Source organism: Pseudomonas sp. SH10-3B, from assembly GCF_019891415.1.
Taxonomy (GTDB): domain Bacteria; phylum Pseudomonadota; class Gammaproteobacteria; order Pseudomonadales; family Pseudomonadaceae; genus Aquipseudomonas.
Genome location: NZ_JAFLXD010000009.1, coordinates 115,344 through 171,194 on the forward strand (window position 1 = coordinate 115,344; position 55,851 = coordinate 171,194).

Consider the following 55,851-nt stretch of genomic DNA (forward strand, 5'->3'; position numbering starts at 1 on the left):
TTCCGACGAGCGCCACCTGGAGGGGAAACCGGGGTCTATGCCATCTTCTACCGCACGCCAACAATACAGGCGCGTTGACCCATGATGCTTTGGGGCAAGGCCGAAAAACGTCAACCCACCCATGCCCAGCGCCTGTTCCACGGTCTGGTACGTGAGTGGTTGTGGATCGGGTTGCTGTTGTTGCCGATCACCGCCTACCTCTCAATGAGTCCTGGCCTGGCCTTGAATAACGCCCTGTACGACAGCCTTCGACGTTTGACGCCGCTGCCAGTGGATCCACGAATTCTGCTGGTGACCATTGATGATCCTAGCCTGAAGAAGCTCGGGCAGTGGCCCTGGCCGCGTAGCCTGCATGCCGACCTGATCGATCGCCTGAGTGCCGCGCAGCCGGCCGCTATCCTGTTTGATGTGATCTTCAGCGAACCTGGCGACCCGGCCAATGACAAGCGCCTGGCCGACTCGGTGTGCAACGCCGGCAACGTACTGTTGCCCCTGGCACGCGACGATTCCGCCAGCTACAGCCAGCCTGGGGCGCAAATGCTCTCGCTGCTTAAATGCGCCAGGGGCGTCGGGCATATCAATGTGGAGGGCGACAGTGATGGCGTGGTCCGCAGCCTGTATATGCGTGAGGGTCCAGCCGACGCCACGGCGCTGCAGTTAGCGTGGCTGGCTTTCGTGATGAGCGGTCAATCTACGGACATGCCAGGGGAGTCCCAGGCGTCGATTACCCAGGGCTGGCACCGGGAGCATGCCGTTCGTATCCCGTTTATTGCCCCCGGTACCCATTTTCCCAGCGTGTCTTATGTCAGCGTATTACGCGGTGAAGTGCCTCCTGAGCGGCTGCGAGACCGTCTGATTCTGGTGGGGGCAACCGCTTCGGGCATGGGCGATCGCTTTGCCACACCGCTCTCGCCCATGGCCGGCACTACGGCGGGCGTGGAGATCCAGGCCAACGTACTTAATGGCTTGCTGCAAGGTCGCAGTATTGTGGACCTGTCCGGATGGCTGGCCGCGCTGATGGCCACGTCCCTGGTAGCGTTGCTGCTGGGCCTGCTGCTCTACCGCCCACGCTACGCACTGTGGATGACCCTGGGGGGAATGTTTATGGCCTTGCTCGGCTCAGCGGCGCTATTGCGTATGGGGTACTGGTGGTCGCCGGCGGCCTGCTGGATCGGTTTGCTGCTCAGCTACCTGATCTGGAATTGGCGGCGTCTCAGCGTGATCCTGGCCTACTTCGGTTGGGAATTGGCCCGCCTGGATAACGAGCCCAAAGTCTTGCCCGAGCGCCGCCGTGCACCCGCCAGCAAAGGTGACGTTTTGCAGGGCCGCATCTTTGCCCTGGAGCAAGCCGTGAGCCGTACACGGGATACCCGACGATTTATGGCCGATGGGCTGGAGTGCTTGCCGGTGGCGACACTGATCACGGATACCGCAGGCAATATCCTGTTGGCCAACCGCATTGCCCGGGAAGTGTTCGGTAATAACTTGATCACCCATAACCTTCTGGAGCAGTTGGCTGACCTGGGTTACCCGCCGCTGCACAATGGTGTACGCCCTCCCCTCTCCGCGCTGGAACTCGTTGAGTTTCGGGATATTCACCAACGTAGCCTGCGCATGGAGCTTGCCCCGTTGCTACCGGCCGAAGGGGATGTAGCGCTGGGGTGGTTGCTGAGCCTTACCGACTTGAGCAAGGAACGCGAGGCCCAGCAGCATCGGGAAACCATGCTGCGCTTTCTCTCCCACGATTTGCGCGCACCCCACTCGGCGATCCTCGCGCTGTTGGATGTGCACAACAGTGAGTCGCCGATATTTGCCCAGATCGAGCAGCAAGTACGCCGCGCCTTGAGCCTCACCGAATCTTTTGTACAACTGGCGAAAGCCGAGGCCGATGGCTACCAGTTCGAGCCTACGCTGTTCGCCATGTTGGTGATGGATGCCTTTGACCAAGTGGCACTGATCGCCCAGCTCAAAGGCATTCACTTGGTCCACGATCTGGACGAGGCCGACGAAGGCATGGTGTCAGCCGATCAATCGCTGCTCACCCGCGCATTGTTCAATGTGCTGGAGAACGCGATCAAATACTCGGCATCCGGTACCACCGTCCGATTAAGACACAGCAGTGCGCAAGGTTGGTTGGAGTGCCTGATCAGCGACCAGGGCCCGGGGATAGCCGCCAAGGATTTGCCTGAGCTGTTCAGTCAGTACAAGCGCTTTGATTCGGCCCAAGGCAGCGAAGGGTTGGGGTTGGGACTGAGCATGGTCAAGGCGGTCGTGGAGCGTCATGGAGGCCATATCGGGTGTGAAAGCACCGTGGGCAAAGGCACCACTTTCCGCCTGCAGTTGCCCTTGCTGGACGACGGCTGAAACGTACTTTTCTGCTGTGCATAAAAAACCGGTCTCAAGGACCGGTTTTTTAATGCGGAAAAAACTTATGCACGGTTTTCGCTATTTTATGAGCTGTGGAAATATGTAATAAAATCAGATTGTTATGAATGAAAAAAGCCAATTCGCCAACAAACCGTACACAGGTTATCCACAGATCTTCATACCACCGGCGTATCCACCACAATCGGCTCCGGCGGCAGCGAACCCATGGCCCGCTGCTGCGCTTCATTCCATGCCTGCGCACGCTCATTCAGCGCGGCAATGGCACGTGGGCCTTCGCCTTCTGCGTACATTGGCTCGCCAATCACCACAGTGATAGTGCCCTCGCGTTTTGCCCAGCCCGTCTTCGGCCAGAACTTGCCGGCGTTATGCGCAATCGGCAACACCGGCAGATTGGCGTTCACCGCCAATGCCGTACCACCACGGGAGAACTTGCCTACGGTCCCAAAGGGCACCCGAGTACCTTCCGGAAAGATCAGTACCCACACGCCATCCTTGAGCAGTTCATCACCCTTCTTGGCAACGTGCTTGAGCGCCGCCTTGGGGTTGTCGCGGTCGATGGCGATCGGGCGCAACATGGCCATGGCCCAGCCGAAGAACGGCACGTACAGCAGCTCACGCTTGAGCACCTGGCTCAATGGCGAGAAGTACGCCGAGAGGAAGAAAGTCTCCCAGGTGCTCTGGTGGTTCGACAGGATTACGCACGGCTGGTCCGGTACGTTTTCAGCGCCCTTGATCTCGAAACGAATGTTCAGAAACACCTTGGTCAGCCACAACGCGCAGCGGCACCAATAGACGTTGATAAAGCGATAGCGCGCCTTGAACGGCAGGAACGGCGCAATAAAAAAGCTCAGGGTGCACCAGAGAAGCGAACTGGTGCCCAGCAGCAGGTAAAAGAAAAAGGTTCTGATGGCCTGCAAAATCGACATGGCGGCATTTACCGTTGCGGGACAAGGCCCGCCTGTTAAAAGCGCACTCCCGAACAGTCCTTGGTCAGGAAGTCGAGGGCGGCTAGTTGTTGATAAGTTCTGCGGCAACCGCCGCCAGATCGTCAAAAATCAAGGTGCCTACCGGCAGGTTTTTCGCCTGGGTCTTTTCGCCTTTCCCGGTCTTTACCAAAACTGGCTGAGAGTCGACGGCTTTGGCCGCCTCCAGGTCCCCGAGGCTGTCCCCGACGAACCATATCCCAGCCAAGGGCACCTTGTAATGTTCTGCAATGGTTTTCAACATGCCAGGCTTGGGTTTGCGGCAATCGCAGCCCTCATCCGGCCCGTGAGGGCAGTACACCACCAGCCCCACGTCACCCCCCTGCTCCGCCACCAGCGTGCGCAAGCGCGCGTGCATGGCGTCCAGGGTCGCGATGTCGTAATAGCCACGGGCGATGCCGGACTGGTTGGTGGCGATGGCCACCGTCCAGCCGGCTTTGCTCAACTGCGCGATGGCCTCGATCGAACCGGGCAGTGGAATCCATTCCGCCACCGACTTGATGTAAGCGTCGGAGTCGTAGTTGATCACCCCGTCCCGATCGAGAATCAGCAGTTTCAACATGGTCAGCTCAGCGTCGAAATGTCAGCGATATTGACGAACAAGCCACGCAGACGCGCCAGCATGGCGTAGCGGTTTTTCCGCACGCCGGCATCTTCGGCATTGATCATCACCGCTTCGAAGAACGCATCCACCGGCTCACGCAAGGTCGCCAGGCGTGCCAGGGCTTCGGCGTAATTGCGTTCGGCGATCAGCGGCTTCACCGCGTTCTCTGCCTTGGCAATGGCCGAGTTCAGCGAGAACTCCTTGGCGTCGGCAAACAGGCCAGGGTCGACATCGGCATTGCCCAGGCCTTCGGCCTTGCTCAGCAGGTTCGACACTCGCTTGTTCACGGCGGCCAGGGCATCGGCTTCCGGTAACTTACGGAACGCCTGTACGGCTTGTACGCGCTGATCGAAGTCCAGCGCCGAACCCGGTTGCAGGGCACGTACCGACAGGTAGACGGAAACGTCCACGCCTTCGTCTTCATAACGCGCACGCAGGCGGTCGAACACGAACTCCAGCACTTGCTCGGCCAGGCCGGCTTGCTTGACCTTGCCACCGAACTGGCCGACCGCGAACACCACGGCCTGGGTCAGGTCGAGGTCCAGCTTCTTGTCGATCAGGATGCGCAGCACGCCCAGGGCCGCACGACGCAGGGCATACGGGTCTTTGCTACCGGTGGGCAGCATGCCGATACCGAAGATACCGACCAGGGTATCCAGCTTGTCGGCGATGGCCACGGCCGCACCGGTCAGGGTGGTCGGCAGTTCAGCACCGGCACCGCGGGGCATGTACTGCTCGTTCAGCGCCAGGGCGACATCGTTCGGCTCGCCATCGTTGAGGGCGTAGTAGTAACCGGCGACGCCTTGCATCTCCGGGAACTCGCCGACCATCTCGGTGGCCAGGTCGCACTTGGACAGCAAGCCTGCACGCGCGGCCCAGGCGGCATCACCGCCAATGCGTGGGGCAATGTAGGCCGCCAGCTTGGAAACACGCACGGCCTTGTCGTAGACGCTGCCGAGTTTTTCCTGGAACACCACGTTTTGCAGGCGCAGGTTGAAGTCTTCGAGCTTCTGCTTCTTGTCTTGCTTGAAGAAGAACTCGGCGTCAGTCAGGCGCGGGCGAACGACTTTCTCGTTACCGGCGATGATCTGCTGCGGGTCCTTGCTTTCGATGTTGGCCACGGTGATAAAGCGCGGCAGCAACTTACCGTCCACGTCCAGCAGGCAGAAATACTTCTGGTTGTCCTGCATGGTGGTGATCAGTGCTTCCTGCGGCACTTCGAGGAAACGTTCTTCGAACGAGCACACCAGCGGCACCGGCCATTCAACCAGCGCGGTGACTTCGTCGAGCAGGCTTGGCGGCACGATGGCGGTGCCTTCCTGCAGGCGGGCCAGCTCTTCGGTGCGCTTGCTGATCAGCTCGCGACGCTCGTTGGCATCGGCCAGCACGTAAGCAGCCCGCAGATCGGCGGCATAGTTAGCCGGCGATGTGATGCGTACGGCTTCTGGATGGTGGAAGCGATGACCACGGGAATCCCGGCCAGCCTTCTGGGCGAGGATGGTGCAGTCGATGACTTGGTCACCGAGCAGCATCACCAGCCACTGGGTCGGACGTACGAACTCTTCCTTGCGCGCGCCCCAGCGCATGCGCTTGGGGATCGGCAGGTCATTCAGGGAGTCTTCGACGATGGTCGGCAGCAGGCTGGCGGTCGGCTTGCCGGCGATGACCTGGCTGAAACGCAGTTTCGGGCCGCTCTGGTCGATCTCGCTCAGCTCGACGCCACACTTCTTGGCGAAGCCCAATGCGGCTTGGGTCGGGTTGCCTTCGGCGTCGAAAGCCGCCTGGCGTGGCGGGCCGTCGAGGTTGATGCTGCGGTCCGGCTGCTGGGTTTCCAGCGCGGTCAGCAACACAGCCAGGCGGCGCGGCGCGGCGTAGACTTTTTTCGCTTCAAACTTCAGGCCGGCGCTCTGCAGGCCTTTTTCGATCCCGGCCAGGAATGCATCGGCCAGGGTATTGAGTGCCTTGGGTGGCAGCTCTTCGGTGCCCAGTTCAACCAGGAAATCTTGAGCACTCATTGTGCAGCCTCCAGCTTAGCCAACACTTCATCACGCAGGTCCGGGGTGGCCATCGGGAAGCCCAGCTTGGCGCGAGCCAGCAGGTAGGCTTGGGCGACGGAACGTGCCAGGGTGCGTACACGCAGGATGTATTGCTGACGCGCGGTTACCGAGATGGCACGGCGGGCGTCCAGCAGGTTGAAGGTATGGGAAGCCTTCAACACCATTTCATAGCTTGGCAACGGCAGCGGCTGGTCGAGTTCGATCAGGCGCTTGGCTTCGCTTTCATAGAAGTCGAACAGTTCGAACAGCTTCTCGACGTTGGCGTGTTCGAAGTTGTAGGTCGACTGCTCCACTTCGTTCTGGTGGAACACATCGCCATAGGTCACTTTGCCGAACGGGCCGTCAGCCCATACCAGGTCGTAGACCGAATCCACGCCTTGCAGGTACATGGCCAGGCGTTCAAGACCGTAGGTGATCTCGCCGGTCACTGGGTAGCATTCGATGCCACCGGCTTGCTGGAAGTAAGTGAACTGCGTGACTTCCATGCCATTGAGCCAGACTTCCCAGCCCAGGCCCCAGGCGCCGAGGGTGGGCGACTCCCAGTTGTCTTCGACGAAACGGATGTCGTGCACCAGTGGGTCGAGGCCCACGTGCTTGAGCGAGCCCAGGTACAGTTCCTGGAAGTTGTCCGGGTTCGGCTTCAGCACGACCTGGAACTGATAGTAGTGCTGCAGACGGTTCGGGTTTTCGCCGTAGCGGCCGTCAGTCGGTCGACGACTGGGCTGCACGTAAGCGGCGTTCCAGGTTTCCGGACCGATGGCCCGCAGGAATGTAGCGGTGTGGAAAGTGCCGGCGCCTACTTCCATATCGTAGGGCTGAAGTACCACACAACCTTGCTCGGCCCAGTATTGCTGGAGGGCGAGGATCAAGTCTTGGAAGGTACGCACGGCTGGCGTAGGCTGGCTCACGAAATTCACCTGTTACTTGGGCTGCGATTTAAAGAGCGGGAGTATACCCGATTCGGCCGCGCCACCATCCCCTGGAGCCTTATGCCACGCTGCTTTTGGTGTTCTGAAGATCCGCTGTACATGGCTTATCACGATCAGGAGTGGGGAACGCCGCTGCGCGATGCGCAGGGTTTGTTCGAGTTGCTTTTGCTCGAAGGGTTCCAGGCGGGCCTGTCCTGGATCACCGTTCTACGCAAACGCGAGCATTATCGAAAGGTCTTGTTTGGTTTTGATGCCCGGCGTCTGGCACAGCTGACCGACGCTGAGATCGAAGCACTGATGCTCGATCCAGGCATTGTGCGTAACCGCCTCAAGCTCAACGCCACCCGGCGCAACGCTGCGGCCTGGCTGGCGCTGGAGGACCCGGTGGGGTTGCTTTGGTCGTTTGTCGGCGGCGTGCCCAAGGTCAACCATTTCAAGGACCGCAGCCAAGTCCCGGCGATCACGCCGGAGGCTGAAGCCATGAGCAAAGCACTCAAGAAAGCCGGCTTCACCTTTGTCGGCCCGACCATCTGTTACGCCTTCATGCAGGCCTCGGGCATGGTCATGGACCACACCCAGGACTGCGACCGTTACGCGGACTTGGCCAACGCCGGTTAGAATGGCGGCTTTGCGCACCACACACGATCAGGAGTGACCTGTGGAAAAGTTTAAAGGCGCCTTGTTGGTAGGCGCTCTTCGGTTGTTTGCCCTGCTGCCATGGCGCGCGGTGCAAGCCGTGGGTTCGGCCATCGGCTGGATCATGTGGAAAACCCCCAACCGCTCCCGTGAAACGGTGCGGATCAACCTCTCAAAATGCTTCCCGGACATGGACCCCGCCGCGCGCGAGCGCCTGGTCGGCCAGAGCCTGAAGGACATCGGCAAGTCCCTGACCGAAAGCGCCTGCGCCTGGATCTGGCCAGCCCAGCGCTCCATCGATCTGGTGCGTGAAGTCGAAGGCCTTGAGGTGCTGCACGAAGCCCTGGCCTCGGGCAAAGGTGTGGTCGGCATCACCAGCCACCTGGGCAATTGGGAGGTGTTGAACCACTTCTATTGCAGCCAGTGCAAACCGATCATTTTTTACCGCCCGCCCAAGCTCAAGGCGGTGGATGAGTTGCTGCGCAAGCAGCGCGTACAACTGGGTAACCGCGTGGCGGCGTCCACCAAGGAAGGCATTCTCAGTGTGATCAAGGAAGTGCGCAAAGGCGGCCAGGTGGGGATTCCTGCCGACCCGGAGCCGGCCGAGTCCGCAGGGATCTTCGTGCCGTTCTTCGCCACCCAGGCGCTCACCAGCAAGTTCGTGCCGAACATGCTCGCCGGCCACAAGGCGGTCGGTGTGTTCCTGCATGCCCTGCGGCTGCCGGACGGGTCGGGCTACAAAGTGATCCTGGAAGCGGCGCCGGAAGACATGTACAGCACCGACACCGCCACCTCCTGCGCGGCGATGAGCAAAGTGGTGGAGCGTTATGTCGGCGCCTACCCGAGCCAGTACATGTGGAGCATGAAGCGCTTCAAGAAACGCCCGCCGGGTGAAGAGCGGTGGTACTGATCCAGAGCCAATACAAAACCAAATGTGGGAGGGGGCTTGCTCCCGATAGCAGTGTGTCAGCCAATGCATATTTGACTGAACCACCGCTATCGGGAGCAAGCCCCCTCCCACATTTTCGATCTGCTTAGCTTTGGCGGTCGAGTTTCTTCAGGAACACCGTCATCTCTTTCTCGGCCTGCTTGTCGCCATGGGCCTGGGCCGCTTCAACGCCCTTCTCCCACGCCTGTCGCGCTGCGGGGTTATCACCCTGCCCCAACTGCGCCTTGCCCAACAACGTCCACGCCGCCGAATACTTCGGATCGAACTCGACGCACTTCTGCAAATGCTCCGCCGCCTTGGCGTAGTCCTTCAGGTCCAGATAACCCTTGCCCAGCCCAAAGCGCAGCAGTGAGTTATCCACACCCTTGGCGAGCATTTTTTCCAGGGATTCGAGCATGTCGGTCACTCCGGTTGATCAGAAAAAGCTCAATCCCACGTGGAACAACTTCTCCACATCGCGGATATGTTTCTTGTCCACCAGGAACAGGATCACATGATCCCCCGTGGCAATGACCGTGTCGTCGTGGGCGATGATCACTTCCTCATCACGAATGATTGCGCCAATGGTGGTGCCCGGTGGCAGGCCGATATCGCGGATGGCCTTGCCGATCACTTTGCTCGATTTCGAATCACCGTGGGCAATCGCCTCGATGGCCTCCGCCGCCCCCCGGCGCAGGGAGTGCACGCTGACAATATCGCCACGACGCACGTGGGCGAGCAAAGTGCCGATGGTGGCCAACTGTGGGCTGATGGCGATGTCGATATCGCCACCCTGGATCAGGTCGACATAGGCCGGGTTGTTGATGATGGTCATGACCTTCTTCGCCCCCAACCGCTTGGCCAGCAGCGACGACATGATGTTGGCTTCGTCATCGTTGGTCAGGGCCAGGAAGATATCCGCGTCGGCGATGTTTTCTTCCATCAGCAGGTCGCGGTCCGAGGCACTGCCTTGTAGTACGACAGTGCTATCCAGGGTGTCGGACAAATGCCGGCAGCGTGCCGGACTCATCTCGATGATCTTCACCTGGTAGCGACTCTCGATCGCTTCGGCCAGGCGCTCGCCAATCTGCCCGCCACCGGCGATAACGATGCGTTTGTAGCTCTCATCGAGCCGGCGCATTTCACTCATGACTGCGCGAATATTCGCTTTGGCAGCGATAAAAAACACTTCGTCGTCGGCCTCGATCACCGTATCGCCCTGGGGCAGGATCGGCCGGTCACGCCGGAAAATGGCGGCGACGCGGGTTTCCACATTCGGCATGTGTTCACGCAGTTGACGCAGTTGCTGACCCACCAGCGGTCCACCGTAGTAGGCCTTCACGGCCACCAACTGCGCTTTGCCGCCAGCGAAGTCGATCACCTGCAAGGCGCCCGGAATTTCGATCAGGCGCTTGATGTAGTGGGTGACTACCTGTTCCGGGCTGATCAGCACGTCGACCGGGATTGCGTCGTTATCGAACAGACCGGCGCGGGTCAGGTAGGCGGCTTCACGCACCCGGGCGATCTTGGTCGGGGTGTGGAACAGGGTGTGAGCGACCTGGCAGGCGACCATATTGGTCTCGTCGCTGTTGGTGACGGCCACCAGCATGTCGGCGTCGTCTGCGCCGGCCTGGCGCAGCACCGTCGGGAAGGACGCGCGGCCTTGTACCGTACGAATATCCAGGCGGTCGCCGAGGTTGCGCAGGCGCTCGGCATCGGTGTCGACCACGGTGATGTCATTGGCTTCGCTGGCCAAATGTTCGGCCAGTGTGCCGCCAACCTGCCCTGCTCCAAGGATGATGATTTTCATCCGGTCACTCCCTTAAACCCGTTCAGCCGCGCGCGGCGGCGATCTTGATCAGTTTGGCGTAGTAGAAACCATCATGCCCGCCTTCCTGTGCAAGTAACTGGCGACCATGGGGCTGCTTAATACCGGCAGCCGTGGCGAGGTCCAGTTCCCGTGCGCCGCTGGTGCGGGCAAGGAAGGCTTCGATCACCTCGGTGTTTTCGGTGGGCAAGGTGGAGCAGGTCGCGTAGAGCAGGATGCCGCCGACTTCGAGGGTCGGCCACATTGCATCGAGCAGTTCACCTTGCAGCACCGCCAGGGCGGCGATGTCGTCGGGTTGGCGGGTGAGCTTGATGTCCGGGTGACGGCGGATCACACCGGTGGCCGAACACGGCGCGTCGAGCAGGATGCGTTGGAACGGTTTGCCGTCCCACCAGGTGGCGGTGTCGCGGCCGTCGGCGGCGATCAGCTCGGCGCTGAGGCCCAGGCGCGCGAGGTTTTCCCGCACCCGCACCAGGCGCTTGGCTTCCAGGTCGACAGCCACTACACCCGCGAGGTCCTTTTCAACTTCGAGGATGTGACAGGTCTTACCGCCCGGAGCACAGCAGGCGTCCAGCACGCGTTGGCCGGGAGCCAGGTCGAGCAGGTCGGCGGCCAGTTGCGCGGCTTCATCCTGCACACTGATCCACCCTTCGGCAAAGCCCGGCAGGCTGCGCACATCGGTGGCCGCTTCCAGCACAATGCCGTCGGTGCTGTACACGCATGGCGTGGCGTTGATGCCTGCGCTCGTCAGCAATTGCAGATACGCATCACGGCTGTGATGGCGACGGTTGACCCGCAGGATCATCGGCGGGTGCGCATTGTTGGCCGCGCAAATGGCTTCCCATTGCTCGGGCCAGAACGCCTTCAAGGATTTCTGCAGCCAGCGCGGGTGAGCGGTGCGCACCACCGGGTCATGTTCCAACTCGGCCAGCAGTGCTTCACTTTCGCGCTGGGCGCGGCGCAGTACCGCGTTGAGCAGGGCCTTGGCCCAGGGCTTTTTCAGCTTGTCGGCGCAACCGACGGTTTCACCGATGGCGGCGTGGGCCGGCACGCGGGTGTAGAGCAGCTGATAGAGACCGACCAGCAGCAGCGCCTCGACATCAGCATCGGCCGCCTTGAACGGCTTTTGCAGCAGCTTGGCTGCCAGCGCCGACAACCGTGGTTGCCAGCGGGCGGTGCCGAAGGCCAGGTCCTGGGTGAAACCGCGATCGCGGTCTTCGACCTTATCCAACTGGGTGGGCAGCGAACTATTCAACGAAGCCTTGCCGTTGAGTACGGCGGCGAGAGCCTTGGCGGCGGCCAGACGTGGGTTCATTGGGCTGCCACCCCGAGGATCGTACCCAAGGAAAATTTCTCACGACGGCTGTTGAACAAATCGCTGAAATTAAGCGCCTTGCCACCGGGCAATTGCAGACGGGTCAGGCACAGCGCCTGTGCGCCGCAAGCGACCAGCAGGCCGTCCTTGCTGGCGCCGATGATTTCACCGGGTGCGCCTTTGCCGTCGGCCAGGGTTGCGGCCAATACCTTCAAGGCTTCGCCATTGAGGGTGCTGTGGCAGATCGGCCACGGGTTGAAGGCACGCACCAGGCGTTCCAGCTCCACCGCCGGGCGGCTCCAGTCAATGCGGGCTTCGTCCTTGTTCAGCTTGTGGGCGTAGGTGGCCAGGCTGTCGTCCTGCACTTCGCCTTCCAGGGTGCCTGCGGCGAGGCCGGCGATGGCCTGGATCACGGCGGGCGGGCCCATTTCGGCCAGACGATCATGCAGGCTGCCGCCAGTGTCTTCAGCCGTGATCGGGGTGGTGACTTTGAGCAGCATCGGACCGGTGTCCAGGCCCGCTTCCATGCGCATCACCGTCACCCCGCTTTCGCTGTCGCCTGCCTCCACGGCACGTTGGATCGGCGCCGCACCGCGCCAGCGTGGCAGCAATGAGGCGTGGCTGTTGATGCAACCCAGGCGTGGAATATCCAGCACGACCTGGGGCAGGATCAAACCGTAGGCCACCACCACCAGCAAGTCCGGTTGCAGCGCCGCCAGTTCAGCCTGGGCCTCGGCGTTGCGCAGGGTCGGCGGTTGCAGCACGGGGATGTCGTGCTCAAGCGCCAACTGCTTGACCGGGCTCGGCATCAGTTTTTGCCCGCGACCGGCCGGGCGATCCGGCTGGGTGTACACCGCGACGATGTCATAAGGGCTGGCAAGCAGGGCCCTGAGGTGTTCGGCGGCGAATTCGGGGGTGCCGGCAAAAACAATGCGCAATGGCTCGGTCATGGGAGGTCTCGGTTAAAAGCAGTCACAAAAGAAAAAGGCTTGCCGCAGCAAGCCTTTGGAAGGAGGGCATCAAGCTTGCTGGCGATGCTTTTTTTCCAGCTTCTTCTTGATCCGGTCGCGCTTGAGCGTGGACAGGTAATCGACAAACAGCTTGCCGTTGAGGTGGTCGCATTCGTGCTGGATACACACCGCCAGCAGGCCTTCGGCGATCAGTTCGAACGGCTTGCCGTCGCGGTCCAGGGCCTTGATCTTCACGCGCAGCGGGCGTTCGACGTTTTCGTAGAACTCCGGCACCGACAGGCAGCCTTCCTGGTATTCGCCCATCTCGTCGGTCAGCGGTTCGAACTCGGGGTTGATGTACACCCGCGGTTCGCTGCGATCTTCCGACAGGTCCATGACCACGACGCGCTGATGCACGTTGACCTGGGTGGCGGCGAGGCCAATACCCGGGGCTTCATACATTGTTTCAAACATGTCATCGACCAACTGACGAACCTTGTCGTCCACTACGGCCACCGGTTTGGCGATCGTGCGCAGGCGCGAGTCGGGGAATTCGAGGATGTTCAAAATAGCCATAAGCGTAATTGCTGCACATGTGAGGTAGAGGCAAATCGGCGGTGGGATGGACCCACATGGCCGGTGTGAAACGCCCAAAAGCCGCGAAGGCTCTGGCATTTCACGCGAACGCACATAATAAAGGAGATTCACCCCATGAGGAAATCGCTACTCGTCTTGCTGCTGTGGGCCCCGTTCGCCCTGGCCGTGCTTCCACAGCCCGGCTCGCGCCTGGATCAAGCGACGCAACAGGCCATCCAGCGTTTTTTGTTACATAACCGTATTCTCGATAGCCCTCTGGACCTGGACAACGCGCCCTACATCGTCGCGGCAGATGCGGGGCGGGTGCTGGGTGCCAATGGCGAGCGCGTGCATGCCCGCGGTGTGCTGGATGCGTCCCCGCCCGCCTATGGGATCTTCCGCCGCGGCAAAGTCTACAACGACCCCGATACCCAGGAGCTGCTGGGCGTCAACGCCGACGATATCGGTACTGCGCGCTTTGTGACGGCCGGAGACCTCACCACCCTGGCGGTGCAACGGGTCACCCAGGAAGTGCGCCCCGGCGACCGCTTACTGCGCACCGAACCGCCTGTGCAGTTGGTAAGACTGGCGCCGCCGCCCTCGCCCTTCATCCAAGGGCAAATCATCGATATACCCAAGGGCGTTACCCAGGTCGGCGTGTTGGACGCCGTCACCCTGAACAAGGGCCGGCGCGACGGCCTGGTCGAAGGCCAGTTGCTGGCCGTCATCAAAACCGGCACCGCCGTACGCGACATCCTCACCGGCGCCCAAGTGAAGCTCGCCGATGAGCGTGCCGGCACCCTGCTGGTGTTTCGCACCTACGAAAAGCTCAGTTACGGACTGGTACTCAGTGCCTCGCGGGCACTGGCGATAACGGACCGTTTCGAGACTGTCCCTCAAGCGCAATAAATAGCCTGCTAAATAAGTTACCAACAGAGTTATCCACAGCTTGTTCCGGTCAAGGATGATCAGATGTTTCCGATAAACAGCAGTGATGTTTCCCCTTCAGAACTGGAAGCCCGACTACGCTTGCACAGGCTGCCGGAAGTAGGCCCGAAGCGTTTTCGGTTATTGATCGAAGCGTTCGGCAGTGCGTCAAAAGCCATCAGTGCCCCTGCCAGTGCCTGGCGTTCCTTGGGGTTGCCGCCCATCAGCGCCGATGCCCGACGCAGCCATGAAATTCGTGATGGTGCCAGTGAGGCATTGGCTTGGCTGGGTCGCCCGGCCCAGCATTTGCTGATGTGGGACCAACCTGAGTACCCGGCGCTGCTCGCCCAGATCGATGATGCCCCGCCGCTTTTATTCGTCGCTGGAGACCCTGGGATCCTGGAAAAACCGCAGCTGGCGATAGTCGGCAGTCGGCGCGCGTCCCGTCCCGGCATGGATACCGCCGCGGCGTTTTCGCGCAGTTTGGCGAGTGCCGGTTTTGTCATCACCAGCGGTCTTGCGCTAGGTATCGACGGTGCAGCGCATCAGGCGGCACTGGATGTGGGGGGGCATACCATTGGCGTACTCGGGACAGGCCTGGAAAATTTTTATCCACAGCGCCATCGGCAGCTTGCAGCGGCGATGATTGCCCAAGGCAGCGCCGTGGTTTCCGAGTTCGCGCTGGACGCCGCGCCCCAGGCGGGCAACTTTCCTCGGCGCAACCGCATCATCAGCGGTCTGTCCCTCGGTGTGCTGGTGGTGGAAGCGAGTGTGGCCAGCGGCTCGCTGATTACCGCCAAGCTTGCGGCCGAACAGGGCCGCGAGGTGTATGCGATCCCGGGCTCCATCCATCATCCCGGGGCCAAGGGCTGTCACCAACTGATCCGTGATGGCGCGATGCTGGTGGAAACCATCGAACATATCCTTGAAGGTTTGCGTGGCTGGCAGGCATTGTCGCGCCCGGCGCCGATGCCCGTCATCCATCCGTTGGTGGCGCTGTTGCACGCCGCGCCTCATACCAGCGAAGCCTTGGCGCTTGCCAGCGGACGGCCGTTATCCCAGGTGCTGGCGACGCTCACGGAGTTGGAGCTTGAAGGCCAGGTGATCTGCGAAAGCGGGCGCTGGCTTGCGCGCTGCCAGCTTTTATAGCGTCCAGCTGTTTGGAACTAGGTTTTGTAAAGAAGATCGGTAAACTGCCCAGAGCTTTAGTCCGGAGAGTAAACAATGGTCAACAGGTGGCGTGTGCTGGAAGCCGCACGAGAAATTCGCGCAGGCGCGGTGATTGCCTATCCAACCGAAGCGGTCTGGGGCCTGGGCTGCGATCCGTGGAACGAAGAGGCAGTTGATCGGCTGCTGGCGATCAAGAACCGTTCGGTGGACAAGGGCCTGATCCTGGTGGCAGACAATATTCGCCAGTTCGACTTTCTGTTCGAAGACTTCCCGGATACCTGGATCGAACGCATGGCCAGCACCTGGCCTGGGCCGAATACCTGGCTGGTGCCACATCAGGGTTTGTTGCCGGAATGGGTCACCGGTGTGCATGACACGGTGGCGGTGCGGGTAAGTGATCATCCTTTGGTGCGGGATTTGTGCTCGCTGGTGGGGCCGTTGATTTCCACCTCAGCCAACCCCCAGGGCCGGCCGGCGGCGCGCACGCGGATTCGTGTGGAGCAGTATTTCCGCGGGCAGGTGGATCTGGTTTTGGGTGGTGCCCTAGGGGGGCGCAAGAACCCGAGCCTGATTCGCGATTTGGCAACGGGTGAGGTCGTGCGGCCTTCCTGAGACCGCGTCGCGCCTATCGGGGGCAAGTCGAATCGTTGCACCGCCCCCGAAGAGGCCCTCAAGGCAACAGAATTGTCGAGCCAGTGGTACGTCGCCCCGACAGCTCTGTCTGTGCCTTCGCCGCTTCCGCCAGCGAATACCGCTGGTTGATATCAATGCGCACCTTGCCGCTCTTGATCATCGAAAACAGATCGTCCGCCATCGCCTGCAGGTTCTGCGCATTGTTGGCGTAGGTCGCCAGGGTCGGCCGTGTCACGTACAGCGAGCCTTTCGCCGCGAGTATCCCCAGGTTCACTCCATCCACTGCACCGGAGGCGTTGCCAAAGCTCACCACCAGGCCACGCGGCGCCACGCTGTCCAGCGAAGTCAGCCATGTGTCTTTACCGACGCCGTCGTACACCACGGGCACCTTTTTCCCGTCGGTCAATTCCAGCACGCGCTGTGCGACGTTTTCCTTGCTGTAGTCGATCGTTTCCCAGGCGCCGAGGGATTTGGCCACGGCGGCTTTCTCTGCCGAGCTCACGGTACCGATCAACTTCACACCCAGGGCTTTGGCCCATTGGCAGGCCAGGGAGCCCACGCCACCGGCGGCGGCGTGGAACAGAATGGTTTCGCCGCCCTTCAATTCGTAGGTCTGGCGCAGCAAGTACTGCACGGTCAGGCCCTTGAGCATGGCGCCGGCGGCCTGTTCGAAGCTGATGTCGTCCGGCAGGTGCACCAGGTTGGCGGCGGGCAGTACATGCAATTCGCTGTAGGCCCCCAGTGGGCCACTGCCGTAGGCCACGCGGTCGCCGACCTTGAATTGAGTGACTTCGCTGCCAACCGCGTCCACCACGCCGGCGCCCTCTGCCCCCAGGCCGGACGGTAAGGCAGGTGGAGCGTACAGACCACTGCGGAAATAGGTGTCGATGAAGTTCAGGCCAATCGCCTCGTTACGCACTCGAACCTGCTGCGGGCCCGGCTCTGCCGGGGTGTAGTCCACATATTCAAGTACGTCGGGGCCGCCATGGGCACTGAACTGGATACGTTTGGCCATCTGCACATCTCCTTGGGTCGAACTCGCGTAGCCCCCTATCGGACTCCTAAGCTTGATCTTCGTCAACTGTGGAGACACGGGGTGCAGTGGTATCCTGTGCGCCCATTTGCCGCCGACGCCCAATGGCCTCGCGTAGCTTTGCCCGATTCAAGGTGATGCCATGACTACCCGCACCGAGGCTGTAAAGGCCTACCTGCTTGACCTGCAAGACCGCATTTGCAGCGCCCTGGAAACCTTCGAGACGGACACTCGCTTTATCGAAGACGCCTGGACCCGGCCTGCCGGCGGTGGTGGTCGCACCCGTGTGATTGAAAATGGTTCGGTGATCGAAAAAGGCGGCGTTAACTTTTCCCACGTGTTCGGCAGTGGCCTCCCACCGTCAGCCAGTGCGCATCGTCCCGAGCTGGCCGGTCGCGGCTTTGAAGCCCTGGGCGTGTCGCTGGTGATTCATCCGCACAACCCACATGTGCCGACGTCCCACGCCAACGTGCGTTTTTTCATCGCCGAAAAAGAAGGCGAAGAGCCGGTCTGGTGGTTCGGTGGCGGCTTCGACCTCACGCCCTACTACGGCAACGAAGAAGACTGCATTCACTGGCACCGCGTGGCCGAGCAGGCCTGCGCGCCGTTTGGCCCGGACGTTTACTCGCGCTACAAGGCCTGGTGCGACACCTACTTCCACATCAAGCACCGCAATGAGCCCCGTGGCATCGGCGGCCTGTTTTTCGATGATTTGAACGAGTGGGACTTCGACACCTGCTTCGCCTTCATCCGCGCCATCGGCGACGCCTACATCGACGCCTACCTGCCGATCGTGCAGCGCCGCAAAGCCAGCGCCTATACCGAACAACAACGCCAGTTCCAGGAATTCCGTCGCGGCCGCTACGTTGAATTCAACCTGGTGTATGACCGTGGCACCCTGTTCGGCCTGCAATCGGGCGGGCGTACGGAGTCGATCCTGATGTCGCTGCCGCCCCAAGTGCGCTGGAGCTACGACTGGAAAGCCGAGGCCGGCAGCGAAGAATCGCGTCTCACCGACTACTTCCTGCAAGACCGCGACTGGCTGGGCGTCGCCGCGCCCAAGGCGGCTGTCTGATGGATCGTTATGTGGTGTTCGGCAACCCCATCGGCCACAGCAAGTCGCCGCTGATTCACCGTATGTTCGCCGAGCAGACCGGCGAGCAATTGGACTACAGCACCTTGCTCGCGCCCCTGGAGGATTTCACCGGCTGTGCCCGTGAGTTTTTTCAACAGGGACGTGGCGCCAACGTCACCGTGCCGTTCAAGGAAGACGCCTACCGCCTGGCCAACAGCCTCACCGAACGCGCCCAGCGCGCCGGGGCGGTGAACACCTTGAGCAAACTGGCTGACGGCACATTGCTCGGCGACAACACCGACGGCGCCGGCCTGGTGCGTGACCTGACGGTAAACGCCGGCTTGAATCTGCAAGGCAAACGCATCCTGTTGCTGGGCGCGGGTGGCGCGGTAAGGGGCGCGTTGGAGCCGTTGCTGGCTGAACGGCCCGCTTCGTTGATCATCGCCAACCGCACCGTGGAAAAAGCCGAATTGCTCGCCGAGCTGTTCGACGACCTGGGACCGGTGTCCGCCAGTGGTTTCGACTGGCTGCGTGAGCCAGTGGACGTGATCATCAATGCCACGTCCGCCAGCCTGTCAGGCGATGTACCGCCGATTGCCGGCAGCCTGATCGAACCGGGCAAGACGTTTTGCTACGACATGATGTACGCCAAGGAACCGACTGCGTTCTGCCGTTGGGCCGCTGAACAAGGCGCTGCGGTGGCGATGGATGGCCTGGGCATGCTGGTGGAGCAAGCGGCCGAAGCGTTCTTCCTGTGGCGCGGTGTGCGCCCGGATTCGGCGCCGGTGTTGGCTGAACTGCGCCGCCAGTTGGCATGACACTAAACAAAATATGGGAGGGTATTCAGTCTTCGAAATGAATGGGGCAGTTGTCGGCCCCTTCGAGTTTTCTCAACTCATCGACGACTTGCGGCCTGGCGCGGCGCAATGTCAGGCTACGCCCCAGCCCTCTTAAACGACGCGCCTCCTGGTGCAGCATCTCCACCCCGGAATAGTCGATAAAGTTGATCTGCTGTGCCTCGATCACCACCCGCTCACCCTGCAAGCTTTGCAGGCGTACTTGCAGGTAATGGCTGGCGCCAAAGAAGATCGACCCACCGACGCGCAACACATCTTCTTCCCCATCACGCCATTGCTGCACCCGTGGCTGTGACGTGCGCTTGAGGTAGAAAAACAACGACGCCAACACGCCCGCATAGATCGCTGTTTGCAACTCCAGCAGCAAGGTGGCGATGCAGGTCAGGCTCATCACCACGAACTCTGCGCGGCTCACGCGGAACAACGCACGAATACCCCGCCGATCCACCAGGCCCCAGGAAATCAGCAAGATGCTGGCGGCCATGCTCGGGATCGGAATATGCGCGATCAATGCGGCGCCAAACAGCGCAAATAAGGCCACCCATAACGCGGAAAACACCCCTGCCAGCGGCGAACAGGCGCCTGCTTCATAGCTGAGGCCGGAGCGGGTGAAGGACCCTGCCGACAGATACCCGGAGAAAAATCCGCCGACGACATTGGATAAACCCTGCGCGCGGACTTCCTGATTGGCATCGAGTAATTGCTGCGAGCGGGCCGACAGCGAACGGGCAATCGACAGGCTGGTCACCAGCCCCAGCATGCCCACCGCAACGGCGCTGGGCAGCAGGCGCAGGATCATGTCCAGATCCAGCGGCAACGGGCTGAACGGCGGCAGCTTGCCAATGAACGAACTGACCAGCGCCACATGCCCGAACATCGATGGCCATAGCCACGTTGCCAGGCTACCCAGGGTCAGTGCGATCAGTAGCGTTGGCCAGCGAGGCACGAGGTATTTGAGCAAAGCACCCACCAGCAACGTCCCGAGCCCCAGGACAAGGGACGCGTGGTCCCACTCGCCAGCATGGTGGATCAGCGCCAGCAGGCTATTGATCGCGGTGGCCTGGCTCGGCAAATCCAGCCCCAACAGGTTCGGCAACTGCCCCAGGGCAATCACCACGGCGGCGCCCAAGGTGAAACCCAACACCACCGAATGGGAGACGAAGTTCACCAGTGCGCCAAAGCGCAGCATGCCCAGCAGCCACTGGAATACGCCGGCGAGGAATGTGAGCAACAGGATCAAGGTGATGTAGTCCTGCGACCCCGGCACGGCCAACGGGCTCACGCTGGCATAGAGCACGATGGAAATCGCCGCCGTGGGGCCACAGATCAGGTGCCAGGATGAACCCCACAGGCACGCGATCAGCACCGGGATGATGGCGGCGTACAGACCGTACTCCGGTGGAAGACCGGCGATCAGCGCGTAGGCAATCGATTGTGGCAGCGCGAGCACGGCGCCGCTGAGGCCGACCAGCGCGTCCCGGCCCACAGTGGCGCGGGTTTGACGCGGGAGCCAGCTGAGGAAGGGGAAGAGTGTATAGCGGTTGGGCCGGGGCATTTATAACTCGGCTGAAAAGGTTTGACTCAGGGTATCAGTACACACTGGTCCTTGTGGGAGGGGGCTTGCTCCCGATATAGGTGGACCCGTCTAAATCTCTCTGACCGGCACTCCGCTATCGGGAGCAAGCCCCCTCCCACATTGGAATAGCGCAAGGCCCTAGAGTTTGGCCTTTACTGCCGGCAACGCATCCTGGCCATCCACGGTTTTCACACCGTCCAACCATTTATCCAGCACCGCCGGGTTCGCCTTGATCCACGCCTTCGCCGCTTCGGCATTGCTGACTTTTTTGTTGACCACCTCAGCCATGATGCTGTTCTCCATCTCCTGGGTAAAACTCAGGTTGGTCAGCAGTTTGCCTACGTTGGGGCAGGCCTGTGCATAACCCTTGCGGGTCAAGGTATACACGCTGCCGGTGTCACCGAAGTATTTCTCGCCGCCTTTGAGGTAGTGCATTTTCAACTGCACGTTCATCGGGTGCGGTGTCCAGCCGAGGAAGGTCACGAACTTCTGCTTCTTCACCGCCCGTGAGACTTCCGCCAGCATCGCCTGTTCACTCGACTCGATCAGCTTCCACTGGCCAAGGTCGAAGTCATTCTTCTTGATGATCTCCTGCAGCGAGATATTCGCCGGCGCGCCCGAGCCGATGCCGTAGATCTTCTTGTCGAACTTGTCGGCAAATTTGTTCAAGTCGGCAAAGTCATGCACCCCGGCATCCCACACATAATCCGGCACGGCGAGGGTGAACTCGGTGCCGTCGAGGTTCTTCGCCAGTTGCACCACATCGCCGTTGGCCACGAACTTGTCGTAGAAGCCCTGCTGCGCCGGCATCCAGTTGCCCAGGAACACATCCACCTGGCCGTCCTTGAGCCCGCCAAACGTAATCGGCACCGCCAGGGTGTCGACCTTGGCCTTGTAGCCCATGCCGTTCAGCAGGAAGCCAGTGATGGCGTTAGTGGCGGCGATATCGCTCCAGCCTGGGTCGGCCATCTTTACCGTGTCACAGCTGGTGTCCGCATACGCATTGGCGCTACTCAGCACTAACATGCCCACTACTGCAGTTAACTTTTGCATGGCCTTCCCTCAGTGTTATTGGTTTTGGCAGGGTTGTGGATAACGTGCCTTGCGCTCCAGGTCGTCGAGGTCGATATGGTTGCGCATGTATTGCTGACTGGCGTCCACCAGTGGCTGGTGATCCCAGCTCTTCAGCTTGCCTTCGGTCAGCGCCTCGAACACCAGGCGACGACGGCGTTGGCTGGCGAGCACCTGCTGGTGGATCGCCGGGATGTCCCATTTGGCCCGCGCTTCATTCAAAAACGCCTCGAACAGTGGCCGGTGTTCTGGTGACTGGCTGAGATCTTCCCGCTCGTGCGGGTCGTTGTGCACATCGAACAGTAGACAAGGGTCGTCTTCGCTGTAGATGAATTTGTAGGCGCCCCGGCGAATCATCATCAATGGGCTGATGGTGCCTTCGGCCATGTATTCGCCAAAGACTTCGTCATGCCCGCCCTGCCCCTGCAAGTGCGGGACCAGCGAGCGACCGTCCAGTGGCAGGCGCGGGTCCAGCTCGCCGCCGGCCAGTTCCACCAGGGTGGGCAGCAGGTCGGCGGTGGACACGGCCTGGGTCACGCGGCCCGGTGCAAATTGCCCCGGTGCGATGACCAGCAATGGCACGCGGGCGGCCATTTCAAACCAGTGCATTTTGTACCAGAGGCCGCGTTCACCGAGCATGTCGCCGTGGTCGCCGGAGAAAACGATGATGGTGTCGTCGGCCAGGCCGGTGTCTGCCAGGGTTTGCAGCAGCTTGCCGACATTGCTGTCGATGTAGCTGCACGCGCCGAAGTAGGCGCGGCGGGCGTCGCGAATTTTATCCACAGGCAGCGGCTTGTCCCACAGGTCATAGACCTTGAGCAGACGCTGGGAATGCGGGTCGAGGTCTGCCTGGTTTGGCGTTGCAGGCAATGGGATGTCGTTGTCGTCGTACAGGTCCCAGAACGGCTTGGGAATGGTGTACGGGTCGTGGGGATGGGTCATCGACACGGTCAGGCAGAACGGCTGGTCGCCGTCTTCGCGGATGTGGTCGAACAGATACTGCTGGGCCTTGAACACCACCTCTTCGTCGAAATCCAGCTGGTTGGTGCGCACGCACGGGCCGGCTTGCAGCACCGAGGACATGTTGTGGTACCAGGTGGGGCGTACGTCCGGCTCATCCCAGTTGACTGCCCAGCCATAGTCGGCGGGGTAGATGTCACTGGTCAGGCGTTCTTCATAGCCGTGCAGTTGGTCGGGGCCGCAGAAGTGCATCTTGCCCGACAGCGCGGTGCGATAACCGAGGCGCCGCAGGTAGTGGGCATAGGTCGGCACATCGGCGGGGAAATCTGCAGCGTTGTCGTAGGCGCCGATTTTGCTCGGCAGTTGGCCGCTGACCAGGGTGAAGCGTGAGGGTGCACACAGCGGGCTGTTGCAATAGGCCGCGTCGAACACCACGCCCTGTTCGGCGAGGCGGCTCAAATTCGGCAGCTTGATCGGGGAAGGTCCGTAGAACGGCAGCATCGGCGCGGCCATTTGATCGGCCATGATGAAAAGAATGTTCTTGCGCTTCATGGGGCTTCGGCATTCCATAGGCGGTGTTTATGCGAATGAGCATGCGGCCCATGGAAAATGGGGTAAAGCCCATGAAAAGCAATGTCTAGGATAAGCACAGCTTATGTATGAAGCCCTTGGCGATGTATCCCTCGATTTGCTGCGCGCGTTTGAAGCCGCCGCCCGTCATCGCAGCTTTACCGCTGCGGCGATGGAGCTGGGCACCACTCAGCCGGCCATCAGCCAGCAGATCAAGCGCCTGGAAGAACAACTGACGATCCGCCTGTTTGACCGCATCTATCGGGGCATCGAACTGACCGACGCCGGGGCCTTGCTGTTCGAACATGTGCAGAGCGGTTTGCAAGCCATTAACCACGGTTTGAGCGTGATCACCCAGCAGGACCAGCATGAAGTGCTGCAAGTGGCCACCGACTTCGCCTTCGCCGCCTACTGGCTGATGCCGCGCTTGCATCGCTTCCACGCCGCCAACCCCCAGGTGGACGTGAGCCTGGTGACCAGCGAGCGCAACCACGCGACACTGCGCAGCGACATCGACGTGGCAGTGCTGTTTGGCGATGGCCGTTTCAAGCAGGGCGACAGCCTGTGGTTGTTCAACGAGGAAGTGTTCCCGGTGTGCAGCCCGCAATGGCTCAAGGACCAGGCCAAGCCATTGACTGTGCAAACCTTGCACGACTGCCCGTTGCTGCACCTGCGCCAGGAAAACAATAGCCAATGGTTCGACTGGAGCGGCGTGTTTCGCGAGCTGGGTATCACTGCCGCGCCCACCCCTGGCCAACTGCGCTTTGACAACTACACCCTGCTGATCCAGGCGGCGATTGCCGGCCAAGGTGTGGCGATTGGCTGGCGCCATTTGGTGGATAACCTGCTGGAACAGAACTGGCTGTGCCGGCCGATCAGCGACACCGTGATCTCGCGCTTCGGCTATTACGTGGTGCAGCCCCAGCGCAAGCGGCGGGGGCAGTTGGTCGAGCGTTTCGTCGACTGGCTGGTGGCGGAACAGGCCAGCAGCGCGCAGTCGCTGACCGGGCTGGCCCTGCCGTCGATTGCGGTCTAGGATTTGGCGCACATTGGATCCGGAGTCCGTCATGCAACGTATCAAGGGCTACCACGCCCACGTCTACTTTGACGCCAGCACCATCGACCAGGCGCGGGCCTTTTGCGAGGACGGTGCGAAGCTGTTCCCGCTGCGCATGGGGCGTGTGCATGAACGCCCCGTCGGCCCGCACCCGGAGTGGAGCTGCCAGCTGGCATTCGACCCCGAATACATCGGGGTGGTGCTCCCGTGGCTGGCCCTGCATCGCAATGGGTTGGTGGTGTTCCTGCATCCTGAAACCGGCGATGACCTGAAAGATCACACCGACTATGCGATCTGGATGGGTGCGATACGCGAACTGGACCTGTCTGCTTTTTAACCACCCTGTCTTAACCGCAATCCCAACTTCCCTAAAAGGTTGTAGGACTTTGCGTGTCAATCTCCCAATATATGGGACTGTTATTTATATATTGAGATATTGTCTGCTGTAGGTTTATATTCGCCCATCTGCTTTTTTCAGCACCCACTCATTTCAGGTGAAGCGATGCAGGCGCAATTGATCGCGCTCGATTGGGGGACCAGCTCCCTTCGTGCTTACAAACTCGGCCCCGCAGGCGCAGTGCTGGAACAGCGTTCACTGGCGTCGGGCATCATGCATTTGCCCTCTGAGCCCCGGGACATCGCGGGTGTGCGCTGCAGCGATGGCTTCGAGTTGGCGTTCGATGCGGCGTGCGGCGATTGGCTCGACGCCCAACCCAGTCTTCCGGTGATTGCCTGCGGCATGGTCGGCAGCGCCCAAGGCTGGAGTGAAGCGGCGTATCGCAATACGCCGGTCGACGTCGCCAGCCTGGGCCAGGCGTTGCACACGGTACGCAGCCTGCGCGGTGTCGATGTGCATATCGTCCCCGGCGTGATCGAGCAGGTCGGCTTGCCCAACGTGATGCGCGGTGAAGAAACCCAGGTGCTGGGTGTGCTGCAAAGCCTGTCGGCCGCTGGTGAATTGCTGATCGGCCTGCCCGGCAGTCATTCCAAATGGGTTGAGGTGGTGGACGGTTGCATCACCCACTTCGATACCTTCATGACCGGTGAACTGTTCGCGGTGCTGAGCAAGCACAGCCTCCTGGGGCGTACGCAAAAGGTCTCCGAGCAGTTCCAGGCCGAGGCTTTCGACCGCGGCGTTCAAGTGGCGCTGTCAAACGATGGCCAGCGCGGCGTGCTGTCGACCTTGTTCAGTGCGCGCACCCTGGGCCTGACCGCCGAACTCACCCCTGAGCAGCAGCCCGATTACCTGTCCGGCCTGCTGATCGGCCATGAACTGGCCGGCTTGCCAGCCAGTGCACGGCACATCCCCATCATCCTGGTGGGCGCCGGCCCGCTTTGCGTGCGCTACCAACGTGCCCTCGCCCTCTGCGGTTTCGCCCACGTCAGCCTGGCGCAGGAAGCGACCGAGCGCGGCCTATGGCAACTGGCAGTGGCCGCCGGGCTCACTCAACCTGCAACGGAGGCCTGACATGCTCAAGCAAGCACTCGCACAAAACGGTTTGATCGCGATCCTGCGTGGCGTGCGCCCGGACGAAGCCCAGGCGGTCGGCCAGGCGCTGTACGACGCCGGGTTTCGCGTGATCGAAGTCCCACTCAATTCGCCGGACCCTTACACCAGCATCCGCACCCTGCGCGACAGCCTGCCCGCCGATTGCCTGATCGGCGCCGGTACGGTGTTGACGCCTGCGCAGGTCGAGCAAGTGAAAGCCGCCGGTGGCCAAGTGATCGTTATGCCCCATAGCGATGCCAAGGTCTTGCGCGCCGCCAAAGCCGCTGGCCTGTACCTGTCGCCGGGGGTGGCCACACCCACCGAAGCGTTCGCCGCGCTGGATGAAGGCGCCGACGTGTTGAAACTGTTCCCGGCCGAGCAAATGGGCCCTTCTGTGATCAAGGCGTGGCTGGCGGTATTGCCGGCAGGCACGTTGCTGCTGCCGGTGGGCGGCATTACCCCGGACAACATGCAGGTGTTTATCGACGCCGGCGCCAAGGGGTTCGGGCTGGGTTCCGGGTTGTTCAAACCGGGTATGACAGTGGATCAGGTAGCGAGCCGTGCCCAGGCTTATGTCGCCGCCTGGAAAGCCCTGAACTGAGATCAAGTTCCGCGCCCACAGGCGCTGCATCTATAAGAGAGATAACAGATGAAAATCACCAAACTGACGACCTTTATCGTCCCGCCGCGCTGGTGCTTCCTCAAGGTCGAGACCGACCAGGGCGTGACCGGCTGGGGTGAGCCCGTAGTCGAAGGCCGCGCTCACACCGTGGCCGCTGCCGTCGAGGAACTGTCCGACTATCTGATCGGCAAAGACCCACGCAATATCGAAGACATCTGGACGGTGCTCTACCGCGGCGGCTTCTACCGTGGCGGCGCCGTGCACATGAGTGCACTCGCCGGTATCGACCAGGCGCTCTGGGACATCAAGGGCAAGGCCCTGGGCGTTTCCGTCAGCGACCTGTTGGGTGGCCAGGTACGCGACAAGATTCGCGTGTACTCATGGATCGGTGGCGACCGTCCTGCCGACACCGCTCGCGCCGCCAAAGAGGCCGTGGCCCGTGGTTTTACTGCGGTGAAAATGAACGGCACCGAAGAGTTGCAGTTCGTCGACAGCTTCGAAAAAGTCGATCTGGCCCTGGCCAACGTCGCGGCCGTGCGCGATGCAGTCGGCCCTAACGTCGGCATCGGCGTCGACTTCCATGGCCGGGTGCACAAACCCATGGCCAAGGTGCTGATGAAAGAGCTGGACCCTTACAAACTGATGTTTATCGAAGAGCCGGTGCTCAGCGAGAACTACGAGGCCCTCAAGGAACTGGCGCCGCTGACCAGCACCCCGATTGCCCTGGGCGAGCGCCTGTTCTCGCGCTGGGACTTCAAGCGCGTGCTCAGCGAAGGCTACGTCGACATCATCCAGCCGGACGCTTCCCACGCGGGCGGTATCACCGAAACCCGCAAGATCGCCAACATGGCCGAAGCCTACGACGTGGCCCTGGCCCTGCACTGCCCGCTGGGCCCGATTGCGTTGGCGGCGTGCCTGCAACTGGATGCGGTTTGCTACAACGCGTTTATCCAGGAGCAAAGCCTGGGCATTCACTACAACGAGAGCAATGACCTGCTCGACTATGTGCGCGACCCGGGCGTATTCGACTATGACCAGGGCTTTGTGAAGATCCCCAACGGGCCGGGCCTGGGCATCGAGATCAACGAGGAATACGTGATCGAACGCGCAGCCATCGGCCACCGCTGGCGCAACCCGATCTGGCGCCATGCTGATGGCAGCTTTGCCGAGTGGTGATGTCTGCCTGAAAGAACACGGTCAAACATGTGGGAGAGGCTTGCTTCTTCCCACATGTTGATCCGGTTTCTGCAGAAGTCCCATCTTCAACAAACATAAGAATAGGCACCTACCATGCAACCTGGATCCTTGAGCGGGCAGGCTTCTTTAGTCACGCCTACCCGAAAGCGTTACTTCATCATGGTGCTGCTGTTTATCACCGTGGTGATCAACTACCTCGACCGCAGCAACCTGTCGATTGCCGCCCCGGCACTGACCAGTGAGCTGGGCATCGACCCGGTACATGTCGGGCTGATTTTCTCCGCGTTCGGCTGGACGTACGCCGCCATGCAGATCCCCGGCGGCTGGCTGGTGGACCGGGTACCGCCGCGTATCCTCTACACCGCCGCCCTGTTGCTGTGGTCCATCGCCACCGTGATGCTAGGTTTTGCCGCCAGCTTCATTGCGCTGTTTGTGCTGCGCATGGCGGTGGGTGCCCTGGAAGCACCGGCTTACCCCATCAACAGTCGCGTGGTCACCAGTTGGTTCCCCGAGCGCGAGCGCGCCACGGCCATTGGCTTCTACACCTCCGGGCAGTTTGTCGGGCTGGCGTTCCTGACGCCGGTCCTGGCCTGGTTGCAGCACCATTACGGCTGGCACATGGTATTTGTCGTGACCGGTGGCGTGGGCATTGTGTGGGCGGCGATCTGGTATGCCCTGTATCGCGAGCCCCGTGACTTCAAAGGCGTCAACGCCGCTGAAATCGAATTGATCCGCGAAGGTGGCGGGCTGGTGGACTTGAGCGCACAAGCGAGCAAGAGCAAGGCGCCCTTCAGTTGGGTCGACCTGGGCATTGTCCTGAGCAAGCGCAAGTTGTGGGGTATCTACCTGGGGCAGTTCTGCCTGAACTCCACGTTGTGGTTCTTCCTGACCTGGTTCCCGACCTACCTGGTGAAATACCGCGGCATGGACTTCATCAAGTCCGGCATGCTCGCGTCACTGCCCTTCCTCGCGGCTTTCGTCGGCGTGCTGTGTTCGGGGTTGTTTTCCGACTGGCTGATCCGCCGTGGCGCCTCGGTGGGGTTTGCCCGCAAGTTGCCGATCATCAGCGGCCTGTTGATCTCGACGGCGATCATTGGCGCCAACTTCGTCGAATCGACACCGTTGGTCATCGCCTTCCTGGCCCTGGCGTTCTTCGGTAATGGCCTGGCCTCGATCACCTGGTCGCTGGTCTCGACCCTTGCCCCGGCGCGTCTGCTGGGACTGACCGGCGGGGTGTTCAACTTCATCGGCAACCTGGCGGCGATTGCCACGCCGATCGTCATCGGTTTCCTGGCCAGCGGCGATTCGTTTGCCCCGGCGATCACCTACATCGCCGTACTGGCGCTGTTAGGCGCACTCTCCTATGTGCTGCTGGTGGGCAAGGTCGAGCGGATCGAGCTGTAAGCAGTGGGCGGCCTGCGGGCCGCCCGTTGGCCGGGCTCAGGGCACCGACATTTCGTTACGGAACACATTCAACGGATCCCAGCGTTGCTTGGTTCGGCGCAGGCGGTTCTCGATGATCGTGTTGGGGAAGAAAATTCCATACCACAGGGGGTTCTTGGCGTTCGCGGGATTGCCACCGAGGTGGGTCATGTCCAGGTCGGGGTAGTTGATGTAGCAGCCCTCGAACTCCGGGTCATTGGGAACGCCATTGGTGAATGCAGCGTAATAGAGCCCGCGGATCCAGTCGGCATGGGCGCGGTCGATGGCGTCATCGTCGGCGTGCCAGTAACACTGCGGTTGCCATTTGAGGTACGAGGAGCGTTGCGCGGCTGACGTCTGCGCCAGGATCGGGCCGTCCATCTGGTTGATGCGCCCGCCAAATGACTGGATCTGGATCAGGCTCTGGGTCAGGTATTGCTCGGGGTCCGGCAAGGTCAGCGTCGTCCAGATCGCGTCCAGCACGCGCTGTGTAAACCCGCCTTTCTGATACGCCGATTTATACCGCCCGCGCTGATTGTCACCGGAACCGTTGAGCGATTGGGTGGCGTACAACCAGTCCAAACGCCTGGCGGCCTCATGGGCACTCTGCAGGGAGTCGACCCGGCGACCCTTTTGCCCGCCACGTGGCTGATGCACGACGTGGAACGGCAGGAGCGACTCCGTCGCACCGACACCCACCGCGGCCTGCATGCTGCTGACAAAGTCGTCGAAAGGCGCCAGGTCATCGAGCTTCCCGTCCTTGTCGACGTAGTGGATGCCCAGGGTCACGTTGCCAGTGTTCAAATGACGCATTTCCAGTTTGGTGGCCAGGCCCCAGGTTGCCGGGTCGGCCTGATGGTCCACGAACCAGTTTTGATAGGCGTGCAGCAAACGTTCGAGGGCGGCGCGTGTGAGGTCTGACCAGTCCCATTCCAATGGCAGCCAAAGCACTTCGTCCGGGGCTGGCGGCAGCGTCTTGAAATAGTAACTGGTGATGATGCCGAACTGCCCGCCACCGGCGCCGCAACAGGCGGCGAACAGGTCCAGCTCATCGGTGTCGAGGCTGTTACGGGACACATGGACAGGTTCAAGACCCGAGCCGGAGGCATTGGCGACCAGCAGGTCGACGCCGTCCAGCCAGTCGCAGACCAGCCCGTATTTACGCGACAGCAGACCATAGCCGCCGCCGCAGATATGTCCGCCCAGTCCCACCGAATAGCAGGATCCACTGGGCAGCGCCTTGCCTGCCAATTTGTACAGCGCGACGCTGGTGTCCCAGTTCTGGCAGCCGGGCTCCAGGCGGAATGCATAGCGATGGGGCGAAGCGGGTACCAGCACTGAGCTGATCAGGCCGTTGGGGTCGTAGGCCAATTGGTTGATCTGGCCGATGTCCAGGATCGACAACACCTCGCCTGGCGCATCCGGCATCTTGTTAGAGACAAATCCTTCATAGCAATGCCCGCCGCTGCGCACCGTGATACGGCCATTGGGCACAGCCAGGGCCTGGGCGGCTGCGTCGATGATGTCTTGTGGGTTGTGGCAGAGGTAGATCTGACTGGCGCCGTTGGGTGAAGACTCGCCCTGGACGTTGCCCAATGGCCAGCGCAGGTTGAAACCCTTTTGCAACGTGGAATGACGACGGTCCGAGGGGGTGATGAGATCAAATGCCATGATGGACTCCTGGGAGACGATAATGACTTCTGATGCAGCTAACTTAACGACCGGCAACGCAAGAAGGCGTGACTTGCAGAGGTGGTTAGACGGCAATAGGCACGAAGTGTGTTGAGGGGGGGTGTGTTCCCCCTCAAGCCTAGCCTATATAGAAAAAAACCGGATCAGTTCAGCACGCCGTCCAGAATTTCATAGACGATACCGGTACCCACCGCGATCAACACCACATCCGGCCCCGAACGGCGCCATTCATAACCTGGATAGACCGGCAGACGCGCCAGGGCACGGTTGTCCAGGCGCTCGCCGTAGTAGCCAGGCGGCAGGGGGCGGCCGCGCACCAGGCGTACATTCGGCGGCGGCGGTGCGCCCCGGGAGAACTGGCCGTGATTGTCGTGGATGATCTGCCGCACCGGACCGAAGTCCTGGGGTGGTCCGCCGCGACGGTTGTCCTGCGGGCCGCGATGGTCGTCGCCACGTTGCTCGTGCTGGCCTTGCGGGCCACCCCGGTCGTCACCGCGCGGGTCGGGCGGCGCGGCCTGCACCAGGGCGCTGGCGCCAAGCACCAGCACGCCAAGACCTGCAATCACGGATTTAGGCATTTTCATCGGGCATTCCTCAGGGCACACAAACAAAAAAGGGATCCCGAACGCGGTTCGAAATCCCTTGGTCTTGCTGTTTAGGCTGTGATTGCGCGCGTTGATTCCTCTGTATCAGGAACTTTACCTGCCGCTGACGGAGTCGTTACGACTTTTTATCGAGTCGTTGCTTCCAACTGGCAAGCTTCTCCAACGTAACGTTGAGGTCTTTGCGCAGCGCTTCTTGGTTTGTGTTGATCGCCGGCTGGCTGCCGATATCTGCGAACTGACTGACCGTGATTTTTTTATAGGGCGAGTCCACCACGTTGCGAAGGATAGGGTCGAGTCGTTCCGCGTCCCCCAACGCTTTACGAAAGCCACCGTCGAGCATCGAACTCCTCGCGGAGAGATTGCTGCCTAACGCGCCATCGACCAAGCGCGTTGCCCGCACCATCAAGCCCATATGACGTGTCAATCTGGGGGTCCCATCGCTGCGTTGGCGCAGATAGCCCTCGTCCCTGTCCTTGCTCGTCAGCTGCTTGGCCGCACGGTCGCTTTCGGTGCTGAATTTAGCCGCCAGAGGCGCGTTCTTTTGGATATTGGCTTGGACGTCTTGCAAGTGTTGGATTCGAGTTTCGATCGAATTTTTCTGCTCGGTATAGAAATCCACTTTGTGCTGCATTGTTTGCAGGCTATGAAAAGAGGTAATGGGCATAGGGCCTCGCTGCGTTGTTAAGAAAACGGAACGTCGGATGACTGGGTGGGCGGCGGCCTATGCGCGGCCCATTGCTTCAAAGGTTTGTCTAAGCGCGTTGACCGACGGCGTCGCCAAATCGGCAGGCGCGCTGGCCCTTCGCCGTGGTGCCGCGAGAGGCGGTTGGATGTAGGCATCCATTACCTGGCTGATTTCCGGCAAGCTCGATCGGAGTGCGGGGATCGGGGCGTTGAGCTCAGAAGCTTTGAAGAAAACAGTGCGGGGGGCTGGCGTCGGCTTTTCGGCGTCGGCAGGCGACAGGTTTTTGTCTGGCTCGGTGACCGCTGCGGGCGTCGGGGTCTGCTCCAGTTTCTGCGCCGGGACCGGATAGTTGCCAATCAGCGCCTGCGATCGGCTGTTGAGTGTTGTCAGCGCGATCTTTTCACCCGGTTTCGCCAGGGTGACGGGCTCGGTGACCGCTGCGGGCGTCGGGGTCTGCTCCAGTTTCTGCGCCGGGACCGGGTAGCTGCCAATCAGCGCCTGCAATCGGCTGTTGAGTGTTGTCTGCGCGATCTTTTCACCCGGTTTCGCCAGGATGACGGGCTTGGTGGCGGCTGGGTTGATGGGGGCGTCAGAATATCCGGCATCGCGGATATGAAGTGTGTCGCGCAGGCTCATATTGGGGCTGAACTTCCAGCCTCTTTCCTTGGAGTAGCGCAGGTAACCATTCTCGTGAGGGGATTCACTCAGTTGCCTGGACAGGTCCTGGAGGTCTTTCAACTCCCGCAGGATCGGTGAGGCGAGAGATTTTTCATGCTCCGCCGGCGGTGGGGTCGCAGGGAATATGTGGGGCAAGGCAGAAACAGCATTGATGGTCATGATCACAGATCCTTTCTGGCGTTTTTCTAACCAAAGTCGCCGAAGGATTATCAGTGAAGGGTGTAAATGCTGTTGAAGCCAACGTCTGACGTTGGGGTAAGAGAAGACGTTAAAGAGTGAAGTCCATCAGTCTTCGCGAGAGGGGGCAGTATTCCAGCTGCCCCCCTCTGAAGGCTTAGCCTACACGGGCGTTACGCACACCTGCCGATAGCGCTGCGCAATGGCTCAAGACGCCATCGATCGCCTGCTGGTCGTTGTCAGCGTTGGCGATGTGATCAATCAGCGCCGAACCCACCACGACACCGTCTGCCAGGCGTGCAATAGCAGCGGCCTGTTCCGGCGTGCGGATACCAAAACCGATGCTGATCGGCAGGTCGGTATGGCGGCGCAGGCGGGTCACGGCTTCTTCGACGTGTTCCAGGGTCGCGGCACCGGCACCGGTCACACCGGCCACGGATACGTAGTACACAAACCCGGAGCTGCCGTTGAGCACGGTCGGCAGGCGCACGTCATCGGTGGTCGGCGTGGTCAGGCGGATAAAGTCGATACCCGCCGCCTGGGCCGGGTCGCACAGCTCGCCGTTATGCTCGGGTGGCATGTCGACCACGATCAGGCCGTCGACGCCGGCCTCTTTGGCGTCAGCGATGAACTTAGGCACACCGTATTTGTGGATCGGGTTGAAGTAGCCCATCAACACCAGCGGGGTATCGTTGTTGTCCTTGCGGAACTCACGCACCATCTGCAGGGTTTTCAGCAGGTTCTGCTTGGCGTCCAGCGCGCGGATGTTGGCCAGCTGGATGGCCGGGCCGTCTGCCATCGGGTCGGTGAAGGGCATGCCCAGTTCGATCACATCGGCACCGGCGGCCGGCAAGCCTTTGAGGATCGCCAGGGAGGCGTCATAACCGGGGTCGCCGGCGGTGACGAAGGTCACCAGGGCGGCGCGGTTTTGTTCCTTGAGTTGCGCAAAGCGGGTTTGCAGGCGGCTCATTTAGTGTTTCTCCTGCTGAGACTGTTCCATATGGTGCATCACGGTCTGCATGTCTTTGTCGCCACGGCCGGACAGGTTGACCACCATCAGGTGATCCTTCGGCAGGGTCGGTGCGCGCTTGAACACTTCGGCCAGGGCGTGGGCGCTTTCCAGGGCAGGAATGATGCCTTCCAGGCGGCAGCATTTGTGGAAGGCATCGAGGGCTTCGTGGTCAGTCACCGAGGTGTACTGGACGCGGCCGATATCGTGCAACCAGGCGTGTTCCGGGCCTATCCCGGGGTAGTCGAGGCCGGCGGAAATCGAGTGGGCGTCGATGATCTGGCCGTCGTCGTCCTGCAGCAGGAAGGTACGGTTGCCGTGCAATACACCCGGTACGCCGCCGTTGAGGCTGGCGGCGTGTTTGCCGGTCTCGATGCCGTGGCCGGCGGCTTCAACGCCGATGATCTCGACGCTGGTGTCGTCCAGGAACGGGTGGAACAGGCCCATGGCGTTGGAACCGCCGCCGATGCATGCCACCAGGCTGTCCGGCAGGCGGCCTTCCTGGGCTTGCAGCTGGGTACGGGTTTCCTTGCCGATCACGGCCTGGAAGTCGCGCACCATCGCCGGGTACGGGTGCGGGCCAGCCACGGTGCCGATCAGGTAGAAGGTGTCGTCGACGTTGGTGACCCAGTCGCGCAGGGCTTCGTTCATCGCGTCCTTGAGGGTGCCGGTGCCGGCGACCACCGGGATCACTTCAGCACCCAACAGCTTCATGCGGAACACGTTGGCCTGCTGGCGCTCGATGTCGGTGGTGCCCATGTAGATCACGCATTGCAGGCCGAAACGCGCGGCCACGGTGGCGGTTGCCACGCCGTGCATGCCGGCGCCGGTTTCGGCGATGATGCGTTTCTTGCCCATGCGCCGCGCCAGCAGGATCTGGCCGATGCAGTTGTTGATCTTGTGCGCGCCGGTGTGGTTCAGCTCTTCGCGCTTGAGGTAGATCTTGGCGCCGCCGCAGAACTCGGTCAGGCGCTCGGCGAAGTACAGCGGGCTTGGGCGGCCGACGTAGTCGCGCTGGAAGTAGGCCAATTCTTCGTTGAACGCCGGATCGATCTTGGCCGCTTCGTATTCGCGGGCCAGGTCGAGGATCAACGGCATCAGGGTTTCGGCGACGTAGCGGCCGCCGAACGCGCCAAACAGGCCGTTGGCGTCAGGGCCGTTGCGCAGATCGGTCTGGGACTGAGTCATGGGACGCTCCAGTTAGGAATTTGTGTAAGAAGCAATGACGGCCACTCTACCCCTCACATCCAGTGCTGAAAACCGATAAGATCGCTGCAACCTGTCAGGAAAACTCACAGATGAGCCGAGACCTACCGCCCCTCAATGCCTTGCGCGCGTTTGAAGCCACCGCTCGGCTCAACAGTGTCAGCCAGGCTGCCGAGCAATTGCACGTGACCCATGGCGCGGTCAGCCGTCAGTTGAAGGTGCTGGAAGAACATCTGGGTGTCAGCTTGTTCATCAAGGATGGGCGCGGCCTTAAACTCACAGATGCAGGTGTGCGGTTGCGAGATGCCAGCACCGAGGCGTTCGAGCGCTTGCGGGACGTGTGCGCCGAACTCACCCACGCCAGCGCCGACGCGCCGTTCGTGCTTGGCTGCTCAGGCAGTTTGCTGGCGCGCTGGTTGATCCCGCGCCTGGGCCGCTTGAATGCCGACCTGCCGGACCTGCGCCTGCACCTGTCGGCGGGTGACGGCGACCTCGACCCCCGACGCCCCGGCCTCGACGCTTTGCTGGTCTTCGCCGAACCGCCGTGGCCGGGGGATATGCAGGTGTATGAGCTGGCGAGCGAGCGTATTGGCCCGGTGATGAGCCCGCGTTTTGCCGGTTACGAGCGCCTGCGCCAGGCGCCGCCGCACGCCTTGTGTGGCGAAGCTTTATTGCACACCACTTCGCGTCCGCAAGCCTGGCCCAGTTGGGCGCAACAGCACGGCATCGAGCCCGGCGCGCTGAAACACGGCCAGGGTTTTGAGCATTTGTATTATTTGCTGGAGGCGGCAGTGGCGGGTTTGGGCGTGGCGATCGCGCCAGAACCGCTGGTAGCAGAGGACCTGCGCGCGGGGCGCCTGGTGGCGCCGTGGGGTTTCAGTGAAACCCCGGCGCACCTGGCGTTGTGGCTACCCAAGCGCGCCGCAGACGGGCGCGCGGGTCAGTTGGCGCAATGGCTCAAGGCTGAGCTGTTGCGCCAGCCGGTATAGCCGGTCAATCAGTCACCGCGTTTGCACAGCAGATAAGCCGCCAGCAGGCCCAGTGCGCCAACGGCAACGCCGGCGGTAGTCCATGGGTGCTCTTGTGCGTAGTCACGGGTGGCGACACCGGTTTCGCGGATTTTGACTTTGCTTTCTTCGTAGGCATCGCTGATCAGGTGACGGGAGTGCTTGAGGGCATTCTCGGCATTGCTTTTCAGGGCCTTCAGCGTTTTGCGCGACTCATCGGACGCATCGTCCTTGAGGCTCTCAAGGGACTTGAGCAGGCTCGAAATCTCGGCTTCCATGCTTTCCAGCGACGCTTTGCGTAAAGAAGTGTTGGCCATTTGGACTCTCCTGAAGTGATTGAGTGGCGTGTGTAGATACCGACTGCGGCCGTTTCAGAAAGTGCAGTAAATCTGAACTTTCAGGTAGGAACGGTCGCCAGAAGCAGTACGAACATTGACTGCTACGCTCACTAGAGACCTCAGGAGAAACGCTATGACTGATCATCACACGTACAAGAAAGTCGAACTGGTTGGCTCGTCGACCACTTCCATCGAAGACGCGATCAACAATGCCCTGGCGGAAGCCAACAAGAGCATCAAGCATCTGGAATGGTTCGAGGTGACGGAAACCCGTGGTCATATCAAGGACGGCAAGGTTGCCCACTACCAGGTCACGCTCAAGGTGGGGTTCCGAATTGCCAGTAGTTGATCGCACCGGTTGAACTTGCCGACTGGCCGATTGCCATAACCTGCGCTACAACCAATGGGTGCCGACGCCATCAGCGTCGGCACGCTTTTTTCGATCAGCGCAAGGAAAGTAACGGATGAAGAAGTTCCTGTTAGCGGTAGGTTTGTTGAGCATTGCGGGCACAGCCCTGGCGGCGGGCAAGCCTTGTGAAGAGCTGAAAAGTGAAATTGCAGCGAAAATCGACGCCAAGGGCGCTTCGGGTTATTCGCTGGAAGTGGTGGATAAAGGCGCTTCGACCGACGCTAAAGTGGTCGGCACCTGCGAAGGCGGCACCAAGGAAATCGTCTACAAGCGCGGTTGATCCCGTGTGGCAGACATAAAAAACCGACGCGGGTGCGTCGGTTTTTTTTCGCCTGGGGGTTTAGCCCTTCATCAACTGCGCCAGCAGTTCGTAGGAATGAATCCGGTCGGCGTGTTCGTACAGGTCGCAGGTGAAGATCAGCTCGTCGGCACCAGTTTGCTCGATCAGCACTTCCAGCTTGGCGCGGATCTTCGCCGGGCTGCCTACCATCGCCAGGCCAAGGAAACTGCCGACCGCCTCTTTCTCATGGGGCAGCCACAGGCCGTCCATGGTCTTCACCGGTGGGCGCTGCACCAGGCTTTGCCCGCGCATCAGCGCGAGGATGCGCTGGTACACCGAGGTGGCCAGGTAGTCGGCGTGCTCATCGGTATCTGCGGCAACCAATGGAATGCCGAGCATCACGTAAGGCTTGTCCAGCACGGCCGAAGGCTTGAAGTGGTTGCGGTACACGCGAATCGCTTCGTGCATCAGGCGCGGTGCGAAGTGGGAGGCGAACGCGTAGGGCAAACCGCGTTCACCGGCCAATTGTGCACTGAACAGGCTGGAACCCAGCAGCCACACCGGCACGTTGGTGCCGGTGCCGGGTACTGCAATCACCCGTTGGTCCGGGGTGCGTGGGCCGAGGTAGGCCATCAGTTCGGCCACGTCTTCGGGGAAGTCGTCGGCGCTGCCGGAGCGTTCACGGCGTAGCGCGCGGGCGGTCATCTGGTCGGAGCCGGGCGCGCGGCCCAGGCCCAGGTCGATACGGCCGGGGTAGAGGCTTTCCAGGGTGCCGAACTGCTCGGCGATCACCAGCGGTGCATGGTTGGGCAGCATCACGCCGCCGGAGCCGACGCGTATCGTTGAGGTGCCGCCGGCCAGGTAACCCAGCAAGACCGAGGTGGCGGAGCTGGCGATGCCATCCATATTGTGGTGTTCCGCTACCCAGAAACGGTTGTAGCCGAACTTTTCCACATGCTGGGCCAAATCCAGGGAATTGCGCAGTGACTGCGCCGGGCTGCCGTTGGCGCGCACCGGGACGAGGTCGAGGGTCGAGAATTTTACGTCGGACAGCGATTTCATAAGCCTGCTTCTCCAATGGGGGCGCAGGCTTCCTAGACGAACCAAAACCTGCCGCTTCAATGTGCATGTCCTATGCAATGAGGGCATATACCCGAGATTCAATAGGGAAGGTTAAATTTCCTACTTAATCGCTAGGTTTCTCCGACAAGATGAACTTTGCCGGGGGGTCTATCCTCAGAACCCTGACTGACGCAAAACCATCGTTCGAGGAGAAAGCTATGAGTATCGTTAAAAAAGCATCCGCGCATTGGGAAGGTGATCTGAAGACTGGCCTGGGTTCCATTTCCACCGAAACCGGCGTGCTGCGCGAAGCGCCTTACGGCTTCAAGGCCCGCTTCGAGGGCGGCAAGGGCACCAACCCGGAAGAACTGATCGGCGCGGCCCATGCCGGCTGTTTCTCCATGGCCTTTTCCATGATTCTCGGCGATGCCGGGCTCAAGGCTGACAGCATCGACACCGAGGCCGAAGTGACCCTTGACCAGGTCGATGGTGGCTTCGCGATCACCGCCGTGCACTTGGTGCTCAAGGCCAAGATCCCAGGCGCGAGCCAGGCGCAGTTCGATGAGCTGAGCAAGAAGGCGAAGGAAGGGTGCCCGGTGTCCAAGGTGTTGAATGCCAAGATCAGCCTGGATGCCACGCTGGTCAGCTGACACTGCAGGTCCACTGTGGGAGGGGGCTTGCTCCCGATAGCGGTCTATCAGTAACCGAGATGTTGACTGATGCACTGCTATCGGGAGCAAGCCCCCTCCCACATTTTGTTCTGCGTTAAATCAGAACTCGTGTTTCCTCAATGTGGTCCTATAGCCTATGCAGCCTTAGGCGCACACTCGTGCGCATGCATTCAGGGAGCTTCACACATGAAACGTTTTGCCTTGGCGATCATCTGCGGTGTATTGGCCACATCGGTCGTGGCCGCTCCAAAAGATTGTGAAGAGCTCAGGAAAGAGATCGAAGTGAAGATCCAGGTCAAGGCGATTCCGTCCTACACCCTGGAAATCATCACCGCCGAAGAAGCCAAGAATCATGACAGCGCGATGATTGTCGGTACGTGCGAAAACGGCACCAAGCGCATCATCTACCAGAAAAATAACGACTGATCACAGGCAGTTGACGCTGCGTTCTTCAGCCAGCAATTGGCGAGCGGTGTTATACAGCCGGATATTCGGCGTGAAGGCCAATGAGCGCCCTTCCAGGCGATAGCGTTGGCCGGCCTCGAAATGGTCGTACTGCAGGGTGATAAAACAGGTGCGGTCGGCCGTTTGCCCAAAGCCATTGAGGCTGCCGCCGGTCGGCACCTCGAAATCAAAACGCACCATCAGCTCATGACTGCCCGGTGGCACCTGGAAGTAGCGCCCGTCCGGCAGGCTCTTGCCGTCCAGGCGCTGCGCCATCACCAGCTTGGCGCCCGGTGTCGGGGTGGCGAAATCGATCCAGGCTTGGTGAGGGTCCACCGGGGGAAGCGGGGTCGACGCGCAGGCGCTGAGGAACACAGCGACGACGGCAAGCAACAACTGGCGCATGGCAGGTACTCAACGTGAGGAGAGGTTTGAGTATAAACACGCCGCGCCGTGGAAAAATCCCCTTCAGGCGCGATAGTCTGGCGAACAAATCACCCAGGAGCGGTCGAGGCATGGTCAGGCGTTTTCTTCCAGGGTTGATAGTTGTACTGCTCAGTGGCTGTTCCAGTGTCAGTTACTACAGCCAATTGGCGGGCGGCCAGTGGCAGCTGTTGCGGGCTCGGGAGCCGGTTGCCGAGGTCATCGCCGATCCATCGCGGCCGCAGTTGCTGCGTGATCATTTGGCTCAATCACAGAAAGCTCGAACCTTCGCCAGCGAGCACCTGCATCTGCCGGACAACCAAAGTTACCGGCTGTATGCCGATATTGGCCGACCTTATGTGGTCTGGAATGTCTTCGCTACGCAGGAATTTTCCCTGGCGCCTCAAACCCATTGCTTCCCCATTGCCGGATGCGTGGCCTATCGCGGCTATTACAGCCAGGGCGCGGCACGGGGTGAGGCGGCGTTGTTGCGCCAGCAAGGCATGGACGTGTCGATGGGGGGTGTCGAAGCCTATTCCACCCTGGGATGGTTCAACGACCCGATCATGAACTCAATGATGAATTGGGGCGACGAACGCCTGGCCACGCTGATCTTCCATGAGTTGGCGCACCAGCGTTTCTACGTGAAGGACGACACCGAGTTCAACGAGTCATTTGCCAGCTTCGTCGAGCAGGAAGGCACCCGCCAGTGGCGCGAGGCCCAGGGCCTGGCGCCGCTGGGTAACTCGACGCGGCAGCAGCGGGACCAATTTACCCAACTGATCCTCGACACGCGTAAACGCCTGGAAAAACTCTACGCGCAACCGCTGTCTGCCGACGCAATGCGCCAGGCCAAGGCGGCCGAATTCGAGGATTTGCGCCGTGAGTACCGGCAACTGCGCGATAGCCAATGGGGCGGGGACAAGCGTTATGACGCCTGGATGAACCTGCCGATGAACAATGCGCGGTTGTTGCCGTTCGGGCTGTATGACCAGTGGGTGCCGGCGTTTGCGGCGTTGTTTGCGCAGGAAGGTGGGGATTGGCTGAAGTTCTACGCGGCGGTGGAGAAGATGGGCGAGTTGCCGGTGGTGCAGCGCAAGGCTGCGTTGAGGCGGTTGGAAGGGGTTGATCTGTAGGGCCTCATCGGGGGCAAGCCCCCGATGGCGGTCTCAGGGCCGCTGCAAAAACGCCTGATGCATTTCAGCCAACGTCTCAAAGTGCCAGGTCGGCGCCTCAGCATTCAACTCTTCGAAACTGCCAAACCCATAACCGACAGCCGCCGAATCCAACCCATTGCTGCGCGCTCCGATCAGGTCGTGCTTACGATCACCAATCATCAAGGTGGTGGCCGGGTCCAGGCCTTCTTCGCTGATCAAATGTGCAATCAACTCGACCTTGTTGGTGCGTGTCCCGTCCAGTTCGCTGCCGTAGATCACCTTGAAGTACCTGGCAAAATCGAAATGCCGCGCGATCTCGCGGGCAAATACCCACGGCTTGGAGGTGGCGACATACAGCTGGCGACCCTGTTTGCTCAGGTCTTCGAGCAGCGGCATCACGCCGTCGAACACGCGGTTTTCATACAGCCCGGTGACCTTGAAGCGCTCGCGATAGAAATTCACCGCCTCCCAGGCCTTGGTCTCATCGAAGTCGTAGAACTGCATGAAGGCTTGCAGCAACGGCGGACCGATGAAGTGTTCGAGTTTGCTCAGGTCGGGCTCGTCAATGCCCAGTTTGCCAAGGGCGTACTGGATCGAGCGGGTGATGCCCTCGCGTGGGTCGGTGAGGGTGCCATCCAGGTCGAACAGCACGGTTTGGTAATGGAGGGTCATTGGTCGAATCCTTCAGCCAGGTGCAGGTCTTTGAGCTTCACGTAGTTCGCCGCGCTGTAGGTGAAAAAGGCGCGTTCCTTGTCAGTCAGCGGGCGGATTTGTTTAACCGGGCTGCCGACATACAAAAAGCCGCTGTCGAGTTTCTTGCTCGGTGGCACCAGGCTGCCGGCGCCGATAATCACGTCGTCTGCCACCACGGCGCCGTCCATCACGATGCTGCCCATGCCGATCAAAATCCGGTTGCCCACCGTGCAGCCGTGCAGCATGACTTTGTGGGCGATGGTCACGTCATCGCCGATCAACAGCGGAAAACCGTCCGGATTGAAGGGGCCGGCGTGGGTGATGTGCAGCACACAGCCGTCTTGCACGCTGGTGCGCGCGCCGATACGGATGCGGTGCATGTCGCCGCGAATCACGGTCAGCGGCCAGACCGAGCTGTCGGTGCCGATTTCGACATCGCCGATCACCACCGCCGAAATATCGACAAAAGCCCCGGCGCCCAGGGTTGGCGTGTGGTTCTGATAGGTGCGAAGGGTCACGATAGCCTCTCTCTTATGTGCTGATAGCTGCGGTGGACGTTGATTGTAATTAAGATGGCCCCATCTTTGTTCTTACATGTTTCTTCAGCCAAGGTGCCAACCGTGAGCGCGAACAACCCTCTTCTGCAGTCCTACGACCTGCCGCCGTTCTCGGCGATCCGTGCCGAACACGTGCAGCCGGCCATCGAACAGATCCTCGCCGACAACCGTGTTGCCATCGAAGGCATCCTGCAAAGCCAGGGTAAAAACCCGACATGGGCCGGTCTGGTGCTGGCCATGGACGAATTGAATGATCGCCTGGGCGCCGCCTGGAGCCCGGTCAGCCATCTCAATGCCGTGTGCAACAGCGCCGAGCTGCGCGAAGCCTACGAGGCGTGCCTGCCGGCATTGAGCGCCTACTCCACCGAGATGGGCCAGAACCGCGCGCTGTTCCAAGCCTTCGAGGCCCTGGCCAACAGCCCGGAAGCCGCCGGGTTCGACGTGGCGCAAAAAACCATCCTTGAACACTCCCTGCGCGACTTCCGCCTCTCGGGTATCGACTTGCCGCCTGAGCAGCAAAAACGTTACGCCGAAGTGCAGAGCAAGCTGTCCGAGCTGGGCAGCAAATTCTCCAACCAACTGCTGGACGCCACCCAGGCGTGGACCAAGCACGTCACCGACGAAACCACCCTCGCCGGTCTGACCGATTCGGCCAAGGCGCAGATGGCCGCTGCCGCGCAGGCCAAAGGCCTCGACGGTTGGCTGATCACCCTGGAGTTTCCGAGCTACTACGCGGTCATGACCTACGCCCAGGACCGCGCCCTGCGTGAAGAAATCTACGCGGCCTACTGCACCCGTGCGTCAGACCAGGGCCCGAATGCCGGTCAGAACGATAACGGCCCGGTGATGGAACAGATCCTCGACCTGCGTCAGGAGCTGGCCAAGCTTTTGGGTTACGCCTCGTTCTCCGAGCTGAGCCTGGCCACCAAGATGGCCGAGTCCAGCGACCAGGTGCTGAGCTTCCTGCGTGACCTGGCCAAGCGCAGCAAGCCGTTCGCTGCCCAGGACCTGCAACAGCTCAAGGCCTACGCCGCCGAACAAGGCTGCGCCGACCTGCAAAGCTGGGACAGCGGTTTCTACGGCGAAAAGCTGCGAGAGCAACGCTACAGCGTGTCCCAGGAAGCCCTGCGCGCCTACTTCCCGATCGACAAGGTGCTGGGCGGCCTGTTCGCCATTGTGCAGCGTTTGTACGGTATCGAGATCGCCGAGCAAAAAGGTTTCGACACCTGGCACCCGGATGTTCGCCTGTTTGAAATCAAGGAAAACGGCCAGCACGTCGGCCGCTTCTTCTTCGACCTGTATGCCCGCGCCAACAAGCGTGGCGGTGCCTGGATGGACGGCGCGCGCGACCGCCGCCGCACCATCGACGGCGTGCTGCAAAGCCCGGTGGCGAACCTGGTGTGCAACTTCACCCCGGCCGACAGCGGCAAGCCCGCCCTGCTGACCCACGATGAAGTGACCACCCTGTTCCACGAATTCGGCCACGGCCTGCATCACCTGCTGACCCGCGTTGAGCATGCCGGTGTGTCCGGTATCAACGGCGTGGCGTGGGATGCAGTGGAATTGCCGAGCCAGTTCATGGAGAACTGGTGCTGGGAGCCGGAAGGCCTGGCGCTGATCTCCGGCCACTATGAAAGCGGCGAGCCACTGCCCCAGGACCTGCTGGAAAAAATGCTCGCGGCGAAGAACTTCCAGTCCGGCTTGATGATGGTGCGCCAGTTGGAATTCTCGCTGTTCGATTTCGAATTGCATGCCACCCATGGCGATGGCCGTAGCGTGGCCCAGGTGCTCGAAGGCGTGCGCGATGAGGTGTCGGTGATGCGTCCTCCGGCCTACAACCGTTTCCCCAACAGCTTTGCGCATATCTTTGCCGGCGGTTATGCCGCGGGTTACTACAGCTACAAATGGGCCGAAGTGCTGTCGGCGGATGCCTTCTCCAAATTCGAAGAAGACGGCGTGCTCAATGCCGAGACCGGCCGTGCCTTCCGCGAGGCGATCCTGGCGCGTGGCGGCTCCCAGGCACCGATGGTGCTGTTCGTCGACTTCCGCGGACGAGCACCGTCGATTGACGCACTCTTGCGCCACAGCGGCCTGAGTGAGGACGCAGCAGCATGAGCGAAGGGCCTGTGATTACCAAAAAGCAATTTATCGCCGGGGCGGTCTGCCCGGCGTGCAGCGAGCCGGACAAGTTGAAGATGTGGACCGAGGACAGCGTGCCGCATCGCGAATGCGTGGCCTGTGGGTATACCGATACGCTGAATGATCAAGGTCTGTCGGTGCCCAAGGAATTGGGCACGCGGGTCAATACATCGGCGTTGAAAGCGCCGGACCCGAAGGTGCAGGCGGTGCAGTTTTTTCCTAACCCGAAGCTGAAGAAAGACTGAAGAAACCGCACAACCCCCCTGTAGGAGCGAGCTTGCTCGCGAAGAATCAGAGAGCGCCGCGTTCCTCCAGAAGGCCTGCGTCATCGTTAACGTTCTTCGCGAGCACGTTCGCTCCTACAATGGTTTCTCCTTCTGGCTTGATGTATCGAGCCAGCCGTTCATGGAACACAGGGCAAACGCGCTGGTGCTGCAATCGCCATTCGCCAAGGCTGTGCGCAACTTGTCGATATCGGCCTTCATCATGTAGCGAACGCCATCCTTGAAGCCGTTACTGGTGCCGAAACCGCCCAAGGTCATCTCGTTCAGCGCCTCCTCCTTGCTCCAGCCCTGAATCACCACACGGTACATCGCTGCTATCAGGCCGGTGCGGTCAGAACCGTGCTTGCAGTGCATCAGCACCGGGCCATTGGCCTCCGCTTCCTTGATCGCCCTCAGTGCCGCCAGTACGTCGGCGTCATCCACATGATTGGTGCGATAACTCAACTGAACCTGACGAATGCCGGGAGCCTTCAGCCAGTCGCTATCGGGCTCGGGCAGGAAGTTGATCACGGTGCCGATCTTGAGCTGTTCCAGCAACGGCGCTGCACGGCTGTCCGGGAGTGCGCTGCGATAGAGCGTGGGCGTCATTTGATGCAGGTTGTAGCGGTCGCCTACGGGTTGGGCCCATTCGGGGGAGCGAATGGACACAGCTTCATCGGCCTGCGCAAACGCCGTATTGAACAGTGCCATAAGCGCCAGGCCGAGGGCCGGCAACCAGTGATGCTTGAGCATGGGCGACGTAACCATAGGGGAAATGGGTTGATAGCGCCCAGAGTCAGTCACAGAGGGTCAAGGAGGTGTGAGGTGCCCGTCAAAGAATCGTGAATCCTTAATCTTTAGTCGCTGAAACGATTCTCTCGATGCTTAGGCTGCTATCATTTGTAACTATTGTCTGCCGCTGCGCTCTATCCCCTTGGATCACCTGGATCCAATTTGCCGCTCGACAAAGCCAAGCCACTCCCTAGAAGCGGCTGACAACCCCGTGACCACATGATGAGGTGCCACCATGTCTGATCAAGATCAAGACAACCCCCGGCGTGACTTTCTGCGCAAATCCTTGACCTTGATCCCGGTGGTCACGGTTGCCAGCACCGGCCTTGGCGGTTCGATGCTGATGGCGACGCCTGCGCCGGTCGAGGCCGCGCCGGCTAAGCCTGTAGCCAGCGAAAAAGCCTACGAGCCAAGCTATTTCACTGCCGAGGAATGGGCGTTTATCAACGCTGCCGTCGAGCGTCTGATCCCGGCCGATGCCCAAGGCCCCGGTGCCCTGGAAGCCGGCGCGCCGGAGTACATCGACCGTCAGATGAACACGCCGTATGCCAGCGGCGCCCTGTGGTTCATGCAAGGTCCGTTTAACGCCGATGCTCCACCGGAGATGGGCTGGCAGAGCAAATTGGTGCCCAAGGACATCTATCGCCTGGGTATTGCCGCGACGGATGCCTGGTCGAAGGCGTTCAACGGCAAAGCTTTTGCTGCGCAAGACAGCGCTACCCGAGACGATATGTTGCGGCGCCTGGAGGCGGGTGGCAGTGAAGTCACGGCACATTTTGACGCAGTGCCACCGAAGATGTTCTTCAACCTGCTGCTGCAAAACACCAAGGAAGGGTTCTTCTGCGACCCGATCCATGGTGGCAATAAAGGCATGGTCGGCTGGACCATGATCGGCTTCCCCGGCGCCCGCGCCGACTTTATGGATTGGGTGGAACGCAACGAGCAATACCCCTTCCCGGCAGTTTCCATCCGCGGCGAGAGGGCATAAACGTGGCGACCATCATGAAGAAAGTGGATGCGGTGATTGTCGGCTTCGGCTGGACCGGCGCGATCATGGCCAAGGAGCTGACGGAAGCCGGACTGAACGTGGTAGCGCTGGAGCGCGGCCCGATGCAGGACACTTACCCGGACGGCAACTATCCCCAGGTCATCGACGAACTGACCTACAGCGTGCGTAAAAAACTCTTCCAGGACATCTCCAAGGAGACGGTGACGATTCGCCATAGCGTGAATGACGTTGCCTTGCCTAACCGTCAACTCGGCGCGTTTTTGCCGGGTAACGGCGTGGGCGGTGCGGGCTTGCACTGGTCGGGCGTGCATTTCCGTGTCGATCCGATTGAACTGCGCATGCGCAGCCATTACGAAGAGCGTTACGGCAAGCATTTCATTCCCAAGGACATGACCATCCAGGACTTCGGCGTGAGCTACGAAGAGCTGGAGCCGTTTTTCGACTATGCAGAAAAAGTCTTCGGCACCTCTGGCCAGGCCTGGACCGTGAAAGGCCAGGTGGTGGGCGAAGGGCGTGGCGGTAACCCCTATGCGCCGGACCGTTCCAACCCGTTTCCGTTGGAAGCGCAAAAGAACACAGTCTCCGCACAGCTGTTTCAGAAAGCGGCCGCCAGCGTCGGGTATAAGCCCTACAACCTGCCGTCAGCCAATACCTCGGGGCCTTACACCAACCCCTACGGCGCGCAGATGGGCCCGTGCAACTTCTGCGGTTTTTGCAGCGGTTACGTGTGCTACATGTACTCCAAGGCCTCGCCGAACGTGAACATCCTGCCGGCGCTGCGCCAGGTGCCGAATTTTGAGCTGCGGCCTAATTCCCACGTGCTCAAGGTCAATCTGGACAGCACCAAGAGCAAGGCCACCGGCGTGACCTATATCGACGCCCAGGGCCGAGAGTGCGAACAACCGGCAGACCTGGTGATCCTCGGCGCGTTCCAGTTCCACAACGTGCGGTTGATGCTGCTGTCGGGCATCGGCAAGCCTTACGACCCGATGACCAATGAGGGTGTGGTGGGCAGGAACTTTGCCTACCAGAACATGGCCACCATCAAGGCGTTCTTCGACAAGGACACCCACACCAACAACTTTATCGGTGCCGGCGGCAATGGCGTGGCCATCGATGACTTCAACGCCGACAACTTCGATCACGGGCCCCATGGCTTTGTGGGCGGTTCGCCGATGTGGGTCAACCAGGCCGGCAGCCGGCCGATTGCCGGTACGTCCAACCCGCCCGGCACACCGGCCTGGGGCAGTGCCTGGAAGCGCGCCACCGCCGATTACTACACCCACCAGGTGTCGATGGATGCACACGGTGCCCATCAATCCTACCGGGGTAACTACCTGGATCTGGACCCGGTCTACCGCGATGCCTACGGCCTGCCGCTGCTGCGTATGACGTTCGACTGGCAGGAAAACGACATCAAGATGAACCGCTTCATGGTCGAGAAAATGGGCAAGGTCGCCGAAGCGATGAACCCCAAGGCGATTGCGGTGCTCGGCAAAAAAGTCGGTGAGCACTTCAACACCGCGTCGTACCAGACCACCCACCTCAACGGTGGCGCGATCATGGGGACCGACCCGAAAACCAGTGCGCTGAACCGCTACTTGCAGTGCTGGGATGTACACAACGTGTTTGTCCCCGGCGCATCCGCTTTCCCACAGGGCCTGGGCTACAACCCTACCGGCCTGGTGGCGGCATTGACCTACTGGTCGGCCCGGGCGATCCGCGAGCAGTACCTGAAAAACCCCGGCCCGCTGGTTCAGGCATAAGGAGCGATGACCATGAAAGCATTTGTTATCGCGACGTTTGCCCTGCTCAGCAGTTGCTCGATCAGCGCCGCTGAAACCGACCTGATCAAGCAGGGCGAATACCTGGCCCGCGCCGGCGACTGCGTGGCCTGCCACACCGCCAAGGGCGGCAAACCGTTCGCCGGTGGCCTGCCAATGGAAACCCCCATCGGTGTGATCTATTCCACCAACATCACCCCGGACAAGACCGGCCTGGGCGACTACAGCTTCGAGGACTTCGACAAGGCCGTGCGTCACGGCGTCGCCAAGAGTGGTAGTACGCTTTACCCGGCGATGCCCTACCCGTCTTATGCGCGCGTCAGCGAAAGCGATATGCGGGCGTTGTATGCGTACTTCATGAAGGGCGTGGAGCCGGTCGCCCAGGAGAACAAGGCCAGCGACATTCCGTGGCCGTTGAGCATGCGTTGGCCGTTGGCGGCGTGGCGCTGGATGTTTGCCCCGGAGGTGGCGGATAAACCGGCCGTGGCGGGTGCAGACCCAGTGATCAGTCGCGGCGCCTACTTGGTGGAAGGCCTTGGCCACTGTGGCGCGTGTCATACACCACGCGCCCTGACCATGCAGGAAAAAGCCCTGAGCGCGACTGACGGCAATGCCTTTCTGTCCGGCAGTGCGCCACTGGAAGGCTGGATCGCCAAGAGCCTGCGCGGCGATCACAAGGACGGTCTCGGCGGTTGGAGCGAGGAGCAACTGGTGCAATTCCTCAAGACCGGTCGCAGTGATCGCAGTGCCGTGTTTGGCGGCATGAGCGATGTGGTCGTCCATAGCATGCAGTACATGTCGCAAGACGACCTGACCGCTATCGCGCGTTACCTCAAAAGCCTGCCGGCGGTGGACCCGAAAGACCAGCCGCACCAGTATGACAAGCAGGTGGCTGAGGCGCTGTGGAAGGGTGATGACAGCAAGCCCGGCGCGTCGGTGTATATCGACAACTGCGCGGCCTGTCACCGTACCGATGGCCATGGTTATACGCGGGTGTTCCCGGCGCTGGCGGGCAATCCGGTGCTGCAGACGGCGGATGCCACGTCGTTGATCAACATCGTGTTGAACGGCGGCACGTTGCCGGCCACTCACACGGCGCCGTCGACCTTTACCATGCCGGCGTTCGCCTGGCGTCTGTCGGACCAGGAAGTGGCGGATGTGGTCAGTTTCATTCGTGGCAGTTGGGGCAATAAAGGTGCGCCGGTGAAAGCCGGCGAAGTAGCGGACCTGCGCAAGAACGACATGCGCACCACCTCGGGCGATGACCTCGGGCAGGTCACACAAAAGCACTGACCGCCAAACGGCACTGGTCAGGAACCGTGCGCCTCGATACTGTATATAAAAACAGTATCGAGGCGCCTTCATGTCTACTCCGTTGCCGCCCCGTGGTCGGGGCACGGCCACCAACCTGCATAACCGCTTTGCGCCCACCATCAGCGTGGCGGAGGACGACGGCTGGTACCAGGAAGTACCGCCCACCCAGGGCACCGAAGTGCGCATCGAGACGGCCAAGACCATCATCACCCGCAACAACTCGCCAGACCTGCCGTTCGATCGCTCCATCAATCCATATCGTGGCTGCGAGCATGGCTGCATCTACTGCTATGCGCGGCCCAGCCACGCTTATTGGGACATGTCGCCGGGGCTGGATTTCGAAACCAAGCTGATCGCCAAGAGCAACGCGGCCGACGTGCTGGAGCAGCAGCTATCGAAGCCGGGCTATGTGTGTGCGCCGATCAACCTGGGCTCTAACACCGACCCGTACCAGCCCATCGAGCGTGAATACAAGATCACCCGGCAGACGCTCGAAGTGCTGCTGCGCTATCGGCACCCGGTCACGATTATTACCAAGGGGTCGTTGATCCTGCGCGACCTCGACCTGCTGGCTGAGCTGGCCAGGCAGCGCCTGGTAGCGGTGATGATCAGCCTCACCAGCCTGGACGACGAACTCAAGCGCATCCTGGAACCGCGCACGGCGGCGCCCAAGGCGCGGTTGCGGGCGATACGGGTGATGCGCGAGGCCGGTATCCCGGTGGGTGTGCTGTGCTCACCGATGATCCCTATGATCAATGACAGTGAGCTGGAGAGCCTGCTCACCGAGGCGCACGCCGCCGGTGCCCAGAGTGCGGCGTACATGATGTTGCGCCTGCCCCTGGAGGTGGCGCCGCTGTTTGAGGAGTGGCTGGCGGCGCATTACCCGCAGCGTGCGGCCCATGTGATGAGCCTGGTGCGCCAGGTGCGCGGTGGTGAGGTGTATGACAGCCGCTTCGGCGTACGCATGCGCGGTGAGGGGCCGTTTGCCGACCTGCTGGCCCAGCGCTTCAGCAAGGCGATCAAACGCCTGGGGCTGAATCGGCGAGAAGGCTTCAATCTGGATTGCACGGCGTTCTGTCCACCGGGCAGGCAGATGGCATTGTTGTAGACTGATGAGGAGGAATGCACCTTCCTTGTAGGAATAGTCGCGTTTTGACATCACTGAAACCCGCGATCTAGAGCGGTTCATTCAGTTTGAGTTAAGTTTCGGTGGTTACCTTGTTCAGCGAGTGACTGATGAGTCGGCAGCCTGGTTTGTGGTTTTTACAACTATTTCACTGGCCTGGCGTCGAACTGACCTGAAAACTCCCCTGCATTAATCAAGAGGATGAATCATGAGTGACAAGGATAAACAGCCGTTGGCTGCGTCGGCTTCAGCCCCTCAGGTGGCGGAGTCTGCCGATGCAGCGCTAAAACATATCGTTGACGGCTTTTTGCATTTCCATCACGACGTCTTCCCGCAGCAGGAAGAACTCTTCAAGAAACTCGCCACGGCCCAGAGCCCACGGGCGATGTTCATTACCTGCGCTGACTCGCGCATCGTGCCTGAGCTGATTACCCAAAGCTCTCCCGGCGATCTGTTTGTGACCCGCAACGTCGGTAACGTCGTGCCGCCTTATGGGCAGATGAACGGCGGCGTTTCCACTGCCATCGAGTACGCCGTACTGGCCTTGGGCGTGCAGCACATCATCGTGTGCGGGCACTCCGATTGTGGCGCCATGCGTGCGGTGCTGAACCCCGCCAGCCTGGAGAAGATGCCGACGGTAAGGGCCTGGCTGCGGCACGCCGAAGTCGCCAAGTCCATGGTCGAGGACAACTGCGACTGTGCCAACGAAGGCGAGAGCATGAAAGTGCTCACCGAAGAAAACGTCATCGCCCAACTCCAGCATTTGCGTACCCATCCCTCGGTGGCGTCGCGCATGGCCAATGGTCAGCTGTTTATCCACGGCTGGATCTACAACATCGAGACCAGTGAAATTCGAGCCTACGATGCTGATCAGTCGGCGTTCCGACCGTTGAGCGGCGAAGGGCCGATTCCTTCCGCGACGCCTAAAGCGCGCTTCTAAAACACTTCCCTGCCGGGTAAAGCGGTGGCTGCCATGGATGCAGCCAGGCTTTGCCGCGCCCGGCGAATGCCTCGGGAGAGCCATCATGCGTGCTGCTCAATTGAAAGCTGTATTGCCACGGGAGCTGCTCGCCTCCGTGGTTGTGTTTCTGGTCGCCCTGCCCTTGTGCATGGGGATCGCCATCGCGTCCGGCATGCCGCCGGCCAAGGGCCTGATCACCGGGATTATCGGTGGCCTGGTGGTGGGCTGGTTGGCGGGTTCGCCGCTGCAGGTCAGCGGCCCGGCGGCGGGTCTGGCGGTCTTGGTGTTCGAGCTGGTACGCCAGCACGGAATGATGATGCTCGGGCCGATCCTGCTGCTGGCCGGCTTCCTGCAGCTGGTGGCCGGGCGTTTGCGCCTGGGCTGCTGGTTCCGCGTCACGGCGCCGGCGGTGGTGTACGGGATGCTGGCGGGGATCGGTGTGTTGATTGTGCTATCGCAGATCCATGTGATGCTCGACGGTGCGCCCAAGCCTTCGGGGTTGGATAACCTGGCGGGCTTCCCATCCGCATTGGCGCAGGCTATTCCGACCTTGGGCGGCGGCCTGGGTTGGCAGGCCGGAGTGCTCGGTTTGTCGACGATGCTGGTCATGTACCTGTGGGATAAATTCCGTCCGCAAAGCCTGCGCTTCGTGCCGGGAGCCCTGCTGGGCGTTGGCCTGGCAACGGTGACCAGCCTGGTGCTGGCGCTGCAGGTCAAGCGTGTGGAAGTCCCTGAGAATCTCTCCGATGCTATCGACTGGCTGCGCCCCAGCGACCTGCTGAACCTGGCCGACCCCCAGTTGTTGATCGCCGCATTTGCCGTGGCGTTTATCGCCAGTGCCGAAACCCTGCTGTCGGCGGCTGCGGTGGACCGTATGCACAGCGGCCAGCGTTCTGATTTCGACAAGGAGCTATCTGCCCAAGGTGTAGGCAACATGCTCTGCGGCCTGGTCGGTGCCTTGCCCATGACCGGCGTCATCGTGCGCAGTTCGGCCAATGTCCAGGCCGGTGCCACCACGCGGTTATCAGCGATGTTCCATGGCCTGTGGCTGCTGGGCTTTGTCTTGCTGCTGTCGAGCGTGCTGCAAAGCATTCCGGTGGCGAGCCTGGCGGGTGTGCTGGTGTACACCGGGATCAAGCTGGTGGACATCAAGGCCTTTAAGGCGCTTGGCCGCTATGGACGTATGCCGATGTTTACCTACGCCGCCACCGCGTTGGCGATCATTTTTACCGACCTGCTGACCGGCGTGCTGGTGGGCTTTGGGCTCACGCTGGTCAAGCTGGCGCTCAAGGCCTCGCGCCTGAAAATCAGCCTGATCGACCTGCCCCAGGAGGGGGAAATGGAGCTGCGTTTGACCGGAGCGGCGACCTTCCTGAAAGTGCCGGCGCTGACCCAAGTGCTGTCGACCGTGCCTGCGGGCGCTACCGTGCACGTACCGCTGAGCAACCTGAGCTATATCGACCATTCCTGCCTGGAATTGCTGGAGGAATGGGGCCGGGCGAACGCGGCCAAGGGGTCGAGGCTGGTGATTGAGGCGCGTGGGTTGAAGCGCCGGTTGGAGGGCCGCGTCAGGACGACAACGGGGATCGGCTCGGCGCCATCAATCGGCTGAGGGAGCCGGATCAAAATGTGGGAGGGGAAAAGCCCCCTCCCACACTTCTTTTGTGTCTGATTTAAGATTTAAGCCGGCTGATCCAGCGCCAACTCCACTCCAAGCTGTCGCGACAGGCACGGCCAGCGCTTCCACGCGGCTTCAGTCTGCGGGCTTTTCAGCTGTTCGCGGTACGTCTCTACCGACTCCAGCGCAAAGCTGTCTTCGTTGAGCATTTCGTCCACCGCGTGGTGTACGGCTTCATCCAGTTGGTTGGCGAATGCTTCGCCGATCAGTTGATGAGCAATCACGTTGGCCACGGTGGTGTCTGCCGGAATCAACGGCTGGCCGAAGTGCTTGATATACAGATCGTTGACCTCTTCCACCAGCCGATGGGCCAGGTAAGCCTCGTCCAGCAGGCCGTCGAGCCCTTCATGGCCTGCCAGGATCGCGGGCGGTTGCAGGAAGAAATGTTCGGCGATTTTCAGCACCGGCTTGATCTGGCTTTCGATCCCGGCCTCGCGGGCCACGTCGTTGGCGGCGTCCAGCAGGTCCGGCACGAGGTCGATGTAGGCTGTGACAAAGCGGGTCATGACAATGTTGCGGTCACCGTCAGCCAGGGAAATGGCCGAATGCAGGTGCGGCAATTGCTCTTCCAGCTGCTTGGCTAGCTGGCCAGTGCTGGATTCGTGTTGATGGGCAAGGGAAATCTGCTCGCGCAATGCGGCGGTGTTCATGAAAGCTCCAGTGAAGCAGGCGTAGGAATAGGGAGAGCATAAGGTAGCTCGTTTATACGAGCGCCTAAGACGCATTTGTCATAATTATTTCATGGTTATGCGTGTGTGTTATATCGAATTGCCATCGATGCTCGGATAAACGATTCCGCGCCCGGTTTTATTAGCCCTTGCCACTCATTTTCGCTCATTTGCCCCTACACATTGCGGGGTTGCAGTGCGTGTCTATACTCGGTTTTGTACGCGATTAGCTGATGACGCCAGACTGCATAAGCAGGCAAGGCTAAGCGGTTGTAAGCAGTATGGAAGCCGCTCCCTTCGACGCAGGTGCAAACCGGCGGGATAACAAGAACGATAAGGGGAACCCGCAATGACGCGACATCCACATGTTTGGATGGGTCTTCTGTTGTGGTCAGTATTCGGCCAGGCGCACGCCGCCTGGACAACGAATATGGCCCCAGGGGCAACTGAAGTCAGTCACGCTGTGTTTGACCTGCACATGACCATTTTCTGGATCTGTGTGGTGATCGGCATTGTCGTATTTGGCGCAATGTTCTGGTCGATGATCCTTCATCGCCGCTCTACGGGCCAGGTCGCGGCAAAATTCCACGAAAGCACCACCGTGGAAATCCTCTGGACCGTGGTGCCCTTGCTGATCCTGATCGCCATGGCCATTCCGGCGACCAAGACCCTGATCAATATCTACGACAGCACTGAGTCGGATATCGATATCCAGGTCACCGGCTATCAGTGGAAGTGGCACTACAAATACCTGGGCCAGGACGTGGAGTTCTTCAGCAACCTGGCCACGCCTGCCGAGCAGATCCATAACCAGGCCACCAAGGGCGAACATTACCTGCTGGAGGTCGACCAGCCGCTGGTGCTGCCGGTGGGCGCCAAGGTGCGCTTCCTGGTGACGGCCGCCGACGTGATCCACTCCTGGTGGGTGCCGGCCTTTGCGGTCAAGCGTGACGCCATCCCTGGGTTCGTCAACGAGGCCTGGACCCGTGTCGAGAAGCCCGGCATCTACCGTGGCCAGTGCGCAGAGCTGTGCGGCAAGGACCACGGCTTCATGCCCATTGTGGTCGAGGTCAAGTCCAAGGCCGACTACGACACCTGGCTCGGCGAGCGTAAGGCAGAGGCCGCCAAACTCAAGGAGCTGACCTCCAAGGAGTGGACGCTGGAAGAGTTGGTGGCCCGTGGCGACAAGGTCTACCACACCACCTGCGTGGCCTGTCACCAGGCCGAAGGCCAGGGCCTGCCGCCGATGTTCCCGGCGCTCAAGGGTTCGAAAATCGCCACCGGGCCCAAGGAAGGTCACCTGAGCCTCGTCTACCACGGCAAGCCCGGTACTGCGATGGCCGCATTCGGCAAACAGCTCTCGGAAGTGGATATCGCCGCCGTGGTGACCTACGAGCGCAATGCCTGGGGTAACAACAAAGGCGACATGGTCACGCCTAGAGATGTGCTGGCCATCAAGCAGGCGGAAAGCAAATGACTTCTTTCATTGCATATGCCCCGACCCGAACCGCCCACTCGCTTGCAGGAGAACGGCCATGAGCGCTGTGATCGATGACCATGGCCACGCCAGTGACCATGCCCACGGCCCCGCCAAGGGTCTGATGCGCTGGGTGCTGACCACCAACCATAAAGACATCGGCACGATGTACCTGTGGTTCGCGTTCACCATGTTCCTGCTCGGCGGCTCGTTCGCCATGGTGATCCGTGCCGAATTGTTCCAGCCTGGCCTGCAGATCGTCGAGCCGGCGTTTTTCAACCAGATGACCACCATGCATGGCCTGATCATGGTGTTCGGTGCGGTGATGCCGGCGTTTGTCGGCCTGGCCAACTGGATGATTCCGCTGATGATCGGCGCGCCGGACATGGCCTTGCCGCGCATGAACAACTTCAGCTTCTGGCTGCTGCCGGCGGCGTTCCTGCTGCTGGTCTCGACCCTGTTCACACCGGGCGGCGGGCCGAATTTCGGCTGGACGTTCTACGCCCCGCTCTCCACCACCTACGCGCCGGAAAGCGTGACGTTCTTCATCTTCGCCATCCACTTGATGGGCATCAGCTCGATCATGGGCGCGATCAACGTGGTCGCCACCATCCTCAACCTGCGCGCGCCCGGCATGACCCTGATGAAAATGCCGCTGTTCGTCTGGACCTGGCTGATCACCGCGTTCCTGCTG

General features: G+C 60.9%; 56 protein-coding genes (1 of these 56 cut by a window edge). 30 read left to right on the plus strand and 26 right to left on the minus strand.

Annotation, left to right across the window (positions count from 1 at the left end; all coding sequences use genetic code 11):
* The first annotated feature begins 81 nt into the window (after nt 1-81).
* Complete coding sequence (locus J1G35_RS09725) at nt 82-2,364, plus strand: CHASE2 domain-containing protein (RefSeq protein ID WP_223014791.1); 2,283 nt, start codon at nt 82-84, stop codon at nt 2,362-2,364.
* 179 nt (nt 2,365-2,543) lie between these two features.
* On the opposite strand, the gene J1G35_RS09730 is transcribed toward J1G35_RS09725, so the two are convergent.
* The 4 genes from J1G35_RS09730 to glyQ all read right to left on the minus strand — a co-directional run bounded on the left by J1G35_RS09730 (nt 2,544) and on the right by glyQ (nt 6,940).
* Nucleotides 2,544-3,314 (minus strand): lysophospholipid acyltransferase family protein, encoded by a 771-nt coding sequence (locus tag J1G35_RS09730; protein WP_053127428.1) that lies wholly within the window; start codon nt 3,312-3,314, stop codon nt 2,544-2,546.
* 82 nt (nt 3,315-3,396) lie between these two features.
* Entirely contained in the window at nt 3,397-3,933 is a 537-nt protein-coding gene (gmhB, locus tag J1G35_RS09735; protein ID WP_223014792.1) for a D-glycero-beta-D-manno-heptose 1,7-bisphosphate 7-phosphatase, read from the minus strand.
* Between the two features lie 2 nt (nt 3,934-3,935).
* Nucleotides 3,936-5,990, minus strand: a complete 2,055-nt coding sequence (gene glyS / locus J1G35_RS09740; protein ID WP_053127426.1) for a glycine--tRNA ligase subunit beta — start codon at nt 5,988-5,990, stop codon at nt 3,936-3,938.
* Nucleotides 5,987-6,940 carry a glycine--tRNA ligase subunit alpha gene (glyQ, locus tag J1G35_RS09745; protein WP_003213601.1) on the minus strand — a complete coding sequence of 318 codons (954 nt, stop codon included), beginning with the start codon at nt 6,938-6,940 and terminating at the stop codon, nt 5,987-5,989. Before glyQ ends, glyS begins: the two co-directional genes overlap by 4 nt.
* 81 nt (nt 6,941-7,021) lie before the next feature.
* Between glyQ and tag the strand changes: the two genes are divergently transcribed.
* Both tag and J1G35_RS09755 read left to right on the plus strand, forming a co-directional pair.
* Nucleotides 7,022-7,579, plus strand: a complete 558-nt coding sequence (tag, locus tag J1G35_RS09750) for a DNA-3-methyladenine glycosylase I (RefSeq protein WP_223014793.1) — start codon at nt 7,022-7,024, stop codon at nt 7,577-7,579.
* 40 nt (nt 7,580-7,619) lie between these two features.
* Complete coding sequence (locus J1G35_RS09755; RefSeq protein WP_053127422.1) at nt 7,620-8,507, plus strand: lysophospholipid acyltransferase; 888 nt, start codon at nt 7,620-7,622, stop codon at nt 8,505-8,507.
* Between the two features lie 124 nt (nt 8,508-8,631).
* Here the strand turns inward: J1G35_RS09755 and J1G35_RS09760 are convergent, their stop codons facing one another.
* The 5 genes from J1G35_RS09760 to def form a co-directional block, all read right to left on the minus strand.
* Nucleotides 8,632-8,943, minus strand: a complete 312-nt coding sequence (locus tag J1G35_RS09760; protein WP_053127420.1) for a tetratricopeptide repeat protein — start codon at nt 8,941-8,943, stop codon at nt 8,632-8,634.
* An 18-nt stretch (nt 8,944-8,961) separates the two neighbouring features.
* Complete coding sequence (trkA, locus tag J1G35_RS09765; RefSeq protein WP_027608153.1) at nt 8,962-10,335, minus strand: Trk system potassium transporter TrkA; 1,374 nt, start codon at nt 10,333-10,335, stop codon at nt 8,962-8,964.
* Between the two features lie 22 nt (nt 10,336-10,357).
* The gene (rsmB, locus tag J1G35_RS09770; RefSeq protein WP_053127418.1) at nt 10,358-11,668 is read right to left on the minus strand and encodes a 16S rRNA (cytosine(967)-C(5))-methyltransferase RsmB; all 1,311 of its coding nucleotides are present in this window, start codon (nt 11,666-11,668) and stop codon (nt 10,358-10,360) included.
* Nucleotides 11,665-12,618 carry a methionyl-tRNA formyltransferase gene (gene fmt, locus J1G35_RS09775; protein ID WP_223014794.1) on the minus strand — a complete coding sequence of 318 codons (954 nt, stop codon included), beginning with the start codon at nt 12,616-12,618 and terminating at the stop codon, nt 11,665-11,667. Before fmt ends, rsmB begins: the two co-directional genes overlap by 4 nt.
* Nucleotides 12,619-12,687: 69 nt before the next feature.
* The gene (def, locus tag J1G35_RS09780; RefSeq protein WP_053127413.1) at nt 12,688-13,194 is read right to left on the minus strand and encodes a peptide deformylase; all 507 of its coding nucleotides are present in this window, start codon (nt 13,192-13,194) and stop codon (nt 12,688-12,690) included.
* A 135-nt stretch (nt 13,195-13,329) separates the two neighbouring features.
* Between def and J1G35_RS09785 the strand changes: the two genes are divergently transcribed.
* The 3 genes from J1G35_RS09785 (at nt 13,330) to J1G35_RS09795 (ending at nt 15,903) form a co-directional block, all read left to right on the plus strand.
* On the plus strand, nt 13,330-14,103 hold the full coding sequence (locus tag J1G35_RS09785; RefSeq protein ID WP_223014795.1) for a peptidoglycan-binding protein: 774 nt from the start codon (nt 13,330-13,332) through the stop codon (nt 14,101-14,103).
* 63 nt (nt 14,104-14,166) lie between these two features.
* On the plus strand, nt 14,167-15,270 hold the full coding sequence (gene dprA, locus J1G35_RS09790; protein ID WP_223014796.1) for a DNA-processing protein DprA: 1,104 nt from the start codon (nt 14,167-14,169) through the stop codon (nt 15,268-15,270).
* A 75-nt stretch (nt 15,271-15,345) separates the two neighbouring features.
* Nucleotides 15,346-15,903, plus strand: a complete 558-nt coding sequence (locus tag J1G35_RS09795) for an L-threonylcarbamoyladenylate synthase (protein WP_053127407.1) — start codon at nt 15,346-15,348, stop codon at nt 15,901-15,903.
* A gap of 58 nt (nt 15,904-15,961) precedes the next feature.
* Here J1G35_RS09795 and J1G35_RS09800 read toward each other — a convergent pair whose 3' ends face one another.
* Entirely contained in the window at nt 15,962-16,939 is a 978-nt protein-coding gene (locus J1G35_RS09800; RefSeq protein ID WP_223014797.1) for an NADPH:quinone reductase, read from the minus strand.
* 160 nt (nt 16,940-17,099) lie between these two features.
* Between J1G35_RS09800 and hemF the strand changes: the two genes are divergently transcribed.
* Both hemF and aroE read left to right on the plus strand, forming a co-directional pair.
* Complete coding sequence (gene hemF / locus J1G35_RS09805) at nt 17,100-18,032, plus strand: oxygen-dependent coproporphyrinogen oxidase (protein ID WP_223014798.1); 933 nt, start codon at nt 17,100-17,102, stop codon at nt 18,030-18,032.
* Entirely contained in the window at nt 18,032-18,850 is an 819-nt protein-coding gene (aroE, locus tag J1G35_RS09810) for a shikimate dehydrogenase (RefSeq protein ID WP_053127400.1), read from the plus strand. Before hemF ends, aroE begins: the two co-directional genes overlap by 1 nt.
* Before the next feature lie 25 nt (nt 18,851-18,875).
* On the opposite strand, the gene J1G35_RS09815 is transcribed toward aroE, so the two are convergent.
* The 3 genes from J1G35_RS09815 to betC form a co-directional block, all read right to left on the minus strand.
* Nucleotides 18,876-20,444 (minus strand): SulP family inorganic anion transporter, encoded by a 1,569-nt coding sequence (locus J1G35_RS09815; RefSeq protein ID WP_223014799.1) that lies wholly within the window; start codon nt 20,442-20,444, stop codon nt 18,876-18,878.
* A 159-nt stretch (nt 20,445-20,603) separates the two neighbouring features.
* Nucleotides 20,604-21,518: a choline ABC transporter substrate-binding protein gene (gene choX, locus J1G35_RS09820; RefSeq protein ID WP_223014800.1), complete on the minus strand. Its 915-nt coding sequence runs from the start codon at nt 21,516-21,518 to the stop codon at nt 20,604-20,606.
* A 15-nt stretch (nt 21,519-21,533) separates the two neighbouring features.
* Entirely contained in the window at nt 21,534-23,048 is a 1,515-nt protein-coding gene (gene betC, locus J1G35_RS09825) for a choline-sulfatase (RefSeq protein ID WP_223014801.1), read from the minus strand.
* 103 nt (nt 23,049-23,151) lie between these two features.
* On the opposite strand from betC, the gene J1G35_RS09830 reads away from it, so the two are divergent.
* The 6 genes from J1G35_RS09830 to J1G35_RS09855 all read left to right on the plus strand — a co-directional run bounded on the left by J1G35_RS09830 (nt 23,152) and on the right by J1G35_RS09855 (nt 28,835).
* Entirely contained in the window at nt 23,152-24,102 is a 951-nt protein-coding gene (locus J1G35_RS09830; RefSeq protein ID WP_223014802.1) for a LysR family transcriptional regulator, read from the plus strand.
* Between the two features lie 31 nt (nt 24,103-24,133).
* On the plus strand, nt 24,134-24,460 hold the full coding sequence (locus J1G35_RS09835; RefSeq protein ID WP_223014803.1) for a DOPA 4,5-dioxygenase family protein: 327 nt from the start codon (nt 24,134-24,136) through the stop codon (nt 24,458-24,460).
* A 165-nt stretch (nt 24,461-24,625) separates the two neighbouring features.
* The gene (locus tag J1G35_RS09840) at nt 24,626-25,591 is read left to right on the plus strand and encodes a 2-dehydro-3-deoxygalactonokinase (protein WP_223014804.1); all 966 of its coding nucleotides are present in this window, start codon (nt 24,626-24,628) and stop codon (nt 25,589-25,591) included.
* A 1-nt stretch (nt 25,592) separates the two neighbouring features.
* Nucleotides 25,593-26,213, plus strand: a complete 621-nt coding sequence (locus J1G35_RS09845) for a 2-dehydro-3-deoxy-6-phosphogalactonate aldolase (protein WP_223014805.1) — start codon at nt 25,593-25,595, stop codon at nt 26,211-26,213.
* Between the two features lie 48 nt (nt 26,214-26,261).
* Nucleotides 26,262-27,410, plus strand: a complete 1,149-nt coding sequence (dgoD, locus tag J1G35_RS09850) for a galactonate dehydratase (RefSeq protein ID WP_003170741.1) — start codon at nt 26,262-26,264, stop codon at nt 27,408-27,410.
* Between the two features lie 114 nt (nt 27,411-27,524).
* Nucleotides 27,525-28,835 (plus strand): MFS transporter, encoded by a 1,311-nt coding sequence (locus J1G35_RS09855; RefSeq protein WP_053127385.1) that lies wholly within the window; start codon nt 27,525-27,527, stop codon nt 28,833-28,835.
* Between the two features lie 36 nt (nt 28,836-28,871).
* Here the strand turns inward: J1G35_RS09855 and J1G35_RS09860 are convergent, their stop codons facing one another.
* From J1G35_RS09860 to trpB, 6 genes are all read right to left on the minus strand, one after another.
* Nucleotides 28,872-30,524 (minus strand): BBE domain-containing protein, encoded by a 1,653-nt coding sequence (locus J1G35_RS09860; RefSeq protein WP_223014806.1) that lies wholly within the window; start codon nt 30,522-30,524, stop codon nt 28,872-28,874.
* Between the two features lie 164 nt (nt 30,525-30,688).
* Nucleotides 30,689-31,129, minus strand: coding sequence for an anti-virulence regulator CigR family protein (locus tag J1G35_RS09865; RefSeq protein WP_053127382.1), 441 nt, complete (start codon nt 31,127-31,129; stop codon nt 30,689-30,691).
* A gap of 136 nt (nt 31,130-31,265) precedes the next feature.
* A complete protein-coding gene (locus tag J1G35_RS09870) occupies nt 31,266-31,814 on the minus strand; it encodes a hypothetical protein (RefSeq protein WP_223014807.1) in 549 nt (182 codons plus the stop codon).
* 57 nt (nt 31,815-31,871) lie between these two features.
* Entirely contained in the window at nt 31,872-32,672 is an 801-nt protein-coding gene (locus J1G35_RS09875) for a hypothetical protein (RefSeq protein ID WP_223014808.1), read from the minus strand.
* A 175-nt stretch (nt 32,673-32,847) separates the two neighbouring features.
* On the minus strand, nt 32,848-33,660 hold the full coding sequence (gene trpA / locus J1G35_RS09880; protein ID WP_053127376.1) for a tryptophan synthase subunit alpha: 813 nt from the start codon (nt 33,658-33,660) through the stop codon (nt 32,848-32,850).
* Complete coding sequence (gene trpB, locus J1G35_RS09885; protein WP_053127374.1) at nt 33,661-34,887, minus strand: tryptophan synthase subunit beta; 1,227 nt, start codon at nt 34,885-34,887, stop codon at nt 33,661-33,663. It lies immediately after the preceding gene.
* A 110-nt stretch (nt 34,888-34,997) separates the two neighbouring features.
* Here trpB and J1G35_RS09890 point away from each other — a divergent pair, with 110 nt between their 5' ends.
* Entirely contained in the window at nt 34,998-35,894 is an 897-nt protein-coding gene (locus tag J1G35_RS09890; protein WP_223014809.1) for a LysR family transcriptional regulator, read from the plus strand.
* 8 nt (nt 35,895-35,902) lie between these two features.
* On the opposite strand, the gene J1G35_RS09895 is transcribed toward J1G35_RS09890, so the two are convergent.
* Nucleotides 35,903-36,229, minus strand: a complete 327-nt coding sequence (locus tag J1G35_RS09895; RefSeq protein ID WP_003170746.1) for a DUF883 family protein — start codon at nt 36,227-36,229, stop codon at nt 35,903-35,905.
* Between the two features lie 154 nt (nt 36,230-36,383).
* Here J1G35_RS09895 and J1G35_RS09900 point away from each other — a divergent pair, with 154 nt between their 5' ends.
* Together J1G35_RS09900 and J1G35_RS09905 are read left to right on the plus strand one after the other, a co-directional pair.
* On the plus strand, nt 36,384-36,599 hold the full coding sequence (locus tag J1G35_RS09900; protein ID WP_053127372.1) for a dodecin: 216 nt from the start codon (nt 36,384-36,386) through the stop codon (nt 36,597-36,599).
* Nucleotides 36,600-36,714: 115 nt separating this feature from the next.
* The gene (locus tag J1G35_RS09905; RefSeq protein ID WP_005783407.1) at nt 36,715-36,939 is read left to right on the plus strand and encodes a DUF1161 domain-containing protein; all 225 of its coding nucleotides are present in this window, start codon (nt 36,715-36,717) and stop codon (nt 36,937-36,939) included.
* Between the two features lie 60 nt (nt 36,940-36,999).
* Here the strand turns inward: J1G35_RS09905 and J1G35_RS09910 are convergent, their stop codons facing one another.
* On the minus strand, nt 37,000-38,001 hold the full coding sequence (locus tag J1G35_RS09910; protein ID WP_053127370.1) for an LLM class flavin-dependent oxidoreductase: 1,002 nt from the start codon (nt 37,999-38,001) through the stop codon (nt 37,000-37,002).
* 218 nt (nt 38,002-38,219) lie between these two features.
* On the opposite strand from J1G35_RS09910, the gene J1G35_RS09915 reads away from it, so the two are divergent.
* Together J1G35_RS09915 and J1G35_RS09920 are read left to right on the plus strand one after the other, a co-directional pair.
* Nucleotides 38,220-38,651, plus strand: coding sequence for an OsmC family protein (locus tag J1G35_RS09915; RefSeq protein ID WP_053127368.1), 432 nt, complete (start codon nt 38,220-38,222; stop codon nt 38,649-38,651).
* Nucleotides 38,652-38,858: 207 nt separating this feature from the next.
* The gene (locus tag J1G35_RS09920) at nt 38,859-39,098 is read left to right on the plus strand and encodes a DUF1161 domain-containing protein (protein ID WP_223014810.1); all 240 of its coding nucleotides are present in this window, start codon (nt 38,859-38,861) and stop codon (nt 39,096-39,098) included.
* On the opposite strand, the gene J1G35_RS09925 is transcribed toward J1G35_RS09920, so the two are convergent.
* Nucleotides 39,099-39,521: a hypothetical protein gene (locus tag J1G35_RS09925; protein WP_223014811.1), complete on the minus strand. Its 423-nt coding sequence runs from the start codon at nt 39,519-39,521 to the stop codon at nt 39,099-39,101.
* A 110-nt stretch (nt 39,522-39,631) separates the two neighbouring features.
* On the opposite strand from J1G35_RS09925, the gene J1G35_RS09930 reads away from it, so the two are divergent.
* Nucleotides 39,632-40,675 (plus strand): aminopeptidase, encoded by a 1,044-nt coding sequence (locus J1G35_RS09930; protein ID WP_223014812.1) that lies wholly within the window; start codon nt 39,632-39,634, stop codon nt 40,673-40,675.
* A gap of 33 nt (nt 40,676-40,708) precedes the next feature.
* On the opposite strand, the gene J1G35_RS09935 is transcribed toward J1G35_RS09930, so the two are convergent.
* Complete coding sequence (locus J1G35_RS09935; RefSeq protein ID WP_053127360.1) at nt 40,709-41,368, minus strand: HAD family hydrolase; 660 nt, start codon at nt 41,366-41,368, stop codon at nt 40,709-40,711.
* Nucleotides 41,365-41,907, minus strand: a complete 543-nt coding sequence (locus J1G35_RS09940) for a gamma carbonic anhydrase family protein (protein WP_223014813.1) — start codon at nt 41,905-41,907, stop codon at nt 41,365-41,367. Before J1G35_RS09940 ends, J1G35_RS09935 begins: the two co-directional genes overlap by 4 nt.
* A 54-nt stretch (nt 41,908-41,961) precedes the next feature.
* Between J1G35_RS09940 and prlC the strand changes: the two genes are divergently transcribed.
* Both prlC and J1G35_RS09950 read left to right on the plus strand, forming a co-directional pair.
* Complete coding sequence (gene prlC, locus J1G35_RS09945; RefSeq protein ID WP_223014814.1) at nt 41,962-44,061, plus strand: oligopeptidase A; 2,100 nt, start codon at nt 41,962-41,964, stop codon at nt 44,059-44,061.
* Complete coding sequence (locus J1G35_RS09950; protein WP_027608125.1) at nt 44,058-44,330, plus strand: YheV family putative zinc ribbon protein; 273 nt, start codon at nt 44,058-44,060, stop codon at nt 44,328-44,330. The genes prlC and J1G35_RS09950 overlap by 4 nt, the downstream gene beginning before the upstream one ends.
* Nucleotides 44,331-44,444: 114 nt before the next feature.
* Here J1G35_RS09950 and J1G35_RS09955 read toward each other — a convergent pair whose 3' ends face one another.
* Nucleotides 44,445-45,101, minus strand: coding sequence for a tyrosine-protein phosphatase (locus tag J1G35_RS09955; protein WP_223014815.1), 657 nt, complete (start codon nt 45,099-45,101; stop codon nt 44,445-44,447).
* Nucleotides 45,102-45,375: 274 nt separating this feature from the next.
* Here J1G35_RS09955 and J1G35_RS09960 point away from each other — a divergent pair, with 274 nt between their 5' ends.
* From J1G35_RS09960 to J1G35_RS09985, 6 genes are all read left to right on the plus strand, one after another.
* Nucleotides 45,376-46,128: a gluconate 2-dehydrogenase subunit 3 family protein gene (locus tag J1G35_RS09960; RefSeq protein WP_053127352.1), complete on the plus strand. Its 753-nt coding sequence runs from the start codon at nt 45,376-45,378 to the stop codon at nt 46,126-46,128.
* Between the two features lie 2 nt (nt 46,129-46,130).
* A complete protein-coding gene (locus J1G35_RS09965; RefSeq protein WP_065946460.1) occupies nt 46,131-47,915 on the plus strand; it encodes a GMC family oxidoreductase in 1,785 nt (594 codons plus the stop codon).
* A 12-nt stretch (nt 47,916-47,927) separates the two neighbouring features.
* Complete coding sequence (locus tag J1G35_RS09970) at nt 47,928-49,226, plus strand: cytochrome c (protein ID WP_223014816.1); 1,299 nt, start codon at nt 47,928-47,930, stop codon at nt 49,224-49,226.
* Between the two features lie 70 nt (nt 49,227-49,296).
* Nucleotides 49,297-50,355, plus strand: coding sequence for a PA0069 family radical SAM protein (locus J1G35_RS09975; protein ID WP_053127347.1), 1,059 nt, complete (start codon nt 49,297-49,299; stop codon nt 50,353-50,355).
* 226 nt (nt 50,356-50,581) lie between these two features.
* A complete protein-coding gene (locus J1G35_RS09980; protein WP_027608119.1) occupies nt 50,582-51,313 on the plus strand; it encodes a carbonic anhydrase in 732 nt (243 codons plus the stop codon).
* A gap of 85 nt (nt 51,314-51,398) precedes the next feature.
* Nucleotides 51,399-52,946, plus strand: coding sequence for a SulP family inorganic anion transporter (locus J1G35_RS09985; protein ID WP_053127345.1), 1,548 nt, complete (start codon nt 51,399-51,401; stop codon nt 52,944-52,946).
* A 68-nt stretch (nt 52,947-53,014) separates the two neighbouring features.
* Here the strand turns inward: J1G35_RS09985 and J1G35_RS09990 are convergent, their stop codons facing one another.
* Entirely contained in the window at nt 53,015-53,662 is a 648-nt protein-coding gene (locus J1G35_RS09990; protein WP_053127343.1) for a hypothetical protein, read from the minus strand.
* Between the two features lie 367 nt (nt 53,663-54,029).
* Between J1G35_RS09990 and coxB the strand changes: the two genes are divergently transcribed.
* Nucleotides 54,030-55,157, plus strand: coding sequence for a cytochrome c oxidase subunit II (coxB, locus tag J1G35_RS09995; protein ID WP_223014817.1), 1,128 nt, complete (start codon nt 54,030-54,032; stop codon nt 55,155-55,157).
* A gap of 58 nt (nt 55,158-55,215) precedes the next feature.
* A protein-coding gene (ctaD, locus tag J1G35_RS10000; RefSeq protein WP_017849006.1) for a cytochrome c oxidase subunit I crosses the window boundary here: on the plus strand, nt 55,216-55,851 show its start. 954 nt of this gene lie beyond the right edge of the window; the window shows 636 of its 1,590 coding nt (coding positions 1-636); its start codon is at nt 55,216-55,218; the stop codon falls past the right edge of the window.

Coding starts and splice junctions, on each gene's coding strand:
- J1G35_RS09725 (WP_223014791.1), top strand. CDS start 82: ATGATGCTTTGGGGCAAGGCCGAAAAACGTCAACCCACCCATGCCCAG.
- J1G35_RS09730 (WP_053127428.1), bottom strand. CDS start 3,314: ATGTCGATTTTGCAGGCCATCAGAACCTTTTTCTTTTACCTGCTGCTG.
- gmhB (WP_223014792.1), bottom strand. CDS start 3,933: ATGTTGAAACTGCTGATTCTCGATCGGGACGGGGTGATCAACTACGAC.
- glyS (WP_053127426.1), bottom strand. CDS start 5,990: ATGAGTGCTCAAGATTTCCTGGTTGAACTGGGCACCGAAGAGCTGCCA.
- tag (WP_223014793.1), top strand. CDS start 7,022: ATGCCACGCTGCTTTTGGTGTTCTGAAGATCCGCTGTACATGGCTTAT.
- J1G35_RS09760 (WP_053127420.1), bottom strand. CDS start 8,943: ATGCTCGAATCCCTGGAAAAAATGCTCGCCAAGGGTGTGGATAACTCA.
- trkA (WP_027608153.1), bottom strand. CDS start 10,335: ATGAAAATCATCATCCTTGGAGCAGGGCAGGTTGGCGGCACACTGGCC.
- rsmB (WP_053127418.1), bottom strand. CDS start 11,668: ATGAACCCACGTCTGGCCGCCGCCAAGGCTCTCGCCGCCGTACTCAAC.
- fmt (WP_223014794.1), bottom strand. CDS start 12,618: ATGACCGAGCCATTGCGCATTGTTTTTGCCGGCACCCCCGAATTCGCC.
- def (WP_053127413.1), bottom strand. CDS start 13,194: ATGGCTATTTTGAACATCCTCGAATTCCCCGACTCGCGCCTGCGCACG.
- J1G35_RS09785 (WP_223014795.1), top strand. CDS start 13,330: ATGAGGAAATCGCTACTCGTCTTGCTGCTGTGGGCCCCGTTCGCCCTG.
- dprA (WP_223014796.1), top strand. CDS start 14,167: ATGTTTCCGATAAACAGCAGTGATGTTTCCCCTTCAGAACTGGAAGCC.
- J1G35_RS09795 (WP_053127407.1), top strand. CDS start 15,346: ATGGTCAACAGGTGGCGTGTGCTGGAAGCCGCACGAGAAATTCGCGCA.
- J1G35_RS09800 (WP_223014797.1), bottom strand. CDS start 16,939: ATGGCCAAACGTATCCAGTTCAGTGCCCATGGCGGCCCCGACGTACTT.
- hemF (WP_223014798.1), top strand. CDS start 17,100: ATGACTACCCGCACCGAGGCTGTAAAGGCCTACCTGCTTGACCTGCAA.
- aroE (WP_053127400.1), top strand. CDS start 18,032: ATGGATCGTTATGTGGTGTTCGGCAACCCCATCGGCCACAGCAAGTCG.
- J1G35_RS09815 (WP_223014799.1), bottom strand. CDS start 20,444: ATGCCCCGGCCCAACCGCTATACACTCTTCCCCTTCCTCAGCTGGCTC.
- choX (WP_223014800.1), bottom strand. CDS start 21,518: ATGCAAAAGTTAACTGCAGTAGTGGGCATGTTAGTGCTGAGTAGCGCC.
- betC (WP_223014801.1), bottom strand. CDS start 23,048: ATGAAGCGCAAGAACATTCTTTTCATCATGGCCGATCAAATGGCCGCG.
- J1G35_RS09830 (WP_223014802.1), top strand. CDS start 23,152: ATGTATGAAGCCCTTGGCGATGTATCCCTCGATTTGCTGCGCGCGTTT.
- J1G35_RS09835 (WP_223014803.1), top strand. CDS start 24,134: ATGCAACGTATCAAGGGCTACCACGCCCACGTCTACTTTGACGCCAGC.
- J1G35_RS09840 (WP_223014804.1), top strand. CDS start 24,626: ATGCAGGCGCAATTGATCGCGCTCGATTGGGGGACCAGCTCCCTTCGT.
- J1G35_RS09845 (WP_223014805.1), top strand. CDS start 25,593: ATGCTCAAGCAAGCACTCGCACAAAACGGTTTGATCGCGATCCTGCGT.
- dgoD (WP_003170741.1), top strand. CDS start 26,262: ATGAAAATCACCAAACTGACGACCTTTATCGTCCCGCCGCGCTGGTGC.
- J1G35_RS09855 (WP_053127385.1), top strand. CDS start 27,525: ATGCAACCTGGATCCTTGAGCGGGCAGGCTTCTTTAGTCACGCCTACC.
- J1G35_RS09860 (WP_223014806.1), bottom strand. CDS start 30,524: ATGGCATTTGATCTCATCACCCCCTCGGACCGTCGTCATTCCACGTTG.
- J1G35_RS09865 (WP_053127382.1), bottom strand. CDS start 31,129: ATGAAAATGCCTAAATCCGTGATTGCAGGTCTTGGCGTGCTGGTGCTT.
- J1G35_RS09870 (WP_223014807.1), bottom strand. CDS start 31,814: ATGCCCATTACCTCTTTTCATAGCCTGCAAACAATGCAGCACAAAGTG.
- J1G35_RS09875 (WP_223014808.1), bottom strand. CDS start 32,672: ATGACCATCAATGCTGTTTCTGCCTTGCCCCACATATTCCCTGCGACC.
- trpA (WP_053127376.1), bottom strand. CDS start 33,660: ATGAGCCGCCTGCAAACCCGCTTTGCGCAACTCAAGGAACAAAACCGC.
- trpB (WP_053127374.1), bottom strand. CDS start 34,887: ATGACTCAGTCCCAGACCGATCTGCGCAACGGCCCTGACGCCAACGGC.
- J1G35_RS09890 (WP_223014809.1), top strand. CDS start 34,998: ATGAGCCGAGACCTACCGCCCCTCAATGCCTTGCGCGCGTTTGAAGCC.
- J1G35_RS09895 (WP_003170746.1), bottom strand. CDS start 36,229: ATGGCCAACACTTCTTTACGCAAAGCGTCGCTGGAAAGCATGGAAGCC.
- J1G35_RS09900 (WP_053127372.1), top strand. CDS start 36,384: ATGACTGATCATCACACGTACAAGAAAGTCGAACTGGTTGGCTCGTCG.
- J1G35_RS09905 (WP_005783407.1), top strand. CDS start 36,715: ATGAAGAAGTTCCTGTTAGCGGTAGGTTTGTTGAGCATTGCGGGCACA.
- J1G35_RS09910 (WP_053127370.1), bottom strand. CDS start 38,001: ATGAAATCGCTGTCCGACGTAAAATTCTCGACCCTCGACCTCGTCCCG.
- J1G35_RS09915 (WP_053127368.1), top strand. CDS start 38,220: ATGAGTATCGTTAAAAAAGCATCCGCGCATTGGGAAGGTGATCTGAAG.
- J1G35_RS09920 (WP_223014810.1), top strand. CDS start 38,859: ATGAAACGTTTTGCCTTGGCGATCATCTGCGGTGTATTGGCCACATCG.
- J1G35_RS09925 (WP_223014811.1), bottom strand. CDS start 39,521: ATGCGCCAGTTGTTGCTTGCCGTCGTCGCTGTGTTCCTCAGCGCCTGC.
- J1G35_RS09930 (WP_223014812.1), top strand. CDS start 39,632: ATGGTCAGGCGTTTTCTTCCAGGGTTGATAGTTGTACTGCTCAGTGGC.
- J1G35_RS09935 (WP_053127360.1), bottom strand. CDS start 41,368: ATGACCCTCCATTACCAAACCGTGCTGTTCGACCTGGATGGCACCCTC.
- prlC (WP_223014814.1), top strand. CDS start 41,962: ATGGCCCCATCTTTGTTCTTACATGTTTCTTCAGCCAAGGTGCCAACC.
- J1G35_RS09950 (WP_027608125.1), top strand. CDS start 44,058: ATGAGCGAAGGGCCTGTGATTACCAAAAAGCAATTTATCGCCGGGGCG.
- J1G35_RS09955 (WP_223014815.1), bottom strand. CDS start 45,101: ATGCTCAAGCATCACTGGTTGCCGGCCCTCGGCCTGGCGCTTATGGCA.
- J1G35_RS09960 (WP_053127352.1), top strand. CDS start 45,376: ATGTCTGATCAAGATCAAGACAACCCCCGGCGTGACTTTCTGCGCAAA.
- J1G35_RS09970 (WP_223014816.1), top strand. CDS start 47,928: ATGAAAGCATTTGTTATCGCGACGTTTGCCCTGCTCAGCAGTTGCTCG.
- J1G35_RS09975 (WP_053127347.1), top strand. CDS start 49,297: ATGTCTACTCCGTTGCCGCCCCGTGGTCGGGGCACGGCCACCAACCTG.
- J1G35_RS09980 (WP_027608119.1), top strand. CDS start 50,582: ATGAGTGACAAGGATAAACAGCCGTTGGCTGCGTCGGCTTCAGCCCCT.
- J1G35_RS09985 (WP_053127345.1), top strand. CDS start 51,399: ATGCGTGCTGCTCAATTGAAAGCTGTATTGCCACGGGAGCTGCTCGCC.
- J1G35_RS09990 (WP_053127343.1), bottom strand. CDS start 53,662: ATGAACACCGCCGCATTGCGCGAGCAGATTTCCCTTGCCCATCAACAC.
- coxB (WP_223014817.1), top strand. CDS start 54,030: ATGACGCGACATCCACATGTTTGGATGGGTCTTCTGTTGTGGTCAGTA.